Origin of the sequence: Streptomyces sp. NRRL F-5755 (genome assembly GCF_001279365.1) — a bacterium.
In the GTDB taxonomy this organism is placed as follows: Bacteria; Actinomycetota; Actinomycetes; order Streptomycetales; family Streptomycetaceae; genus Streptomyces; species Streptomyces rimosus.
In genome coordinates this window covers 1-57,671 of the sequence record NZ_LGCW01000306.1, presented here as the reverse complement: position 1 = coordinate 57,671, position 57,671 = coordinate 1, and the positions used below count along the sequence as shown (strand labels likewise).

Below are 57,671 nucleotides of genomic sequence, written 5' to 3'. Positions count from 1 at the left end.
GCACGCGGCAGCCAGTCACGGCACCTCCGCAGGCCGGGGTAGGGGATTGCCGTTCCTCGCGTCGCTGAAGGCGGTGTCGCTGAAGTCGGTATCGGCGAAGGCCCTTGCCGACGCCCCACCGACCATGAACTTTCCGGTGGGGCACCGCAATTACCCGTGGGCCCGCAAGCTTTCCCACGGGAGGTGCCACCTGGTGCAACTCCTTCCACACTCTTCGTGCGTTCGCTGCGGGACCCTCATGCGCAGCTGCTTCGGCATCCCTCAGCCGCATGACGGGTCACCGTCCGGCGTGGGTGGGCCGGTGCGGTAACGCACCATTGGGATGCCCGGGACCGGCGAGGTGGCCGGTGCAGGCGAAGGAAGCCCGTACCTCACAGTTGCGGTCGGGGAGGTGCTGCGGGGCGTCGGGGCCGGAGAGGTTGCCGAGGACGAAGCCGGTCTCCGCCGTGTGGCAGGAGCCCAGGCACGTCGAGAGCGGGAGAAGGGTGTGCGAGCTCGTAGACGCCAGGTTGACGCTGATCAGGTAGGTGTCCGCTCCATACGTGCCACGAGCCTCGGCTCCCCGCAGGGCCGGGATGCGGTAGGCGTGGTCGCTCGTGGCCGCGCACAGCAGGTCGCCGGGGTGCGCGGCGGCGTACACGGAGCCCCGGCCGAGTCGAGGCCGAGCCCGGCGAGGAAGCCGTGGAGGACCGCGGCGGTAATCTGGGGCCGAACCCCAGTGGGACGAGAAAGAGACGGAACTTGTCGCTGGTCGGGTCGGCGAGCAGACGCCCCCGCGCCCGTGAAGCATGAGTTCGCTGCCCTTCTCGACTCTCGACTCCCCGAAGGAAACTGCCCAGATGATTGTGGCCGCCGAACTGTGTGCGGGCTGTGGCGGTCACCGCCGTCACGATGCCGCCAGTTGCTCGGCCATGGACGCAGCAGCGTCATAGGCGGGGCTGCCTTCCAGCGCGCCGCGGCGCTGCGCAGTGGCCCGGCCGGCGCCGCGACCCGCCCCCGGCGCGCCTCACTCCAGACGGCCGAAGCGGCGGGCGGCCCACAGCAGGACGCAGGCGCCGAGCAGAGCCAGGACCACGATTTCGAGCGCGGCGGGAGGCTGCCAGCTGCCCCAGTGCACTCCGGTGGCGGCCGTGGAGCCGGGAACGTGGCGCGCGATGCCGCGGCGCAGTACGTCGACGGCGTAGGCCAGGGGATTGACGGCGGCCAACTGGGTGAGCCAGCCGGGCAGCGTGGTCAGGGGGAAGAAGGCCCCGGAGAGGAAGAGCAGCGGCATCAGGGCCAGGCTGAGCAGGATGTGGAAGGACTCGACCGTTCGGATGCCGATGGCCAGCGCTGCCGCCAGGACGGTGAGGACGAACGAGGTCAACGCCATCACGGCCAGCAGCCGGAGCAGCAGTACGGGCTGGTAGGGCAGTCCCACGATGCCTGCTGTGGCGAGCAGGACCGCGCCTTGGACGGTGGCCTCCGCGGTACCGCCGAGGCAGCTTCCGCACAGCAGGGTGGAGCGGCGTACGGGAGCCATCAGCGTCTCGCGCAGATAGCCGTTCTCCCGGTCGGTGATCAGGCGCATGCCGACGGTCACCGCGGGGGTCTGCACGGTCATCACCAGGACGCCGGGGAAGAGGTAGGCGCGGTAGTCGCCGCCGACGGCCGTCGTGGGCACCAGGGCGGCCAGGCCGCCGCCGAGGAGCAGCAGGAACAGCAGGGGCTGGACCAGCATGAGGACGGTCTGCGCGGGCTGCGCGAGCATGTGCGACAGGTTGCGCAGGACGAGGGCATGGACGGCGCGCAGTTCCCGGGTGAGGGTGCCGGGGGCTTCGGCGGCCCGGGGTGTCACGGGCGGCTGCCCCGGCGGCACCGGGTGCTGCGTGCGGTCTGTCACCGTCGGTCCCCGTGTCCGGGGCCGGGGGCCGGGGCGCCGTGGCCGAGTAGCGGTCCGGGGCGGGTGATGCGGCGGCCGGTGTGGTGGAAGAAGACGTCGTCCAAGGTGGGTTCCACGAGGGTGATGGCGTGTACGGGGATGCCGCGGGCGGCCAGGGCGGCGCACAGGCGGGGCACCTGCTGCGGGCCCGCCGCCACGGCCACGGTGAGGCCGTCCGGCCCGGCGGTGGGGCGCAGGGCGAGGTCGTGGCGCAGGGCGGTGGCCGCCGCGGTGTCGTCACCGGTGCGTACGCGGACCCGGTCGTCGCCGATGGCGGCTTTGAGCGCCGCCGGGGTGCCGTGGGCGACGACCCGGCCGCGGTCGAGGATGGCGATGCGGTCGCAGTGTTCGGCCTCGTCCAGGTAGTGGGTGGTGACGAACACGGTCGTGCGGTGCTCGGCGCGGAGCCGTGCCAGGTGGTCCCAGATCTGGGCGCGGGCGTGCGGGTCGAGGCCGACGGTGGGTTCGTCGAGGAAGAGCACGCCGGGCTCATGGAGCAGGGCGCGGGCGATTTCCAGACGGCGGCGCAGCCCGCCGGAGAGGGTGCGTACGCGGTCCCGGCGGCGCTCGGTCAGTCCGGTGAGCTCCAGGAGCGTGGCGCTGCGGGACCGGCAGCGGGCCCGGGAGAGACCGTACAGGCGCGCGTGGAGGTGGAGGTTGCGTTCGAGGCTGAGGTCGGGATCGACGGCGCTGTTCTGGAACAGCAGGCCGACTCCGCGCCGTACCTGCTGCGGCTGGGTACGGATGTCGGCCCCGGCCACCCTGGCCTGCCCCGAGCTGGGGCGGGCCAGGGCGCAGAGCATCGCGATGGTGGTGGTCTTGCCGGCGCCGTTGGGGCCGAGGAACGCGAACGTCTCCCCGGGGCGTACGTGGAGATCGACTCCACGGACCGCCTCCGTGCCGGGGTAGCGCTTGGTCAGGCCGTGGGCGCAGATCGCGTACCGGTCGGCGTGGCCGGCGCCGTGCGCGGCCTCGGTCACCGTTCGGCTCCGGGCGTCCGGCGGCCGGCCGCGCGGCCCCGCTTCCGGGTCCGTCCGTCCGGTTCCTTTTGACGTGGCACGCTGCACCCTTCAGGCTGGAAACAGAGGGAAAAAACCCTATATGCGCCGTAACGTCTTTGCGGTGTCGACTCGACCGTAGAAGGAAGGTGACAACAAATGCGTCTGCGTTACACGCCTCCGAAGGTCGTCCGCATCGGACGGGTCGAGAAGCTGACCGGTCAGCTGCGCCGTGGCACTCCTGACCTGCTCGGCCACGGAAACATCTGGTAGCCATCCCAGTCGGTACGGGGCGGAGCCCGGCAGGCTCCGCCCCGTACCGCAGGACGACACCGGGGAGAACGATGGCCGGTCGGTACGTCACGGAGTTCCCCGGCTGTTCCGGGCGGGTCGCAGCCGGAACAGTCACCGTCGATTACGAACATGTGCCATTCGAGCGGGTACACGTGCATTCAGGTCACGTCGACGCGCGCTCCGGTCACGTATCCGTGCCGTTCGAAGCCCGGCATGGCCAACAGCCCCGCGGCAGCCACCTTCAGCAGTGGGTTCAGGCCGGTACGGACGGACCCGTACCCGGCATCCCCCAACCGGTTCCGCACGCCTACCTCGCACTCGCCGGCCCGGCCCCGCGAGAACTGCCGCCGGAGCGGATGGAGCGTCTGATCCGGGAGGTGGACCGGGACGCGTACGCCGCGCTCCGGCACCTTCCGCCGGATGTCGCCGGCGCGGTCGTCACGCCCCGGCGCGTCGTCCTCTTCCGCGGAGTATGCAGCGCCGACCAGCTCTTTTACCGTGTGTCGGACGGCTGGACCCGGTGGTCGAGCGACCCGCGCGACCTGCTCGACGGGCCGCCGCGCTTCGCACACGAAACGCTCTGGCGCGCCTGCCGCGGTGAGGACGTCTTCGTCTTCCCCGGCCTGGACCGGCTGCTTCCCGGCCAGTTCGCCGTCGCGGACGGCCGGTCGGCGCACACCGGGACGTACGACCGGATCACCCCGCTGCCGATGCCCCGCCGCACCTCGCTGCGCGCCTACGCCGACCTCGCCTACCACCTGCTCCTGGAGGAGACCCGGCGGTACGCGTCCGCCGGCCGCATCGGCGTCCTGCTCTCGGGCGGCGTCGATTCCGCCGCCGTGCTCGCCGCGCTCACCGACCACGGGGCCGACGTCATCGCGTACCACATGTACACGGCAGACCCCCTCGCCGACGAGTCGCCGCGGGCGCGCCAGGTGTGCAAAGAGCTCTCCGTCCCGTTGGTGACCGTGGACCCGCCCGGCGAGGACGAGTCCTACTTCCCCGACGGCCACGACTTCCCGCTGCCCTTCAACCACGTCTGGTTCCGCCGCCTAGACCTGACGGCCCGCCGGATCGCCGCGGACGGGGTGCGCACGGTGCTCTCCGGGCTGGACGGGGACATCGTCTTCGGACCACTGCGGTTCGGCCTGTACGACGTCGTCGTTGCCGACGTGCCGTGGCGCGAACGCTGGGCCATGGCCAACGGCCTGCTCAGTTCCCGCTGGGAGCTGAGCCGCATCGCCCGCAGCGTCCGTCGCGGCTACTCGCTCTACGAGGACCCCGAAGCGACCGCCGAGACCGAGCGCGCGGGCGACTTCCTCGTTCCCGTGCCCGGCGCCGGCCCGGAACGGTACGAGCCGGACTCGGCCGCGCAGGAACACACCCTGAACCTCACCGTCTGGCGGCCGTACGGCATCCACTGCGCCAAGCCCTGGGGCGGCCGTCAGCTGCGCCGGCTGGCGGCCCGGCTGCCGAACGCCTACCGGGTCATCCCGTACGGCGGGCGCACCATCGACAAGCCCGTGCTGCGCCTCGCCGCCGCCCGCCGACGGGTGCCCTCCTGCGTGTGGCGGCACTACGGGAGGGACTGGCTGGGCTCGCCGGACGAAACGTGGTGCCTGCGCCATCCGGATGCCGTCGCCGACCTCCTGGGCGGCCCCGACGCCCGGCTGACCACCCTCGGCGTCGTCGACCCGCAGCGGCTGGCCGCCGTTCTCGCCGACCCGCGTGCGCTGCGCCGCAATGCCGAAAACCTGCTGTGCACGGCCATGGTCGAACTGTTTCTGCGTGACCTCTCGCACAAGACCGCCCCGATACCCGGCACATGAACACCGGATGGCAGCCCCCGGCCCCGCGACCAGGAGACCCCCAATGACGCTGATCCGCCTCGCCGAACAGACCGTCTTCGATCCCGCCGACGGTACGGGTGTCCTCCTCGACACCGCCGAAGGCGTCTACTTCGAGCTGAACCCCACCGCGACGCTCATCCTGGAAGCGTCCCTGCGCTGCGAGACGTACGACGAAGCCGTCCGCGACCTCGCGGAACGCATCGACGCCACGGACGGCGAACTGCGCGAAGGCATCATGTCGCTCGCCGCCCAGCTCACTGAGAGCCGCCTCGCCGAGCCGGGCGGCGTATCGCCATGACGGCCCGGGCGACCGCGGACTGGGCCTTCCTGCTGTGGGGGGACGAGGCGGCCGGGCCCGTGCCCCGTACGCCTCCATCGGCACGGCTGGCCGCCGCCGTGCGCACCGCGCGGGCGCTGCGGGCCTTGGACCGGCGCGGCTGGGGCGTCGCGCAGACCCTGCTGCGCGGTCTGCGGCCGGCTGCCGCCGCCCACCGCGGCCTGCCGGAGGCGACGGCCATCCGCCTCGCCCGCCGGGAATTGCCGCGCTGCCAGCTCGTCGTACGCCTGGCCGCACCCGAGGCACTGTGCCTGGCCAGGTCATTCGCGCTGGCCGTTCACCTGTCGGTGCTCGGACTGCCGGCCGAGACCGTCATCGCCCGGCAGCGATCGTCGATCGGCGCCCGGTTCGCCTTTCACTCCTGGACCGAGCTGTACGGCGAGGTCCTCAACGACGTCCCGGTCGTCCAGAGCGGCCATACAGTGCTGCAACGGGTCGGCTGCACCGCCCTCCGCCGACCGGACTGATCGGCTGTCCACGTTGTGAGCACCCGGCAGGAGGCGACAGGGGTGGCCTCGACTCGCGTGGTCATAGTTCATTCGAACTCAGCACTGCGCAGGAAGGTGAGTACGGCAGTGGAGTCTTCGGGCAATGGCCGAGTTCGACAGCCCCTCGGCCATCAGGGCCAGCACGCCGCGCTCGCCATCGCTCAGGGCTTCCAGCGGATCGACGGTTCTCCGGCGGCGCAGCATCCGGTGGACGACATCGGGGTCGGTGGCGACCTCTCCGCCGCCGGCCCGGTCCAGGTCGCGGCCCGCGGTGTCGCCGGGTCCGGTGGCGCAGCCGCCCCAGTCGGGACGCTGACGGTAGTAGCGGTCGAGCGCGGAGTCGGAGTCGGTGCCGGTTCCGGCTTGCGCGGCGGAGGGGTGGGCGGCGGACGCGTACGCCGACGGTACGGCAGTGAGCAGCGCGGCCGAGGCGATGGTCAACGACGTTGCGCGGCAGGGGAATTGACGTTGTCTCGCGATGGTCATGTCCGCTCTCCTCAGTGAGAGTTCCGGTGGGTGACGCTCAACGCCCGACGCTAGGAGCCCCGGCAGCCTCTGCTCGCTACGGGTTTCCCCCCGATTCCGTGGGGGCTGGCTGCACCAGGACCGGGCCGTACGGCCAAGACCGGCGCGAGCGCGCGGGCGCAGGGGCGGGAGTGACACGTGTGGACATGCCTCGGCCCTTGCGCCAGGTGTGCGGCGTGTAGTCGGCTACCCCTCATGGTGAAAAGGAGAATGGCCGCACTGATTGCCGTCCTGGTCGCGAGTTCTCTGGCCACGGGCATACCGGAGCTGCGCGCGGAGGCCGCCGAACCGGGCGGCGGCGCCGCGCCGTCCGTCGGCCTGTCGTCCGCCGCGCTCGGGGTCGATCTCGACACCGTGACGATCCCGGAGCTGCAGGACCGCATGGCTGACGGTTCCCTGACGTCCTCGGCGCTGACCCGCGCCTATCTGCACCGCATCAAGACCGTCGACCCGAAGATCAACTCGGTGCTGCGGACCGATCCGACGGCCCTGCGCCAGGCCGCCGCCAGCGACGCCCGGCACCGGCGCGGCGACACGCTGGGGCCACTGGACGGCATTCCCGTCCTGGTCAAGGACAACGTGAACACCCGCGGCCTGCTCTCGACGGCCGGCTCGCTCGCGCTCGCCGGCAGCCCGCCCGCCAAGGACGCCACGCTGGTGACCCGGCTGCGCGAAGCCGGCGCGGTGATCCTCGGCAAGACCAATCTCTCGGAGTGGGCCAACTTCCGTTCCACGAAGCCGACATCGGGGTGGTCGGCGGTGGGCGGGCAGACCCGCAACCCGTACGTACTGGACCGGAACCCGTGCGGGTCCTCCTCCGGTTCGGCCGCGGCCCTCGCCGCGTCGCTGTCGCAGGTGGCGATCGGCACCGAGACGGACGGCTCGATCGTGTGCCCGGCCGGGATGAACGGGGTGGCCGGCCTCAAGCCCAGCCTCGGGGTGGTCAGCGGGGACGGCGTGGCGCCGATCTCCGCCGAGCAGGACACCGCGGGGCCGATGGCCCGCAATGTGACCGATGTGGCGCTCACCCTCGCGGCGCTCGGCGGTGACGGCACGCGCCACGCGACTGCCCCGGCGGGCGTGGACGAGGCCGCGCGGGCCGGTGGCCTGCGCGGCAAGCGGATCGGGCTGTGGCGGCTGCCGGAGCTGGGACCCGCGGTGGATGCGGTGATGACCCGTACGGCGGCGAAGCTGCGGGCGGCGGGGGCCCAGGTCGTCGAGGTGACGCCGCCGTACCAGAAGCGCCTCGCCGAGCTGGAGTTCCCGGCTCTGCTGAGCGAGTTCCACCGGGACATCGACGCCTACCTCGCCACCCGGAAGGGGCCCCGCGACCTCGCCGGGCTCATCGAGTTCACCCGGAGCCAACCGGCCGAGCAGACCTGCTTCCCCGGACAGGAGCTGTTCGAGCAAGCGCTCGCCGCGCCGCCCACCACCGATCCCAAGTACCGGGCGATGCGCGCCGAGCTGAAGGACCTCTCCCGGCGGTCCATCGACGAGACCCTGGCCGCCCACCGGCTGGACGCCATCGCCGCGCCGACGAACCCGCCCGCCTGGACGACCGACTGCGCACGGGGCGACAACGACGTGATCCCGTCCTCCACGCCCGCGGCCGTGGCCGGCTACCCGTCGCTGTCGGTACCGGCCGGTTCCGTGGGCGAGCTGCCCGTCGGCGTGCTCCTGACGGCCGGGAACCGTCAGGACGCCGAACTGCTGTCCCTGGGGGCCGCGGTGGAACACCGGCTGGATGCCTGGAAGGCGCCGCGTTATCTGCCGACGGTCGGGGGTGGTGGGGGACGGTGAATCGGGGGGTGGTGACTGTGGGGTGAAGTCCGTTAGGGGCCGCGCCGCTGCCCAGGGCCTGTCCGACGGGGCAGTCGTGTGGCTGCAACTGTGGCGGCCGTTGGCGTCGGTGGAGAGTTGGGGCCGGTCTTGCGTGGCAAAGCGGAGGGCGGGGTCACGGGTGAGCAGAAGGGTGGTCCCTGCGGGAGGTGTCCCGCAGGGACCGGAACTGGACGTGGTCGTTATGCGACGCGTGCGGTGAGGGTCACCGGGGGACGGCGGCCGATGATGGCCCTGCCGTCACTGGACTGTTGTCCCGGCTGGGCGTCGGGCAGGGCACGGATTCCGATGGTGTAGGTCAGTGCGATGCGGTCGGTGGCACCGGTGTTCAGGTGCGGGTCGGAGGTGACGACCAGGATCTTGCCGTCGGCCTCCAGCCGGGTCTCCAGGTTGCCGGTCACGGCGGGCTGGACGTGGTGGTAGCCGTAGGAGGCGGTGCCGGTGAAGGCGAAGCCGGTGGGCGCGATGAAGTGCTGTTCGATGGTGCCGGGGTTGACCGGCTGGTCGTTGATCGAGCGGATCTCCAGGTTGAACCTGGTCTCCTCGCCCGGCGCCGCCGAGGGGACGGACTCCTGGATGACGCGCAGCGCCGTTTCGTCCTGGGCGGAGCCGCTGACCCTGCCGGAGACCTGCACCGGGGTGTGGCGGCCGACGCTGGCCGAGCCGTTGTCGTACCGGCCGGGGACGGCGTCGGCGCGGGCCTGGACCGGGATCGTGTAGATCACCGAGCCGGCGTCGCTGGTGGTGGTGTTGACGTGCGGGTTGGCCGTGATGACCAGGATCCGGCCGGCGTCCTCGATGCGGTGGGTGAGGTTGCCGGAGACGACGCCGTGGATGGTCTCGTAGTACGCGTAGGTGGGCTGGCCGGTGAAGACGAAGCCCGAGGGCGCGGTGTAGCGCTGGATGATGGTGCCGGGGTTGACCGGCTGGCCGGCGGCGGAGAGGTAGCGCATGGTCAGGACGGTGCGCTGGCCGGGCGCGACCTCCGGGACGGTGTTCTGGTAGATCGTCAGCGCGGTCTCGTCCGCCTCGGGAGCGGGCACCAGGACCGTGACGGGCAGGATGTGGACGTTGTCCTTCAGGTTCAGTTCCCCGCTGTACTGGATCTCCAGGGTGGAGGTGTAGACGCCGGGCGGGGTGGTGGCCGGGGCGGTGATGCGGAAGACGCCGTCCAGGGAGCCGTTATGGGCGAGCAGCTGCTGGCCGGTGAAGGTGCGGCTGAGCCGCTGCCCGGTGGTGCCGGGGCCGCCGGTCAGCCCTTCGGCCAGGGTCAGTACCACGGTCACGTACTGGCCGTCGGCGGGGTTCGGGCCCCGGCTGCGGATCCGGGCGCCGAGGTCGAACTCCCGGCCCCGCGGGACGGCGTAGGGGTTGACGACCTCGCCGTACAGGTCGGCCGAGGGCGGCGGCGGGGGCGCCATCTGCGCCACGGCCGTCACCCCGCGGACCCGGTGGTTGCTGAGGTCGGCGATGTAGAGGTTCCCGGCCCGGTCCAGTGCCACCCCGGTGGGGTGGTAGAGCCGGGTGGTCATGGCCGGTCCGCCGTCGTCCACGTATCCGGCGGCGCCGGTGCCGGCCACCGTGGTGATGATGCCGTCCGAGGTGACCTTGCGGACCCGGTGGTTGGAGTGATCGGCGATGTACAGATTGCCGCCTTCGTCGATGGCCACGTCCCAGGGGTAGTAGAGCGGGGTGGAGATGGCGGGGCCGCCGTCGGAGACGTACCCGGGGGTGCCGTTGCCGGCCACGGTGGTGATGAGGCCGTTGGGGGTGACCTTGCGGACCCGGTGGTTGTGACCGTCGGCGATGTACAGGTTCCCTTCGTCGTCTACGGCCAGGTGAGAGGGGTAGTGGAGCCGGGTGGCGATGGCGGGGCCGCCGTCGGAGACGTACCCGGGGGTGCCGTTGCCGGCCACGGTGGTGATGAGGCCGTTGGGAGTGACCTTGCGGACCCGGTGGTTGTGACCGTCGCCGATGTACAGGTTCCCGGCGCGGTCCAGCGCCACCCCCCGGGGGTAGTGGAGCGGGGTGGAGATGGCGGGGCCGCCGTCGGAGACGTACCCGGGGGTGCCGTTGCCCGCCACCGTGGTGATGCGGCCGTCCGGGGTGACCTTGCGGACCCGGTGGTTGTAGAAGTCGGCGATGTAGACGCTGCCCGCGTCGTCGACCGCCACATCGATGGGGTAGCGGAGCGGGGTGGCGACGGCGGGGCCGCCGTCGGAGATGTATCCCGGCTGGCCGGTGCCCGCGATGGTGGTGATGTTGCCGTTCGGGGCGACCTTGCGGACCCGGTGGTTGCTGTGGTCGGCGATGTACAGGTTGCCGTTCTTGTCCACCGCGACGCTGTGAGGGGCGTTGAGCCTGGTCAGTGCGCCGTGTCCGCCGTCGGAGACGTACCCGCCGATACCGTTGCCCGCCACTGTGACGATGGCGCCCTCGTACAGGCCCGCGGGCTGGGGGCCGGCTCCGGTACTGACTGTTGTGGTCATGGTCGGTGCTCCTGTCTCTGGGCAGGGAATTCCACCGGTGAACGGCACGAGCGTCGGGCGGCCGACGGCCGCCCGTTCCTCCTCGCATGGGCCCGGCTTGGCAGCGGGCACGGCGCGGACCGAGAAGGTTTAGTGCAAAACCACTGCAACCAGGATATCGGCGTCAAAGAGCGGAGGGAGCGGGCATACAGGCCGTAGCGCGCTCCCAACGCGCGGGCCGAGTCGCCCTGGTGACCGACGACCGGTGACGGTACACCGACACAGCACGACAGAGGCGGGACATCTGAGGCGACAGAGCACCTGACAGGTTGACGCAATGCGTGCGAACTGTCTTTCGGCCTGGGCCTGGACAGGCGAACGGCTAACGGATCCGGAGACGGATCGCTGCGAGGGTGACCGTCCCGTGAAAGACGTACGCCCTCTTGTCGAAGCGCATCGCCGGCGAGCGCCTCGAAGGCCCGTGCGTCGGCGGGTGTGCGTACCGTGCCCACCACCCGGTGGCCGGCGACCGCCGCCGTGTGCGCGAGAGCGCGGCCCAGGCCGGTGCTGACGCCGGTGATCAGGAATGTCTTGGTGTCCGACACAGGAGTTCCCTTCGTGCGATGCGAACAGAGGCCGGCCAGGGCGGCTGGGCCCCGGCCGGTCTCGACGCGTTCCACTTCAGCACCGGAATCGGCTGCTGACCGGCTTCCGAGGGGTCCGCCTCGCCCCGAGGACTGCCGGACCGGGGACTGGCGGACCGGGGGACTGGCGGTCCCCCTTTCGCGGGCCGTCGGGGCGCATTTGGGCCCTATCGTGAACGGCATGGACCGCAACACAGCTCTCGGTGAGTTCCTGCGCTCCCGGCGGGCACGGATCACCCCGCGCCAGGCGGGCCTGTCCGACGACGGCGGCCATCGGCGAGTGCCGGGACTGCGCCGCGAAGAGATCGCGCAATTGGCGGGCGTGAGCGTCGACTACTACGTACGCCTGGAACGCGGACGCCGGCTGAACGTCTCCGAGACCGTGCTGGACGCCATCTCCCGCGCGCTGCGCCTCGATCCCGTCGAACGCACCCATCTGTTCCAGCTCGCCAAGCCCGCCGCGGGCAGGCCCCGCCGCACGGCGACGCGTCCGCAGCAGGTCCGCCCGGGGCTGCGCGACCTGCTCCGCATCCTTGAGCACACCCCCGCCCTGGTGCTGGGGCGGCGGCTGGACGTCCTCGCGTCCAACCGGATGGCACGTGCGCTGCTGACCGACTTCGACGCGCTGCCGCCCCGCGAGCGGAACCTGGTGCGGTTCATGTTCCGCGACGAGACCGCCCGCTCGCTGTACACCCACGCCCAGGACATCGTCGCCTCGCTCCGGCTCTACGCCGGACGTCATCCCCACGATCCCCTGCCGGCCGATCTCGTCGGCGAACTCTCGATCACAGATGAGGGCTTCCGCCGCTGGTGGGCCGACCAGAACGTGCATCGGCACACGCACGGCAGCAAACACTTCCACCACCCGGTCGCCGGCCCGCTCACCCTCACCTACGAGTCCCTCACCCTGCCCGCCGACCCGGACCAGCGGCTGAGTGTCTACACCGCCGAGGCAGGCTCCAGCTCCGAAGAGGCACTTCGGCTACTGGCCGCGTGGATACGGCAGCCCGAGCCCTCGCACGGACAGCACGCAGATCATCAGTCGCCTGCCAAGGCACCCGCCCCGCGCGCCGGCCGCCTCCGCCCCGCAGCGGCCCCCGTTCTGACCTAACTGACCTTACTGACCTCCGCTGACCCTTCATTAACACCCGGCCCTCGACTGTCATGGAATGCGGCAACCGACCGCCGTGCACGAGACGAGCTGGGGGATCTGATGGACCGGAGCTATGTCGTGCCCTGGGGCAAGCGGGGCAGCATCTTGGCCGAGGCCGAGGTGGCCGTACTGAGGGAACTCATCCACGAGGACACGCCGCTGTCGATGGGCGGCCGGCGGGAACGCTTCGAGCGCTCCTTCGCCGGGGCGGTCGGCAGCAAGCACGCGATCTCCGTCACCAGCGGAACGGTCGCCCTGGAACTGGCGATCCGCATGCTCGACCTGGAGCCCGGCGACGAGGTGATCGCCACCCCGCAGACCTACCAGGCGACCGTGCAGCCGCTGCTCGACTACGACGTACGGGTCCGGTTCTGCGACATCGACCCGGACACCCTGAACATCGACGCGTCCGCCGTCGAGGCGCTGATCACCCCGCGCACCAAGGCCCTGCTGCTGGTGCACTACGGCGGCTGCCCGGCCGAGATGGACGCGATCATGGCGCTGGCGCGGCGGCACGGCTTCCTCGTCCTGGAGGACTGCGCCCACGCGCTGGGGGCCCGCTACCGGGGCCGGGCGCCCGGGTCCCTCGCCGACATCGCCACGTTCAGCTTCCAGAACGCCAAGAACATCACCACCCTCGGCGAGGGCGGCATGGTCACCTGCGACCGGGACGACTGGGCCGTACGGCTGGACCGGCTGCGCTCCAACGACATCGACGCCGAGATCGTCCGGTCCGACCTGAGCGACACGGTCGAGCCGATCGTCCTGCCGTGGATGAAGTACGCCACGCCCGTCTACAGCGACTCGGTACGGCGGCTGCGCCGGCCCGGAACGAACGCCACGATGTCGGAGGCCGCCGCGGCCGTCGGACAGGTCCAGCTCGGCCGGCTGGCGGCCACCGGCGCCGCCCGGCGCGCGATCGCCGCCCGGCTGGACGAGGTGATCTCCCGCTACCCGTTCGTACGGCCCCAGTCGGCGCCCGCGCACAGCGAGCACGCGTACCACCTCTACACCTGCTTCGCCGACCGCCAGGAACTGCGGGACCAGCTCGTGCTGGGTCTCGACCGCAGGGGAGTCGAGATCCAGCTGCGCTACTTCCCGCAGCACCTGCTGCCCGAGTGGCGCCACCGCGGCCACCTGCGCGGCGAGTGCCCGGTCGCCGAACGCCTGTGGTTCGACCAGCATCTCAACCTGCCGTGCCACCCCCGGCTGACGCCCTCCCAGGTGGACTACCTCGTCGACGCGCTGGACGAGTCGCTGGCCGAGCTGAACGGCGGCGCCGCGGTCCCGCTGGCGTCGGCCGCGGCGGATCTCGGCCGGTAGCGGCGGGGAGCGCGAGGGGGAAGAGGGACGACCGATGCCCTGGGAAGAGGCACTGCCGGCCGGGCCGCCACCCGGGACCGCCGCCGGGCCGGTGGGCGACGACGTGCGCACCCACCTGCCGGCGCCGCCCCCGGCCCGGCGCGAGCCGGTGACCGTACGCATCAGCGCGCTGGACCTGTCGGGCTCGCCCCGGCTCGCGGGCTGCGACATGGCGCACGTACGGGCGCTCGCCGAGGCGGACCCGGCCGGGCTGCCACCGATCTTCGTGCACCGTGCCACGATGCGGGTGCTCGACGGCGCCCACCGGGTCCAGGCGGCGATCCTGCGCGGCGGGTCCGAGATCAGCGCGGAACTCTTCCGCGGTACGGAGCGGGAGGGGTTCGTGCACGCCGTACGGACCAACGCCGCGCACGGGCTGCCGCTGACCACGGCGGACCGCAAGGCGGCGGCCCGGCGCATCCTGCGGGACTTCCCGTACTGCTCGGACCGGTCGCTGGCCGAGGTCGCCGGGCTGTCCGCGAAGACCATCGCCGGGCTGCGCCGGCGTTCGAGCGCGGACGCTCCGCAGTTGAACACCGCGCGGCTCGGACGGGACGGCCGGGTGCGCCCGGCCAGTACGGCCGAGGGGCGGCTGCGCGCCGGGCGGATCCTCCGCGAGGACCCCACGGCGTCCTTGCGGGAGGTCGCGCAGCGGGCCGGGATCTCCCTGGGCACCGCGCAGGACGTCAGCCGGCGCCTGCGCAACGGCCGGGACCTGCTGCCCGTACAGCAGAGCGAGGCCGCGGCTGCCGCCCGGCGGATCGAGGTGCACAGCCGCACCGCGGACGGCGCGGCGGAGCCCGGCACTGTCCACCGGCGCGGCACCCCGCGCGAAGTCCCCCTGGAGCGGCTGCCGTTCCTGCGGCAGGACGTCGCGCTGCGGTCCACGAACACCGGCCGGGCCCTGCTGCGGCTGCTGATCGCGCAGGAAGCCATGCTCGCCGACGGCGACCGGCTGGCCGCGGAGGTCCCGCCGCACTGTCTCCCGGCCCTGGCGGAGACGGCCCGCGCCTGCGGGCGGCTGTGGGCGGAGTTCGCCGAGAGCCTGGCCCGCCGCGAACAGGCGGAGTGACGGGGCGGTACGGCGCGGGAGCGGCGTACGGCGTGGAACCGGGGCGCCGGTCCGGGGGGGGGCACCTGCCCGGCGGTCCGCCCCAAGGAAATCGGAAGCAGCGAAGGAGTCGGTTGTGTCCATGAACGAGGTCCTGCGGGCCCTGTCGGACATAGGGCTGGACGCGGCCCTGCTCGACGAGGCGGGCCCGGACGTCAGGCTGCGTGCCGAACTGGGGCTGGACTCCGTCGAGACGACGGACCTCCAGCTCGAACTGAAGAAGCGGTTCGGCGTGGAGGTCGACCTGTGGGACCAGGAGGACTACACGCTCGGCCAGCTGGCCGAGCGCATCGCCCCCGCGGGGAGCCCGTCATGACCGTGACCGGCCTCACGGCCTCCGCCGCCCGCACCCCGCTCGACCCGATGGTCCCCGCCATCGACCCCGAACGCGCCGCCCGCTACCGGGCCGCGGGCGTGTGGACCGACGAACTGGTCGGCGCCCGGATCGCCGAGCGCTGCCGCAGCGCCCCGGACCGCTGCGCCGTGGTCGACGGCGAGCGCAGAACGACGTACGGGGAACTCGGCCACGCCGTACGGGCCGCGGCCGGACGGCTGCGCGGGCTCGGCATCGGCCCCGGCGACCGGGTGGGCGTGCAGTTGTCCAACAGCACCGAGTACGTCGTGCTGGTGCTCGCCCTGCTGGAGATCGGCGCCCCGCCGGTCCTCACCCTCCCGGCGTTCCGCGCCCACGAACTCGACCACATCGTCTCCGTCACCCGCCCGGTGGCCCTGGCCGTCGAACGCGGCACCCGCAGGTCCGACGCGCTCGCCACCGCCCGCGACCTCGCCGCCCGGCACCCGGGCCTGTGCCACCTGCTGGTACGCGGCGCGGACCCGGGCGATGCCGACGGCATGCTGGTGGATCTCACCGAGCTGTGCCGCCCGGAACCCGGCGCGAGCGGCCCGGTGCCGCCCCCGGCCGAAGCACCCGGCGCCGCGCCCCACGACGCCGCCGTCTTCCTGCTCTCCAGCGGCACGACCGGGCTCCCCAAGGCCATCGCCCGCACCCACGAGGGCTACGGCTACATGATCCGTACGGCGACCGTGCTCGCCGGGGTCACCGAGCGCACCGTCAACCTCGTGGTGATGCCCGCAGAACACGGCTTCGTCATGAACTGCCCTGGCCTGCTCGGCACCCTGTCGGCGGGCGGTACGGCCGTCCTGACCACGCCCGCCAGCGCCCGGCACGCCCTGGAGCTGATCGAACGCGAGCGGGTCACCCACAGCACCCTGGTGCCGACGCTGGCCCTCCAGTGGATCGCCGCGGCCCGCGAGCGGACGTACGACCTGTCGAGCCTGGAGGTGATCCAGGTGGGCGGCGCGCGGCCGTCCGCCGACCTGGCCGCCGGGCTGCGCGAGGTGCTGGGCGCCACGGTCCAGCAGTGCTACGGCATGAGCGAGGGCCTGCTCTGCTACACCCGCCTGGACGACCCGGTGGCGACGGCCGACGGCACGCAGGGCGCCCCCGCCTCGCCCCTGGACGAGGTCCGGGTCGTGGATGCGGACGGCGCCGAGGTGGCGGCCGGGGAGATGGGGGAGCTGCTGACCCGCGGCCCGTACACCGTCGCCGGCTACTACGGGAACGCCGACGCCACGGCCTCCTCCTTCACCGCGGACGGCTTCTACCGCACCGGCGACCTGGTCCGCCTCGACGCGCGGGGCAACGTCCTGGTCGAGGGCCGGGTGCGGGACGTCATCAACCGCGGCGGCGAGAAGATCTCCGCCGAGGAGCTGGAACAGGTCGCCCGGCAGCACCCGGCCATCGCCGACGTGGCCGGTGTCGCCATGCCGCACCCGCTGTACGGCGAGGCGGTCTGCCTCTACGCGGTGCCCGCCGCCGGTGCGGCGGAAGCGGGGGAGGAGCTGGACCTGCGCGCGGTACGGCGGTTCCTGGAGGACCGGGGGCTGGCCCGCTACAAGTTCCCCGAACGGCTGGAGATCGTGGCCGTGCTGCCGCTGACCGGCATCGGGAAGATCGACAAGGCCGCGCTGCGCAAGGACATCGCCGCCCGGCTCGCCGCCGGGACGTGACCCGGACCGCCCGCCGTCCGTACCCCACCCCACCACCGCAAGGAGCACGCACGCGATGAGCGACACGGCCCGCTCCGCCTGGGTCAAACGCCTCCCCGGCGCCGAGCCCGCCGCCCACCACCTGGTCTGCTTCCCGCACGCGGGCGGCGGCGCCTCCTTCTTCCGGCCGTGGCGGGACACGCTGCCGCCGGCCACGGAGCTGCTGGTGATCCAGTACCCCGGCCGCGAGGACCGGCTCCAGGAGCCCTTCGCCGAGACCGTGGAGGAGGTCGTGGAGGGCATCTCCGCCCCGTTGACGGCCGAACTCGACGGCGCCCCGGTCACCTTCTTCGGGCACAGCATGGGCGCCCTGATCGCCTACGAAGTGGCCCGCCACTGGGAGCGGCTGGGCCTGCCGGGACCGGAGCGGCTGGTCGTCTCCGGCCAGTACGCGCCCGGCGAGCTGCCGCCCCAGGACGTCCACGAACGGGACGACGACGGGGTCCTGGAGGTGGTGGAACGGCTCGGCGGTGCCGTCTCCGACATCCGCCGCAGCCCCGAACTCAAGGCGTTCGTCGCCGCGTTGACGCGCGCCGACTACCGGATGCTGGACGGCTACGAGCCCTTCGACGGCGAGCCCGTCACCGCCGCGCTGACCGCCCTGTGCGGGCGCGACGACCCGGCGGTCTCCCCGGAGGACGTCGCCCGCTGGCGCGACTTCACCACCGGACCCTTCGAGCAGCTGTGCTTCCCCGGCGGTCACTTCTACCTCCGGGACGGCCGGCAGGCCGTGATCTCCGCGCTCGCCGGAGCGCTTCCGCATGCCACCGGGCAGTACACCTAAGGAGCAGTGTCCATGAGCGGCATCGAGACCTATGACCTGATCGTCGTCGGCGGCGGGCCGATCGGCCTGTCCACCGCCTGGCACGCGGCCCGGCGCGGCGGGCACCGGGTCCTCGTACTGGACCAGTACGGCTTCCTGAACGAGCGCTCCGGATCGAGCGGCGCCGAACGCCACTGGCGGGTGCAGTACACCCAGAAGGACATCTTCGCGCTGACCCTCCGGACCCGCCCGATGTGGGCGGAGCTGGAGCGGCTGACCGGCCGCAAACTGATCCACGAGCTGGGCAGCCTGTGGTTCGGCGACGTCGAGGTGGAGACCAACGAGGGGCACATCGCGGACACCGCGCGGGCCATGGACGAGCTGTCCGTCGCGTACGAATGGCTGACCGCCCGGGACATCGAGAAGCGCTACGGCTTCACCGGGCTGCCCGGCCACTTCGAAGGGTTCCTCCAGCGCAACGGCGGCGCCATCGACGTACGGGGCACCCTCGCCGCGCTGTTCCAGCTCTCCCAGGAGCACGGCGCGGTGCTGCGCGGCAACGAGGCCGTACTGGAGACCACGCCGGACCGCGACGGGGTGACGGTCCGCACCGACCGGGCCGCCTACCGGGCCGCCAAGGTCGTCCTCGCCAACGGCTCCCAGGCCAACGACCTCATCACCCCCTGGGGCGGCGGCGCGCTGGACCTGCACGCGTACGAGATGGCGCTGGTCACCCTGCGGCAGCGGGACGCCTCCGTGCAACGGCCGTTCTGGTTCGCCTTCCAGAAGCCCACCGAGGAGGACACCAACCTCTTCTACGGCTTCCCGCCCAACCCCTGGTCCACCTCCGACGAGGTGCGCCTCGGCCCGGACTTCGAGGTCAATGCCCTGGAGCACGCGAGCCGGGCCACCGGTGTGCCGGACCCGCGGCACGTCGAGCGGGTCACCGACTGGGTGCGCGCGCACATGCCGTGGGTCGACCCGGAGCCCACCGGCACCTCCACCTGCCTCGCCGTGCTGCCCGGCGACCCGTCGCGGCAGTTCTACCTGGGCACCGCCGCGGGCCTGGTCGACGGCGGTGAGAACGTGGTCGTCTCCGTCGCCGGCTGGGCGTTCAAACTCGTCCCGCTCTTCGGCCGCATCTGCGCCGAACTCGCCCTGGACGGCGGCACGTCGTACGACATCGCCCGGCACGCGCTGACCCCGGTGCCCGCACGGCCCGCGCCCGGGGCCGCCCGATGACGCCCGCCTCCCGGGACGTCGCGGTCATCGGGATGGCGGGGCGCTTCCCCGGTGCCCCGGACCTCGACGCGTTCTGGGCGAATCTGCGCGACGGCGTGGAGTCGATCACCGCGCTGAGTGAGGACGACCTGCTGGCCGAGGGCATCGAGCGGGAGCTGTTCGAAAGGGACGATTACGTACGTGTCGCCTCGCTCCTTGACGGCCATGACCTGTTCGACGCCCGGTTCTTCGGCTTCAGCGCGCGCGAGGCAGCCCTGCTCGACCCGCAGCAGCGGCTCTTCCTGGAGTGCTCCTGGCACGCCCTGGAGGACGCCGCCCTGGACCCGGCGTCGGTCCGCCGCGGCGGCATCTTCGCCGGGGCCAACATGCCCGCGTACTGGATGTCGAACCTGCTCGGCGACCGGCGCATCGTGCTCGACGCGGACGTGTTCGAGCAGCAGATCCACAACGACAAGGACTACCTCGCCACCCGCACCGCGCACCGCCTCGGCTTCACCGGGCCCGCGGTCAGCGTGCAGACCGCATGCTCGACCTCGCTGGTCGCCGTGCACGAGGGCATCAAGGCGCTGCTCGTGGACGAGTGCGACGTGGTGCTCGCCGGCGGGGTCTGCGTCCGGGTGCCGCAGCGCGCGGGCCACCTCGCCGAGCGCGGCATGGTGCACTCCCCGGACGGCCACTGCCGCCCGTTCGACGCGCGCGGCGCCGGCACCGTCTTCGGCAACGGCGTGGGCGTCGTCGTCCTCAAGCGGCTGGCCGACGCGCTGGCCGACGGCGACCGCGTGCTGGCCGTCGTCAAGGGGTCCGCCGTCAACAACGACGGTACGGACAAGGTCGGCTTCACCGCGCCCGGGGTCGCCGGACAGGAGCGGGTGGTCCGCGAGGCGCTGCGGGTCGCGGGCGTGCCCGCGCGCAGCGTCACGGCCGTCGAGGCGCACGGCACGGCCACCCCGATCGGCGACCCGATCGAGATCAAGGCGCTCACCCGGGCGTTCCGGGACACCACCGACGACAGCGGCTTCTGCTCCGTCGGGTCGGTCAAGGGCAACGTCGGGCACCTGGAGTCGGCGGCGGGCATCGCCGGATTCATCAAGGCGGTCCTCCAGCTGCGCCACCGGCAACTCGCGCCCACGGTGCATTTCGCCGAGCCCAATCCGCGGATCGACTTCGCGGCGACGCCGTTCCGGGTCGATGCGGCGCTGCGCGCCTGGAATGCGGCGGAGTTCCCGCGCCGTATCGGGGTCAGCGCCTTCGGGATCGGCGGGACCAACGCGCACGTGATCCTGGAGGAGGCGCCGCGGCCCACGAAGGCTGCCGACGGCGGAGGCGCGGCCGATGGACCGCAGCTGCTCGTACTCTCGGCGAAGAGCCCCGAGGCCCTGGACACCGCGACGCGGCGGCTGACCGCCCGGCTCGCGGAGCCCGGCGCACCGGACCTCGCGGACACGGCCTACACCCTGCAGACCGGCCGGTCACCGATGCGCCACCGCCGCACCCTCCTCCGTACGGGGAACGGGACATACGCGGAGCACACGGGGGAGAGCGGCACCGGACGGCTCAAGACGGTGTTCCTGTTCCCCGGACAGGGGGCCCAGTACCCGGGCATGGGCAGCGAACTGCACGCCGCGGAGCCGGTCTTCGCCGAACACCTCGACCACTGCGCCGATGCGCTGCGCGACGAAATGGGCTTTGACGTAAGGGAATTGCTGCTGTGCCGGGATGCTCCGGCGGAGCGGCTGACAGCGACCGAGGTGGCGCAGCCCGCGCTGTTCACCGTCGAGTACGCGCTCGCCCGGCTGCTGGGCTCCTGGGGCATCGCGCCGGACGGCATGGTCGGCCACAGCCTCGGGGAGTACGTCGCCGCCTGCCTCGCGGGCGTGTTCACCGTCGAGGAGGCGCTGCGGCTGGTGGCGCTGCGCGGCCGACTGATGGCCGCACGCCCGGCCGGGGCGATGCTGTCGGTACAGGCCACGGAGGAGCGGGTGCGCGAACTGCTCGTGGACGGTGTGGACATCGCGGCCGTCAACGCGCCCGAACTGTGCGTGGCTTCGGGCCCCGAACCGCTCGTCGACGAACTGGCAGGGCGCCTCGCCGCCGAGGGCGTCTCCGCCCGGCCGCTGCACACCTCGCACGCCTTCCACTCCCCGATGATGGAACCGGCCGTCGCGCCGTTCACCGACGCCGTACGGACCGCGCGCCCGGCGGCGCCACGGCTGCCGTTCGCCTCCGGCGTCACGGGCGCGGCCATCACCGCGGAGCAGGCCACCGACCCCGCCTACTGGGGCGAACACATCCGCCGCCCCGTACGGTTCGCCGACGCGCTGCGCACCGCCTTGCCCGCCGGCCGCTGCGCCCTGGTCGAGGTCGGGCCGGGCGCCACGCTGTCCTCGCTGGCCAGAGCGGCGCTCGGCGCGCGGAAGGGGCTGACCGTCGTGCGTACGATGCCGCGGCCCACGGAGGCGGAGAGCGAGCGGGTCACCCTGCTCTCCGGCGTCGGCGACCTGTGGCTCGCGGGAGCGGAGGTGGACTGGCGCGCGCTGCACCGGGTTCCGCGGCGGCGGGTCGCGCTGCCGGGATATCCGTTCGCCCGCGAGCGGTACTGGATCGAGCCGCGCGGCGGACAGCGGACGGCGGGCACTTCGGAGGTGTGGCACCCCGAGCGGGCGCAGGCGCGGACGGCCCGGCCCGGCGGGCTGCGGACGGCGTACGCTGCCCCGGACAGCGAAACGGAGAAGCAAGTCGTCGCGGTGTGGGAGGAGTTCCTGGAGTACGAACCCGTCGGCGTACAGGACGACTTCTTCGAACTCGGCGGACACTCGCTGCTCGCCACCCGCATCGCCAATCGCCTGGCCGAGGTGCTGCGGACGCAGGTGTCCGTACGCGATGTGCTCACGCACGCCACGCCGGCCCGGCTGGCGGCCGTGCTGGACGGGCGGGGGAACTGAGGAACCCCGGACGGGCCCCGGCGGGCGGCGGCGATGTCGGTGCCGCCGCCCGCCGGGGCTTTCTCAGGCCGCGCGCTTGGCGCGGTGGCGGCGCACCGCGTCGCGGTTGGCGCAGGCGTGCGAGCAGTACCGCTGGCGCCCGGCGCGGGTGAAGTCCGCGTAGGCGTTGGGGCATTCGGCCAGCGCGCAGCGGCCCAGCCGGTGCATGCCCAGGCCGGTCAGGTGCAGCGCGGTGCCGACGCTGGCCACCGCCCGCAGGATGCCCGCGGCCCCGAGGTCGTCCTCGCGGTAGTGGATGTGCCAGCCGCCGTCGGCGTGGTCGGTCAGCCGGGGGTGGGTGGACGCGTCGGCGAGCAGCGTGTTGAGCAGGGCGGCGCGCCGCTCGTCCGTGGGGGCGTCGACGACCTCCGCCCAGCGGGCGAGGTAGTCCAGCACCTCGGCGAGGTCGTCGTCCGTGGCGGGCCGGTCGAGCACCATGCCCGCCGCCTCGCAGCGTTCGGCCAGCTCCGAGGCGCTGGCGGGCGGGGAGTTGGTGAGGTCGGTCACGAAGCGGACGGGGTCCTCCCCGTAAGGGTTCAGCTGCATAAGACCATTACAGCAGAGTGATCCCATGGATTCACCACTGGCCGACGGGCGCCCCGTTGCCGTCGGAGAAGCACCCCCGGCACCCGCGCCCGCACAGACCCCCGCAACCCCCCGCCCCGCCCCCGGCAAGTGGCTCCCCCTGGTCGCCACGTGCCTGGGCACCTTCATGCTCCTCGTCTACGCGACGATCGTGACGGTGGCGCTGCCGCAGATGGCGCGAGACCTGCACGCGGGCTTCGGATCGCTCCAGTGGATCGTCGACGTCTACACCCTCGCCCTCGCCGGACTGCTGCTCGGCATGGGCTCCCTCGGCGACAACCTGGGGCGCAAGCGCCTTTACGTCCTCGGTCTGACCGTCTTCACCGCCGCCACCCTCGCCTGCGGCCTCGCCCCGGACGTCGGGGTGCTGATCGCCGCCCGCGCGGTCCAGGGCGTCGCGGGCGCCGCGATGTTCGCCACGCTGCTGCCGCTGATCGGCCTGACCTACACCGGCCGCGACCGGGCCAAGGCGTTCGCCGTCTGGGGCGCGGTCGCGGGCGCCGCGGCCGGCATCGGGAACGTCGCGGGCGGCATGCTCACCCAGTTCCTGTCCTGGCAGTGGATCTTCTACGGCGCCGTGCCGGTCTGCGCCGCCACCATCGCCCTGTCGCTGAAGGTCCTGGTCAACGACGCCAGCCGGCCGACCCGCATCGACTGGCCGGGCATCGCGACCTTCACCCTGGCCGCGATCGGCATCACCTTCGGCTTCATCCGCGGCGGCGAGGCGGGCTGGACGGACACCACCACCCTGCTCGGCTTCGCCGTCGGCGCCGTCCTGCTCGTCGTCTTCGTCCTGGTCGAGCGGGCCGCCACCCACCCGATGCTCCCGCTGGAACTGTTCCGCAAGCCCGCCTTCGACGGCATGCTCCTCGCCGCCTGCGGCTACTATTTGGCCGCGTTCGGCTTCCTGCCGGTGCTCTCCCTCTGGCTCCAGAACGGCGTGGGACTCAGCTCCTTCGCCACCTCCCTGGTCATCACCGTCCAGCCGGCGGCCTTCTTCGCCACCTCCGCCCTGGTCGGCAGCGCCCTGCACCGCATTCCCGCCCGCTGGACCCTCGGCGGCGGCTCCGTGGTCGTCGGCGTGGGCAACCTCGCGCTGCTGACGGTGGGGCCCGGCTCGTCCTGGCCGGCGCTGCTCCCCGGACTGGTGATCACCGGCGTGGGCGCGGGACTGGTCTCGCCGGTCCTGCCGGCCGTCGCCATGTCTGCCGCGCCCGCCGCGCACAGCGGCGTCGCCGCCGCGGCCGCCAACAGCGCACGCCAGCTCGGCCTCGCCCTGGGCATCGCGCTCCTGGGCACCGTCTTCCACCAGTACGTGCCGGACAGCGGCCCGGCCCCGGCCACGGCGTACGCCGACGGACTGGACGCCGTATTCCTCCTCGCGGGCGTCATCACCCTGGCCGCCGGACTCGCCGCGATGTGGCTCCTCGGAATCCGGGGGCGTACACCCCAGGAGGTCGGGGGCACGGTGTGAACCACTGACCACATTTCCGCTTCGCGTATTCTCGCCCGACATCGAACGGTTGACAGGGGAAAGGGTCCGGCACAGCATTTGCGACGGGTTCGCCGGTCCCTTTCCCGAGTGGTGCCGAGAATGTGCCTTCCCGGCGTCCGGAACGCTGTTCGTCCCGGCCGGCGGAGCTCCCGTACTCGCCGGACCACCGGTGCCGGGCGGTTCTAGTGAATTCGGAGGCGCGGCGCTCTTATATTTCTCGGTGCCTCGGGCGCCGGCTGAATACCGGCCGCCCCGGCGGAAATACCTGCCCGACCGACCCGTGAAACGAGGGAGATATGACCTCCACCCCCAGTCCGCTGCCGGTCCCCGGCATTCCCGCGATGTGCCCGCAGTGCCTGACCGCCCTCGACGGCCCGCTGCCGGACGTCGGGCAGACCAAGAGCGGCACGGGGTGCGTCGTACGGACCGGGCTCGCCGAGCACGCGGACATCACCTTCCACGTTGCCACCGCGGCGGGACCCACGGTCGGCGACCGGAACACCCACGTGGACCGCCTCACCGACGCCCACGGGACCACCGTGGGCACCATCACCGGCGGCGGCTGGAAGGTGTTCGAACACCCCCGGGACGGCCATGTGCTGTCCTACTACCGCGAGGAGATCGAGTTCCCGGACGGCACGGTCGTCACGTCCGGCTGGATGGACTCCACCGCCGTGTGGTCCGGCCAGTGGCAGAGCCTGCACGCGGTCGGCACCGGCGGCGCCTACCACGGTTTGGTCGGCGTGCGGCAGATCCGGCAGGAGGAACCCCGCCGGCTGTTCCGCGCCAACATCGTCCTGTGCGCCACCGGCGGCAGGTGAGAGGGGCCCGGTGTCTTCCCTCGGACGCGCCCGGTGGGGCATCGGCGCCCTCCTGGCGGGCGGCCTGCTGGTCAACTTCGCGGACCGTACGGTGCTGTCCGTCGCGGCGCCGCAGCTGGCCGACGAGTTCGGGTGGAGCCTGAGCCGGCTGGGCGTCGTCCTCGCGGCGTTCAGCTGGTCCTACGGGCTGGTCCAGCTGCCGGCCGGCGCGCTGGTGGACCGGATCGGCGTCAAGTGGCTCAACCGCGTCGCGGTGACGCTGTGGGGTGTGGCCAGTCTGCTGCTCGCGGTTGCCGGGGGCCTCGGCCTGATCATCGTTTCGCGGCTGCTGCTGGGTATCGCCGAGGGGCCCTTCATGCTCAGCGCCGCGAAGGCCACCGCCACCTGGTTCCCCACCGCCGAACGCGGCCGCGCCACCGCCCTCTTCGACGGGGCCACGAAACTGGCCAACGTCATCGGGCTGCCGGTGCTCGCCCTCGTGGTCAGCACCTGGGGCTGGCGCGCCGGATTCCAGTTCACCGGCGTGCTCAGCCTGCTGTTCGCCGCCGTGTGGTGGTGGCGCTACCGGGACCCGGCCGAACACCCCCGGCTGGGCGCCGCCGAGCGCGCGCACCTGGCGGCCGGCGGCGCGCGCGTCACCGACCGGCCGCGCGGCTCCGTCCTGCGCCCGGTGCTGCGCTCCGGCCGCCTGTGGACGATGGCGCTCGGCTTCGCCTGCTACGGCTACGCCATCAACGTCGTCCTGACCTGGATGCCGGAGTTCTTCCAGCGGCAGTTCGGCACCCGCACCCTGGGCTCCGGCCTGTACTCGGCGGTCCCCTGGATCGTGGCCACCGTCGTCGAACTCGCCCTCGGCGGCTGGCTGGCCGACCGTCTCGTACGGGGCGGACGCGACCCGATGAAGGTCCGCAGGACCGTGCTGACCTGCGGCCTCGCGGTGGGCGCGACCGTCGGCTTCGCGGGCACGGCGTCCAGCGGCCCGGCCGCCATGGGCTGGATGGCGCTCTCCCTCGGCGGGCTCGCGGTCGCGGCCCCGGCGGCCTGGAGCCTGCCCGGCCTGCTCGCGCCGCCCGGCGCGGTGGGCACGGCCGGCGGGCTGATGAACTTCGCCAACGCCGCCGCCACCACGACGGGTGTGGTGTTCACCGGCTGGCTGGCGGAGGTCACCGGGTCCTTCGGCGCGCCCTTCGTGTTCGCCGCCGCCGTCCTGGGCGCCGGGATCCTGCTGTACCGGCGGCTGCTCGCGCCGCGTCCGGGGCAGGCGCCCGCGGCCGCGCCCCGCACGGAAGGAGACGAAGCCCTGGCCCTATAGCACACTTTCGGTTGGCGCCGGGATTGCCGTGCGCATAACGCAAAGCGACTTTGCGATAATTTTCTGCTGGTGGTGATCTGCGCCTGTCGGCCTCCGGTTAGGCTGCCCAGTGCTTCGTTCGCGAGCGCTGGAGGGGTTTTGTGCACAGCGGTATGTCCGACCGGTACGAGCAGAGCGGGCAGTTTCTCCCGGGCATGCGCGTATTAGGCGGCGGGGCGAGGCTGCCGTGAGCGACTCCGTAACGCTGTCCGCCTGCCTGAAAAGACTGTCCTGGTCCCCGGACCGGCTCGCCCGCGAGATCAACCGGGTGTGCGGCGGGGGCACGATCAGCGACAAGGCTCCCTACAATTGGCTCAAAGGCTCCCTGCCACGGCGCCAACTTCCCGAAATCGTGGCGAGAATTCTGTCCGAAAAGCTCGGGGAGCCGGTCACGGTCCGTGATCTCTGGCCGGACAGATTTCCGGCTCCGGTGGCCGAAAAGGCAACGCTTCCGCGGCAGCGTTCCGCGGGCACCGCGCCGGCCCCGCTGCCCGCGCAGGACATGGTCGCCACCGCCGTGGACTGGCTGGTGGGCAACGACCCGCCCATGACCTGCCGGCTGCGCGGCGAGGAGGTCGACCCCCACATCCTGTCGGTGCTGGAGGACCGCAGCGCCCAGCTGCGCCGCCTCGGCGACGAGCGCGCCGGAGAGCTGGTCATGGATTGGGCGGTGCAGGAGCTGCGGTGGACCCGCAAGCTCATCGCCGAGTGCAGCTACGGCCGCGCGACCGGGCTGCGGCTGCACCGCACCGCCGCCGAACTCGCCCAGGTCGTCGGCTGGATGGCCGCCGACCTCGACATGGCGGGCCAGAGCGAGCGCCACCTCCTGGCCGCGCTGCGCTCCGCCCGTATCGCCGGGGACCGCGCGCTGGCCGCGTACGTCATCTCCTGTCTGAGCTACCGGTTCACCTGGAGCGGCCAGGGCCGGGAGGCGCTGCGGCTGATCCAGATCGCCCGCAAGGGCACCCAGGACGAGGCCCCCGGGCCGGGACAGGCGCTGCTGGCGAGCCGGCTGGCCAGGGCGTACGCCGCGCTCGGGGACGCGGTGGGCTGCCGCCGCGCCCTGGACGAGGCCCAGGAGCTGATCGAGGCCGACGGCGAGTGCCGTACCGCGCCGTGGGCGTCCTGGGTGACCCCCGCCGTACTGGTCGCCGACGCGGGCCGGTCCTGGTTGGATGTCGGCAGGTCCGCATGGGCGGAACGCCATCTGGTGCGCGGGCTGGAGCTGTTCGGCGAGAGCCAGCCGCTGAACCGGCTGCTGCACTGGACCTCACTGGCCGAGGCCCGGCTGGCGCACGGTGACGTGGACGGCGCCGCGGCCGCGACCTGGGAGGCGCTGGGGCTCTGGGAGCGGGTCACCTCGCACCGCGCCCGCGTCCGGCTGACCCGGCTGCGCAGCCGCTTCGCGCGCTGCGACGCGATGGTGGCCCGGCAGGTCGCCCAGGACACGGCGGAGGTGCTCGACGAGGCGCGCCGGCTGGCCTCCTGCGGCTGAGCGCGGGCCGCGGCGGGAGCCGGTGCCGTACGGTCCCCGCCGCGGCGCGGCGCGGCCGGTGGCGCGGCAGCGCGTCCCGCCCACCGGACCTCCGTGCCGCCCGGCCGGACCGGGACCGGGCAGTTGCGTCTGGAGGAGGGACACTTTGCACATCGCGTACGGAGTACCGCTGGCGCCGATGACCACGCTGCACCTGGGAGGCCCGGCCGCCGCCCTCGCCGAACTGAGGGACCTCGCCGACTTCCCCGCCGTCGTCGCCTGGGCGAACCGGTACGGCACCGCGCCCTTCTGCCTCGGGCACGGCAGCAACGTCCTCGTCAGCGACGCGGGGAGCAGCCGCCCCGTACTGCGTCTGGCGACCCGCGGCGTCGAGGTGCGCGGGACCGCGCCCGACGGGCGGGTCCTGGTCGAGGCGCAGGTCGGCCACCCGCTGCGGGACCTGGTCGAGACGACCGTCGAAGAGGGCCTGTCCGGGCTGGAGATGCTCAGCGGCATCCCCGGCACGGTCGGCGCCACCCCGGTGCAGAACGTGGGCGCGTATGGCCAGGAGATCGGCGACTGCCTCGTGCGGGTACGGGCGTGGGACTGGAAGCTGGGCCGCGCGGTGACCCTGTCCGCCGCCGAATGCGCGCTGGGCCACCGCACCAGCAAGTTCAAGGGAACCACCCGCTGGACACTGCTCACCCTGGTCCTCGCGCTGCGGCCGTCCCGGCTGAGCGCGCCCATCACGTACCGCAGCGTCGCCGGTGTCCTGGACGTCCCGGTGGGCAGCCGGGTGCCGCTCCGGGACGCCGCGCGGGCCGTGCTGACCGTGCGCCGCGGCAAGGGCATGGTGCTGGAGGACTCCGGCATCGACCACCGTACGGTCGGCAGCGTTTTCCTGAGCCCCGAGGTCACCGGCGCGCAGCAGGCGCGGCTGCGCGCGGCCGGTGCCCCGCTGAACTCCTTCCCCGACGGCTCGACCCGGGTCAGCGCCAGCTGGCTGATCCGCCGGGCCGGCTTCGGGCTGCGGGCGGCCGTCGCCGACGGCGTCCGCGTCTCCTCCCGGCACTACACGCTGGTCGCGCGGTCGGGCGCGAGCGCGGCCAGCTTCGGGCAGGCCGTCGGCACCGTGCACCGCTCCGTCCTGCGGCACACCGGCGTGGCGCTCACCTCAGAAGTCGACTTCCTCGGCGACTCGCGGACGTACCCGCCCGGTTGGCCGTCACCAGCAGCACCAGCAGGTACGGCCCGCCCACCACGCCCGTGACCACGCCCACCGGCAACTCCACCGGCGTGAAGGCGTGTTCCGCGACGAAGTCGGACACCAGCGTCACCAGCGCCCCCACCAGCGCCGACGCCGCCAGGGCCGGCCCGCCGTCGCGGACCAGGCGGCGGGCGACCGGCGCGGAGACCAGCGCCACGAACGCCACCGGGCCCGCCGCCGCGGTGGCCGTCGCCGCCAGCGCCACCCCGGTCAGCAGCAGCGCGAGCCGGCTCCGCTCGACCCAGAGGCCCAGGCCCCGGGCCAGATCGTCACCGAGACACAGCACGTTCAGGGGACGGGCCAGCGCGGCAGCCGCCAGGACCAGCGGCACCAGACAGCAGGCCAGCGTCGTGGCGTGCGTCCAGGTGCGGCCGCTGAGACTGCCGGTCAGCCAGATCAGCACCTGCTGCGCGTCCCACACCGCCGCGCTGGTCATCAAGTACGAGACCAGACTGGACAACAGGGCCGTCGCGCCGATCCCGACGAGCACCAGCCGCTGGCCGGACAGCCCGCCGCGCCACGACAGCAGATAGATCGCCACGGCGGTGACCAGCGCCCCGGCCAGCGCACCGGCGGAGACCGCCATACCGCCGAGCCCCAGCGCCACGATGCAGGTCGCCGCCGCCGCGCTCGCACCCGAGGTGATGCCGATGACGTCCGGACTGGCCAGCGGATTGCGTACCAGACTCTGGAAGATCGCGCCCGACATGCCGAACCCCAGGCCGGCCAACAGGCCGGTCAGCACGCGGGGGAGCCGGATGTCGAGGACGAACAACCGGCTCTTCCAGTCCGCCCGGCCGGTGATCGCACCGATCACCTCGGGCAGCGGTACGACGAAGTCGCCGACCACCAGCAGGGCGACGGCGGTCAGCAGCACCGCCAGGGCCAGCACGACCACCACGGGCCGGGCGCGCCGCCGCCGTACGACGCCGCGGACGCTCCTGGTCCGCACGGTCACGGCCGTCACAGCGCCGCCCCCTTCCGGCTGCGCACCATGGCGATGAGGACCGGCGCGCCGATCGCCGCCGTCACGATGCCCACCTGCACCTCGGTCGGCCGGATCACCAGCCGCCCCACAAGGTCCGCCAGCAGCACCAGCACCGGCGCCAGCACCATCGAATAGGGCAGCAGCCAGCGGTGATCGGCGCCGGTCAGCATGCGGGCCACATGCGGCACCGCCAGCCCCACGAACCCGATCGGCCCGGCCATCGCGGTCGCCGTGCCGCTCAGCAGCACCACCGCGAGCGCCGCGGCCAGGCGTACGCGCACCACACGCTGCCCGAGCGCCCGGGCCGTGTCGTCGCCCAGCGCCAGCAGGTTGAGCGACCGGCCCAGCGCCAGCGCCAGCACCGCGCCGGCCGCCACGAACGGCGCCCCCTGCCACGCCACCGCCTCGTCCCGCCCGGCCAGCGACCCGACCTGCCAGAACCGGAACTGGTCGAACGCGCTGACGTTCAGGAGCAGTACGGCCTGGGTCGCCGACGTGAGGACCGCGGTCGTCGCCGTCCCGGCCAGGACGAGCTTCAGCGGGGTCGCCCCGCTCGCGCCCATCGAGCCCACCGCGTACACCACCGCGGCGGAGACGGCCGCGCCCGCCAGCCCGAACCACACATAGCCGGACAGCGAGGTGACCCCGAAGAAGTTGATCCCGGCCACCACGAAGAGCGCCGCACCCGAATTGACGCCCAGCACACCGGGATCGGCCAGCGCGTTGCGGGCGATGCCCTGCATCACCGCGCCCGCCAGCCCGAGCGCCGCCCCCGCCAGCAGCCCGACGGCGGTACGCGGCAGCCGTAACGAGCGGATCACCAGGTGCTCGGTGTCGGACGGGTCGAAACGGAACAGGGCGTCCCCGACCGTCTGCGCGGACAGCGGTTTGCTGCCCATCATCACGCCGGCCGTGGCCAGCGCCGCCAGGACGACGAGCGCCACCACGAGCCCGGCGGCCAGTCGTAACCGCCGGTGCGGCCAACGTCTGGGCGGGGCAGCGGGATTCGCCTGCCCCGGCGGGGACGGCGGCTGAGTGATCTGTTCCGGTACATGTGCCACAGCAGGACTATGGAAAGGCTGGCCTAACTTCGCAAGGCCGTCCATGATCTCCGAGGGAAAGTGGTGCGAACCGACGAGAGAGGATCAGCCATGCTGCACACCGACGGTGCGCCGTGGAGCCGGCGGCGGCTCCTGGCCGGTGCGGCGGCCGTGGGAGCGGGCCTGGTGAGCGCGGGCTGCGCCCGGCCGGCCGCGGCCCGCCCCGAAGGGCCCCGGCGGTGGGCCTTCACCGACGACACCCGTACGTCCGTCGGCGCGCCCCGGCGGCCCCGTACGGTCGTGGCGTACGCGACCGCCGCGGCGGCCCTGTGGGAGTACGGCATCCGGGCCGTCGGCGTGTACGGGGGAATCCAGACCAGCGGGGGCGGCGTCAACACCGCCATCCTGGGCGGCGTCGACCTGGACCGGACCACGCTGCTCGGCCGCACCTGGGGGCAGGTCAACCTCGAAGTCCTCGGCAGGCTCGCCCCCGACCTCGTCGTCGACACCCTCCAGTTCGGTGCGCACCAGATAGAGCCCAACGCCCTCGGTTTCGTGCGGCGGTTGGCCCCGGTCGTCGGCCTGGAGGTGTACCACACCGAGATCCCGCGCGCCGTTTACCGCTTCGCCCAGCTCGCCCACGCGCTCGGCGGCGAGGTCCGCGACCGTGACCGTACGGCCTTCGAGGACGCCCGCCGCCGCCTGAAGAACACCATCAGGGCCCGCTCCCGCCTGCGCGTCCTGTTCGTCTCCGCAGACCCGGACGGCTTACGCGTGGCCCGCGAGGCATGGCCCGGCCTCCCCGACCTCAAGGGGCTCGGCCTCGATGTCGTCGTGCCGCCCACGGGCACCAGCGCCTACGCGCAGAAGCTCTCCTGGGAGGACGCCGACCGCTACCCCGCCGACCTGATCCTCATGGACGTCCGCACCAGCAGCCTCCAGCGCGACCAACTCGCCACCAACCGCGTCTGGCAGAGCCTCCCGGCCGTCCGCGCCGGCCAGACCGCCCCCTGGAACCCCGAGCCCGTCCTGACGTACCCCGCCATGACCCGCCTCTACAACGACCTGATCACCACACTCGAACGCACCCACCGCCTGTCGGCCTGACCGCCTGCCCTCCGGGCCTCACGCGCCCCGCCAGATGTTGTCGAAGGCCGCCTTCTCCACGGTCCGCCGCTGGCGTACGGATTCCAGCTCCACCACCGCCTCGTTGACGGCGGCGAGCACGGTCAGCACGGCGTCGTCGGCGATGCCGGGCGCCTCGTCGCCCTCGGCCGCCCGGTCACGGACCCCGGCGGTGGCCGCGAGGGCGGCGAGGACCGGCTCACCCGAGGCCCAGCGGTCGGCGGCGTGACGGCGGGCCGGTGAGTCGACCGGCTCCACCCGGCCGCCCCGCACGGGAATCCACCGGCGACGTCGCCGGGCGATGTGCCCTTCCGCCACGAGCACGCGCCGATAGACCTCCGACAAGCCGCGGCCCCGGCGCCACAGCCAGTCCTCGACCGACTCGTAGGGCTCCTGCTGCACCAGCGCGGCGGCGGCCTCGGACAGCAGGGGATCGCCCGGCGGCCTCTGCCCGCCGGGCACGATGCGGTCGCCGCCCAGCGTGAGGGCACCGGCCTCCAGCAGATCGATCACCTCGGCCCCGGCGAGCGCGAGCGACAGATCGCCCGGCTCCACGGCGCGGCCGGCTCCCGCCTCGACGGCGATGATCGACAGGTCCCGGGGTGTGGTCATCAGCGGCTCCGGAGTGCGGGCGTCGGGCGGGACAGCGCCGACTGTAATCGTGCCGGGCGGGCCGCACACGCCCTCCGTGCGGCGTAACCCGCCTTGATAGGCAAGTCGCGACTTGCCTATGGTGGAGGTCATGGCAGAGGATGTCTTCAAGGCGCTGGCCGACCCCACCCGTCGGCGCATCCTCGACGAGCTGGCCGAACGGAACGGCCAGACCTTGTTCGAAATATGCGCGCGGCTGGTGACCAAACACGGCCTGAGCCTGTCCCGACAGGCGATCAGCCAGCACCTGGCCGTCCTGGAATCCGCCGGCCTGGTCGCCACGCGCCGCCAGGGCCGCTACAAGTTCCACGACCTGAACACCCGGCCTCTGGAGCACATCGTGACCCGATGGCTCAGACCCGAAGCACCGGAGAGCACCCCATGAAGATCTACATCACCAGCGTCTTCGTCGACGACCAGGAGAAGGCGCTGTGCTTCTACACCGACGTCCTGGGCTTCCGGAAGAAGCACGACATCCCGATGGGCGAGGCCCGCTGGCTCACCCTGGTCTCCCCGGACGCCCCCGACGGCACCGAACTCCTGCTGGAGCCCTCCGGCCACCCCGCGGTCCCGCCGTACAAGACGGCCCTGGTCCAGGACGGCATCCCGGCCGCCTCCTTCGCCGTGGACGACGTCCGCGCGGAGTACGACCGGCTGCGCGAGCTCGGGACGGAATTCACCCAGGAGCCGCTGGAGATGGGCGGCGTCACCACCGCGGTGCTGGACGACACCTGCGGCAATCTGATCCAGATCGTGCAGGGGGCGTAGGGAGCGGGCGCGAGGCGGGTACGGGAGGCTTTCGGCCGAGGTGGCCGCCGCATCGTGCCCCCGGGATCAGTGCTTCAGCGCGAACTTGAGGGCAACGATCAGCAGACCGATCACGAGGTTGACCGCGTCGGTGAGGGCCACTTGGCGCCAGACGGCGCCAGAGCGCCGCGCAGCAGCGGTCGCCCAGCCCATCTGGCTGATCAGCGCGACGGCGAGGGCGAGCCAGGATGCGCCCTGGACGTCGAGGCCCAGCAGGGGACTGACCAGCACGGCGATCGTGGACGGCACGGCGGCCTCCACGATGGGCCACTCCTCACGGCATACGTGCAGCACGGTCGCTCTGTTCAGGGTGCGCTGCGCCATGCGGGCGCCGAAGAGCTGGGCATGGACGTGCGCCAGCCAGAAGACGACCCCGGTGGCCAGCAGCAGCAACGCCAGCTCCAGCCTCGGGAAGGCTCCGAGCGTACTGGCCCCGACCACGACGGAGGCGGCGAGCAGCGAACCGTAGACGCCACCGGTGTAGTCGGCGTGCGTTCGCCGTTCCGCTCCCCGCGCCCGAGCCTGCGCCCTGAACTTCTCCAGCATCCTTCGCTCCCGAGGTCGGCGAACCGGACACGCGGCGCCCACCATCGTGCCGCTCTGCGCACGGCCAGGACAGCTTCGGCTCGGAAAGCCGGCCTGCGACTCGGCGAGACCGTACGCCATGGGAACCAACGGGGCCGCCGCCCCTTGGAAGGTGAGCGGCGGCCCCTCGTCTTCCTCGCGGAGGCGTGGCCTGCGCCGGTCGGCGGCTACGGCTCCACGGTGGTCGGCTTCTCGGCCCGGAGGTCGCTGACGAAGCCGCCCTTGATCACGCGCATCCAGTAGGCGTGCGACCGGCTCGCCGGGGGAATGCCGGGGTCGCGCTCCAGCTTGCGGTCCATCGAGGTGGCTCCGGCCGGGGCGTTGCGCTGGAACGTGTAGGGGTGCCACAGGTCGATCTCGCTGCTGTAGAAGGGCTTGCGCTCCATCAGGAGGACCTGGTCCGGGTTGCCCTGCGCGGGTTCCCAGGTGACGCGGACGGTGGCCGCGTCGAGCCGGGTGACGGACGTGAGCGCCGGCGCCTTCGGGATCACCGAGGAGGGTCCGGGCTTGACGGCGTCGCTGCGGATCGTGCGTGGCACGGACGGCTCGTAGTATTCCGGGTTCTGCAGCTTGCCGACGACGCTGAGCGTGTCGGGAGCCGGGCCCTGCCCGCCCGAACACGCGTCGATCTGGACGACCTTGTGCCAGCCGTCGGAGAACCTCACGAAGTCCTCCTTCTGGACCGGCAGCTCGCGGGCGCTGCCGGCGACGACACCTCGCACGGAGTAGGCGTAGCGGGAGTCGTCGGAGCGGACCACCTGGTAGCTGCACCGGTCCACGGCCGCGGCGTGCGCGTCGATCGCCGGCCGGAGCGGTGGCGCGGCGACGGCGGCCGACGGAGCCGCGGTGGCGACGCCCGCACCCGAGGCAAGGGCCCCGAGACTCAGCGTGCACGAGGCTATTGCGGTGGTGATACGGCGGGGCATGCATCCTCCGGTGGCATTCAACGGTCCCTGGGGAACCGGCGAACAGATGATGATCGGAAGCACCGACCGGACGGGAGGTTACCGGCAATTGACGGTCAAGGCGATGCCAAAGAGGAGTAAAGCTACGGTTATGTGTCAACTTCGTTCACGTCGTGCTCAAGGCAACGAGTTGTCCTCCCGATCGCCGCGCTTTCAGATCACCCGGAACAGATCCGCCGCCACCCGCACATCCATGAAATCCTCCACGGAGCGGAGGTTGTCGCTCAGCGTGTCCAGGACCGAGTCGGCCTCGGCGGCGCGGGGGGCGCCGATGGCCACGCCGAAGACGCGGAAGCCCAGGCGGTGCTTGGCGGCGTTCCAGTCGCGCCTCCATGCCTCGGTGACGTCGCACTCGTCGTCGGTGAGCAGGACGATGTCGCCGCGGGCACGGGCGGCGGAGTCGAACTCCTCCTCCAGCAGTTCGACGGCCGCGGACAGGGGGCTTTGGTAGCTGGTGCCGCCGCCGAGGAAGGTTTCCGCGAAGTCGAGCACCCGGGCGGTGGGGGCGGGCTCGCCGGCCGGGAAGCGGAAGACCCGTAGTCGGCCGGCGGAGGAGAAGAGGATGCCGACGAAGTCGCGCTGCGCGTGGCGGGCCTGGTCCAGTAGCGCGAGGGCGCACGCCTTGGCCCATGCTTCGCGGGTGCCTCCGCCGGGCCCTTCCATGTACATGGAGTGCGAGGTGTCGACGCACGCGATGACGGCGCCCCGGCCGGTGGTCTGCTCGCCCTGGCTGTCGTAGAGCATCAGCTCTCCGGCGGCGTAGCGCGCGGCGAACACCGCGCGCAGTTCGGGCAGGCCGAGGTTGGCCAGCTCGGAGGGGATGACGCGGGAGAGGTCGTTGCCGAGGGTGACGCCGATCAGCTCCCCGGTGGCGTTCTCGACCTTGCGGGCGCGTTCGCCGTCGGCCATCTGCCGGAAGCGGCCGATCAGCTCGGCCCACTGGGCGAGGCGGCTGGTGCGCAGCCGCTCGGCGAGCCGGGCGCGCTCGTCGTACGGCAGCCGCTCCAGCTCGCCGGGGCCGACGCCCCACGCCCGCATCAGCGCCGCCTCTTCCCCTACGGTTTCGGTGGCCTTCGGCACGGCCTTCCGCGCGGTGGGGCGGAGGCCGGGGGCCGTTGCCGCGAGGGCCTGCCCGGCGCCCCGGGCGGCCCGTCGCGCGGCGGCGCCGGCGGCCTCGGCGGAGTCGATCGCCCGTCGTACGGCCTCGGCGGCCGGAGCCGGTACGGTGCCGTCCGCACCGGCCCCGGCGGCGGCCTGCTGAAGCGCCGCGCCCACCGCGGCCGTCGCGCCTTCGGCGTCCTGCCGGGCCTTCGTCGCCCGCTCGGCCTGCTCCCGGGCAGGCCGGAAGCGCTCCAGCATGTCGCGCAGCGCGGTGGCCTGGGCGAGTACGGCCATGGCGGCGGCGTACGGGTCGCCGACCGTCTCCCGGTGCAGCTCGGCGAACTCCGGTGACTCCACCAGGAAGGTGATGATCCGGTGGTTGACCAGCCGGGAGGGGGCCATCTCCGCGCGCTCGCGCAGCCGGGGGCCGGCCTTGTAGGCGGCCAGGAACGCGTCGGCCAAGAGGTCGGCGGCGTGGTCGTGGCGTTCGGCCAGCTCCTCGGCCAGCTCACGCAGCCCCGCCGACTGCGCGTAGGTGTCGCGCCACGCGATCTGCTCGAACGGGTCCGCGACCACGGCCGCGGTGTGCCCCTCGGCAGTGGTGGGGGACCGGTCCAGCCACGTCCCGGCCCGGTTCGCCGGCTCGTCGAGTCCGCTCGGTGTCCCGCTCATATCCGTATCCCGGCCGGCCGTGTTCAGAGCTGGGCCTGCACCGTGCTCGCGTCCACGCCGAGGGCTTCGGTGAGCACCCGGGCGCGGACGGCGCGCTGGCGGCCGGCGACCCGTTCGATGGCGGTGGTCGAGCGGCCGGCGCCCGCCGCCTCCGCGCGCAGCCGCTCCAGCCGCTTGCCCGCCCTGGCGAGCGTGTTGTGGGCGTTCTTGATGACCCACTCGCTCAGCGCCTCGCGGGACTGCCCGGCCATGGCGTCGAGCTGAGCCTCCAGCTCGTCGATGGTGTCGGCCAGGTCGAGCGCTTCCTTGGCGTCGGGATTGACCAGGTGCAGCACCTCGCGTTCGACGGTCGGGCGCTGGGCGGGGGAGTCCCACAGCACATGCGTCAGCACCGACAGATCGGCTTCGGCGACCGCCGGACGGCCGTCGAGGTACGCGGACGCCTGGAGCAGCCCCACCGCCTGCCGCCAGCGGCGGTCCGAGGCGACGAGTTCCTTGCGGCGCAGGGCGGCGCGCAGCGTACACACGGCGTCCACGATCGCGTCGGGCACGTCCACCGCGGGGACGGCTTCGGTCACGGCGTGCTGCAACGCGGCCAGTTCGACGGTCGTCCGTGCCGGTGCCGCCGGGCTGCTGACGGCGGAGCGGACCAGCGCGGCGAAGTTCGAGGGGTCTTCCAGGTACCCGACCTCGATGCGCACCAGCAGCCGGTCGTAGATCGCGGCCGCGTCCTCCCCGCCGGGCAGTTCGTTGCTCGCCGTGATGGCGCCGATCAGCGGGCAGCGGACCGGCGCGCCGCCGTTCTCGGGGTGGTAGATCCGCTCGTTGAGGTAGCCGAGCGTCTCGTTGAGCGCGGCCGTCGAGCATTTGAATATCTCGTCGATGAACGCCACGTGCGCGGTCGTGGCGCGCCCGTCGTAGACCTGGCGGTACTCGCCCCGGGCCAGCGCTGCGACGTCGATGGGCCCGAACATCCGCGTCGGTGCGGTGAACTTGGACAGCAGGATCTCCCAGTAGGAGGCCCCGTCGATCCGGCCGGTGAGCTCCCGGGCCAGTTCGGACTTCGCCGTCCCGGGCGGCCCGAGTACCAACGAGTGCCGCCCGGCCAGCAGCGTCACCACCAGCGTCCGCACCACGTCGTCCCGCTCGTAGAACCGCTCCGACAGTTCCTCGCAGACGGCCCGCAGCCGCTTGGCGGTGTCCTGCGCGTCCGGTGCGCCCATGGTCAACTCCTCGCTGTGGTGCCCTGGTGGGCGCGGGGCGGTGTGTCGTCCGGGCAAGATTACGTGGGGCCGGGGCGCGGCCTTCCGGTGCCTCGGAGGCGTCGTCCGGCCGTCGTCCGGTGTCGCGCCATCGGGGGGGTACGGGCATCACGCGCGCCGGACCGCCCCCGGTTCGTGGTGCGTGTGCACGGGCGCGGACACCAGGGGCCGAGGAGAGAATGACCGCCCCGAAGCCTGGAGTGCGGGGCTCCGACGGGATGTCCGCGGACGATCGAGGAGTCGCTGCGGCCCGTCGGCGCGTCACCGGACCGGCCGCCTCCCGCCGGGCTCGCCCGCCGCGAGATGTTTCTGCAGCTCGATGTGCCGGAACTGGTAGAAGGCCCCGGCCTGCCGCAGTACCCCGCGGTGTTGATGGGCGTCCGCGAGGAAGGCCATCAGACGCCGGGGCAGCCGGCGCCGCAGGGCCAGGTAGCCGCGCGCGACGGTGAAGGGGCCCCAGGCGGTCTGGTTCCAGGCAACGGCGAGGCCGACCACTGTCCCCACCAAGGCACCGGTCACCAGTGCCTGCACCAGTTCGGGCGCGGTCACGACCCACTCGATCCCGATGTCCCGCCAGCTCTTCAGCTCCGGGGCCGGTACCAGCTGCGGCAAAGATGCACACCAGACCGTCAGCCCGATCACGACTCCCACCGCCAGGGCCGTCATCCAGCCGATCCTCCAAGACGTGCGGTGGTCGCGGGCGAGGAGCGCCGCCGGGCCCGGAACCTGGGTGAGGTCCGCCGCCTTTCCCCGGATGCCGTACGGGATGCTGCCCGCGAGGCAGTACACGGCCACGGCACCTGCCCCGGCGGCGGAGCCCAGGAAGTTGGTCCCGATCGCGCCGGTGAACGCACCCACGATCGCGAGCCCCATGGAGGTCTCGTCGTCGGCCCTCAAGAAATGCATCGCTAAGGCGGGCGTGGTGACGGCCAGTCCTCCTCCCAGCCCGATCAGGAGGCCGCCCCAGTGCCACGACCACCGGACGCCCGCGGCCGGCGGGACTTCCTCCGGACGTGCGGCGTAGCCGGCCGCAAGGCCGCCTGCGAGCCCGAACAGGCAGGCCAGAGTGACGATCATGGCCCACCCCGGCAGGTGGACGTATCCGTATCCGGCTCCCACCGCGCCCCCCAGAAGGGCCACACCCCACGCCCGGGTCCGCCGACGCTGCCCGGACCCCGGCTCGCCGCCCGCCCGTCGCGCCGCCAGGGTCGACGTGAGCTCCCCCATGAGACCGCCGATGAAGCCGTAGGCGAAGCCGCACAGCAGCTCCGGCCAGACATCGCTGTACATGGGCATGTCGCGGAGCAGCATTCCCCCCACACTGACCGAGGCGCCGGTCAGTCCGCCGGGGAGCCGCCCTGCGAGCCCGCCGATGAGCCCGGCGAGCAGCCCCTGCGAGGGCACGGTGCCCGCCGAAGGACCGCCGATGTCATAGTGACCGTTGCTGTGTTCGATCACCCAGGCCGTGCCGTGCTCCAAGGCCGCCGCCAGTATCCCGATCAGCACCGGCGGCAGCCAGTGGGGGACGGCGCGGCTCAGCTGCCACCAGGCCAGGTCGGCGCCGCCGGCCCGGACGCGCTCCGCGTGCCGGGCGAGCCAACGCAGTGCCCGCTCGGCTTCCCCGGCGGACCAAGGAGAGGGAACGCGCGGGTGAGGGCGGTAGGCCGCGGGGACGAACGCGGCGAAGAGGTGCGCCTCCACGGCTGCGCGGCTCGTGAGCGCCGGGGCGTCCAGCAGCTCGTCGGGGGAGGGGACCGCCTCCAGCGGTTCTCCGGTACGGGGGTTGTAGACGGTGCGGGCCAGGAAAACCGTCAGCGGCGTGCTCAGGGCATCGGCGACGGGGCCGCCGTCCCGCAATCCGTGCAGCACACGGTCCCACCGGCGTGCCGCGGGTGTCCCCGCCCCACCGGCGTCGCGGCGCAGGTACGCCGCCGTCTCCCGCGCCGCCAGAGGGAGCAGTTCGATCCCGGCTGCCCCGGCCAGCTTGCGCGGCAGCCCGTCGGCGGGGGCGGCGGCCTGGTGGTATTCCGCCGTACGGCTGGAGAGGACCACGGCCCGGCCGAGCGGCAGCCCGCGGTTGATCTGGTCGAGGGCCTGCCCCCTGACCCGGGCGGGCAGTTCGTCGAGGCCGTCCAGCAGCGGCAGGATCAGCCGGTGCGCCAGCAGTGCCCGGGCGCGGCTCATGCTGCCGAACGTCTGCGGACCGGGAGCCGCGAGTTCTTCGAAATCCTGGGTGAGCCGGTGCGCCAGCCAGGACTCCAGGTCCTGCTGTGACGGGTCCCACGAGGACAGGGGGAACAGCACCGGCACGCAGGCGCCCGGGTCGCGGTGCTCGGTCAGTTCCAGCAACAGCCGGACCAGCAGCATGGTCTTGCCCGAGCCGGGCTCCCCCAGGACCACGAGCCGCCCGGTGGGCACTTGGTCCCGGAAGACCTGGAGTATCTGCCCGCCGCAGCCCGCCAGTTCGGCCGGCCCCTGTGCCCAGCGCAGCGAGTCGGCCCGCGTGGATTCGCCGCGGCCTGCCTCCGCGAGCCACCGCAATTCCCTCCACTCCTCCACCAGGTGCTCCGGTGCCGCTCGCCAGGGCACGGTGAGCGGCCGGGGGTCGTACAGCCCCCGCACCCCGGCTTCGGTCTCCCACTGCATGCGCACGGCCGCCGCCAGTTGTTCGGCGAGGCATTCAAGTGAGGGCCCCGCAGAAGGTGCCGGCCGGCTCGAACGGAACGAGGCCCAGGAGAGATACGACCCCGCGACCGTGGGCAGCAGCGTGGCCGCCGTCTGTGCCATGGAGAGAGCGAACCGGTCCGCCAGCCACAGCGCCCCCGCGGCCCCGGCGACCGCCAGTGCGAGGTACACCGATCCCACATGGCGTGGCCGAACGTGAGACTTCCCCATGACAGGTCAACGCCCCCTTGGAAGACGACCACGGGTTCATGCTCCCGATGTCGTCCGTGTCCGGGCCCCTCACCATCCCGGCGAAGCCCCGCGCTGTGCCACGCTGTCGGCAGGAAAGCGTACTGTGCGGCGTCCTGGCCGTGAATGCGCGGTCAGCGCGGAACGCTGTTGCCGACGACCGTGCCGATCGGCTCCGGCATCCGGCGAATCCAGGTCGCGGGGCCGGGGCCCGCCCGAAAGCCGGGCGGCTGCCTCTCGGCGGCGGCGACCACCGCGGACGCAAGCCGGCTGGGCGCGGCCAGCACCTCCGCGGCCGTCGAGTCGGCCTCCACCGGCGTCCTGGCCATGCTCCTCCGCCGTGCCCTGGTCTCCGGCATGGCCTCCGGGGCAGTGGAAGGGATGACGGAAAGGGCGCCGACGCCGTTGTGCCCCTGAGTGCTCTCACCCCGTACCGCAAGCTGAAAGGCAGTCACATGACCGCACAGCACCACGCAATCCCCGGCCGGTCCGGCCGTCCCGCGGAGACCCGCCACTGGTGGCGGCAGGCCGTCGTCTACCAGGTGTATCCGCGCAGCTTCGCCGACTCCGACGGTGACGGCATCGGCGACCTGCCCGGTGTGACCTCCCGGCTCGGCCACCTCGCCGGCCTCGGGGTGGACGCCGTCTGGCTCAGTCCCTTCTATCCGTCCCAACTCGCCGACGGCGGTTACGACGTGGCCGACTACCGCGATGTCGATCCGCGCCTGGGCACCCTCGACGACTTCGACGCGCTGGTCGCCGAGGCCCACCGGCTGGGCCTGAAGGTCATGGTCGACATCGTGCCCAACCACTCCTCCGACCAGCACCGGTGGTTCCAGGAGGCGCTGCGGTCCGGCCCCGGCTCCGCCGCGCGGGAGCGGTACGTCTTCCGCGAGGGCAAGGGCGTGCGCGGCGAACTGCCGCCCACCGACTGGGTGTCGTGCTTCGGCGGTCCCGCCTGGACCCGGCTGCCCGACGGCTGGTGGTATCTGCATCTCTTCGCCGCGCAGCAGCCCGACTTCAACTGGGACAACCCCGAGGTCCGCGCCGAGTTCCTTGCGACGCTGCGCTTCTGGTCCGACCGCGGGGTGGACGGCTTCCGGGTCGACGTGGCGCACGGCCTGGCCAAGGACCTGGCCGCGCCGCTCCGCGACATCGGCACCGTCGAGGCGTACGACCCGCAGGACCTGCCCGAGGACGGCAGCCACCCCTTCTGGGACCGCGACGAGGTGCACGACATCTTCCGCGACTGGCGCACGGTCTTCAACGAATACGACCCGCCGCGGATCGCGGTCGCCGAGGCGTGGGTACGCAATTCCCGCCGCACCGCCTACGCCACGCCCCAGGAGCTGGGCCAGGCGTTCAACTTCGACTTCCTGGAGGCGTCGCTGCACGCGGGCGAACTGCGCGCCTCCATCGACACCGCGCTGGCCGGCGCGCGGGCGGCCGGGGCCACCGCGACCTGGGTGCTCTCCAACCACGACGTGATCCGGCACGCTTCCCGGCACGGCCTGCCGGAGGGCTGCGACGCGGAGGCGTGGCTGCTCTCCGACGGGCGGCAGCCGCCCCTCGACCGGGAGTACGGGCTGCGCCGGGCGCTCGCCGCGACCCTGCTGATGCTGGCGCTGCCCGGTGCCGGTTACCTCTACCAGGGCGAGGAACTGGGCCTGCCCGAAGTCGCCGACCTCGACCGCGGCGCTTTGCAGGACCCGGTGTGGACCCGTAGCCAGGGGCGGTCGAAGGGCCGGGACGGCTGCCGGGTGCCGCTGCCCTGGCGGCGTACCGGCAGCTCGTACGGCTTCGGCAGCGGCGGGTCCTGGCTGCCGCAGCCGCCGTACTGGGGCGAATTGTCCGTGGAGGCGCAGGAGGGGCGGCCGACGGCGCCCTTGGAGCTGTACCGGAAGGCGCTGCACTTGCGCCGGGGGCTGCTCGCGGACGAAGCGCTGGAGTGGGTCGGCGACGATGAGGCGGTTGCCGGGGGACTGCTGCACTTCCGGCGCTCGGGCGGGTGGCACTGCCTGGCCAATCTCTCGGACACGCCACGGCCGCTGCCCGCCGGCACGCTGCTGCTGTCCTCCGCGCCCGTCACCGGCGACGAGCTGCCGCCGTGGACGACGGCCTGGGTGCGTACGGCGACGGACTGAGCCGGGGCCGGTCGGGAAGGGGCGCGGGTGTGCGGTCCGGGACGGGTGGCGGCCGGCCGGTAGGGCCACCTGCCCCGCCCCGCCCGCCGGGCGGCGACGGCATCGGAGCCCTCCTGCCTGATCCAATTCTGAGGAGTTTGTGTAAAGATTCCCTGCCCGGCCCGGGTGGGCCGGGGTGTAAAGGGGAAAATTCGTGAGATCAACGACCCTCAGATCCGCCGTCGGCACGGTGCTCACCGTCGCCACGGCGGCCGTACTGCTGCCCGCCGTGCCCGCGGCGGCGGCCCCCCGCACCGGCGGGGTGGACCAGGCCACCGCAGAAACGTTCAGCCGCACCGCCGACGCCCTGCTGACGCAGCGCACGGCCGCGCTGCTCGACACCCGCTCCGGGCGGATAGCCCCGCTGCCCCGCAAGCAGGTGCGCCTGTCGGCGGGCCTGGCGCGCTCCGAGAACGCCGGGGTGGCCACCCTCCGCGCCCGCAAGCAGCGGCTCGCCGCCCTCGGGGAGGCGTACACCGCCGCCGACACCAAGGTCACCGTGGACGGCACCCGGCTCACCGGCCGGCGCGCCACGGTCGAGGTGACCGAGAGCACCACGCTCACGTACAAGAAGATCCGCGGCGACGAGCCGGGCACCACCGGCTTCAAGGCCCGCCACGAGCTCGACTTCACCGCCGTCCCGGGCGGGACGTGGGAGCTGACGGGCATCCGCTCCAAGGACGACGGGCCCGGCGCGATCAACGCCCCGGCGCTGCGGGCGGCGGCGGTCGCGGACGACGGGAACACCATGCCCAGCGCGCCTCCGGCCTCGACGGACCGGCCCTGGCGCTCGACGCCCCGCAAGCAGCTGACCGGCGGGTACGACTACGCCGCGATGGCCGCGTACACGGAGAAGTACTGGCGGAACTACAACCCCCAGTACCGGAAGTTCAACGCGGACGGCGGCGACTGCACCAACTTCCTCAGCCAGGCCCTGAAGGCCGGCGGCTGGAAGCCCGAGGGCGGGGCCACGTCGGACTACCGCAAGTGGTGGTACGACGCGAACGGCCAGTCCGACAGCTGGCTCGGGGTCAACGAGTGGTCCTGGTACGCGCTGAACTCCAAGCGCGTGACCAGTTTGTCGAACGTCTACCAGATGGACATCGGCGACGTCATGCAAATGGACTTCGACGGTGACGGGTCCAAGGACCACTCCATGATGACGACGTACCGCAGCAGCTACGGCGTGCCGTACCTGACGTACCACTCGACCAACACCTACCGGAAGTCGGTGGCGAGCATCATCGCGTCCTACCCGGACGCGGTCTACTACGCCTACCGCACCTGACGGCCGGGCCGGGCGGCGCGCGGGAAGATGCCGCCGCCCGGCCGCCCCGGTGACGTGATATGCGGCACCAGGGGGGTGATGGGCAGCATGATGCCTCTGTGATACTTGCGCCAGAACATGTGTTTTGGTGCCAGGGGGTAGGAATATGTCGAAGAGGAGCGTGCTCGGCACGCCGGCTCTGGTCACCGTGGCGGCGCTCGCCCTCGGCCTGTCGGCCTGCGGCTCCGACGACCAGGGCGGGGACGGGAAGCAGCCGGCGGGGCAGGCCCGGGACTCCGCCCAGCCACGGCCGGCCCCGCCGGAGGACGGCAAGGGCAAGGACGGGACGCCGAAGCCCGAGGAGAAGTGGGACGGCAAGGTCAGGGTGCTCGGGGACGGCTCGACGTCGTACACCGGCCCGCAGCCGAAGCAGCCCAAGCCCACGAAGCTCAAGCCCGGCGAGAAGCCCCCGCAGTTCGTGGTGTTCTCCTGGGACGGCGCGCTGGAGGGGGGCGATCACCTCTTCTCCCATTTCCGCGAGGTCGCCAAACAGCACAACGCCCAGATGACCTACTTCCTCACCGGTACGTATCTGCTGCCGAAATCCAAGGCGACGATGTACAAGCCGCCGCAGCACAAGCCGGGCGCCTCGGCGATTTCCTACGCCACGGACGAGCACATCAAGGACACCCTGCGCCAGCTCCGGAGTGCCTGGCTGGAGGGCAACGAGATAGGTACCCACTTCAACGGCCATTTCTGCGGGCCCAAGGGCGGCGGCGACTGGAGCGTCGCGGAGTGGAAGAGCGAGATCCAGCAGTCGTATTCCTTCGTCCAGAACTGGAAGACGAACACCGGCTACAAGAACCTGCCGCCGCTGCCCTTCGACTACGAGAAGGAGCTGGTGGGCGGGCGCGCGCCGTGCCTGGAGGGGCAGGAGAACCTGCTCACCGCCGCCAAGGACTTCAAATGGCGCTACGACGCCAGTTCGCCGGGCGACTTCCAGGTGTGGCCGTCGAAGAAGAACGGCATATGGAATTTCCCGCTCCAGCTGCTGCCGTATCCCAAGAGCGAGAAGCAGGTCCTGTCCATGGACTTCAACTTCCTCTACAACCAGTCCGGCGACAACACCAAGGGTGACCCGGCGAAGTACGAGCAGTGGCGGAAACTCACCCGGGACGGATATCTCAACGGGTTCAACCGCGTCTACCACGGGAGCCGCGCGCCGCTGTTCATCGGCAACCACTTCGAGGACTGGAACGGCGGCATCTACATGAAGGCCATCGAGGACGTGGTGAAGGCGGTGTGCACCAAGAAGGAGGTGCGCTGTGCCACCTTCAAGCAGGTGGCCGACTGGCTGGACGCCCAGGACCCCGCGGTCCTGGAGCGGCTGCGCGGACTGGACCCGGCGCAGATCACGGACTGGTCGTCGGTGGTGAAGTAGCCACCGCGGCGGTCCGCGGAGCCCCTGAGAGCTCCGCGGACCGGGACGCGGCCGGTGGACGCACCGGCCGCGGGCCCTCAGCGGGCGGTCATGTAGCGCGTCCAGATGTCGATCGGGAGCGTGCTGCCGGCCATGTCCTTGTGCCGCCCGCCGATGCCGTCCAGCGGCTGGAGCTCCTGGCTGTGCGGATCGATGCGGGCCAGCGAGACGGCGGTCGACAGGGTGCCGCGATAGCCGACGAACCAGGCGGACGTGTTGTCCTGCGCGGTGCCCGTCTTGCCGGCCGCGCCGGTACCGGCCGCCTTGGCCGCGGTGGCGCTGCCCCGGACGACCGCCTCGCGCAGCGCGTCGTCCACGGCACCCGCCACGTTCTGCGGCAGCACCTGCTTGACGGACGGCTTCTCGATCGCCACGTTGCTGCCGTTGCGCACGAGCTTGCCGACCGAGTACGGCTCGCTGTGCCGGCCCCGGCCCGCGAACGTGGCGTACGCGTCGGCCATCCGGATCGCGCTGGGCGTGGCGGTGCCGAGGGCGAACGACGGCAGCTTCTCGCCGAGGCTGCTCTCCAGCAGCCCGGTCTGCACACCGACCTTGCCCACCCGCTCCAGGCCCACGTCCATGCCCAGCTGCATGACCGCGGTGTTGACGGAGTTCGCGACCGCGCTCTTCAGCGGGATCCTGCCCCAGGACTTCCCGCCGTCGTTCTCCGCCTTGGCGATCTTGCCGGAGCGGTCCCAGTACGGCCCCTCCGGGGTGAGCAGCGTGATCTTGTTGTTGCCGTCGTAGACCGTGGCCGGGGTGACGGGCGTACGGGGCTTGCCGCGCTCGCGCTCGACGCCGTCGCGCAGCGCCGCGGCGTAGACGAACGGGGTGAAGGCGCTGCCGGCCGGCACCACCGAGGAGTTTGCGTCGTTGAAGCCCTGCTTGAGGTAGTCGGGTCCGCCGTACAGCGCCACGATCCGTCCGTCCGTGGTCACCGAGGCCGCGCCGATGCGGACATTGCGGTCGGCCTGCCGGGTGTCCGGGGAGAGCTTGGCGCGCGCCGCGCCGACCGCCTTGGCCAGCGCCGTCATCCGGGGCTTCTCGAAGGTGGTGTGGATCTGGTAGCCGCCGAGGGCGAAGTCCTTCTCGGAGATCTCGGTGTGCGCGTCGACGTAGGCGCGGGCCGTCTCCACGAGGTAGCCGTTCTGCCCGGTCAGCCCGGCGGGCTTGGGCGGGGCCTGCGGCTCGGGGAAGCGGGTGTAGCCGTCCCGCTCCTCCTTGGAGAGCTTGCCGATGACCACCATCCGGTCCAGGACCCAGTTCCAGCGCTCCACCGCGCGCTTGTGGGCCTCGGCGCCGAGCGCCGGGTCGTACAGCGCCGCACCCTTGAGCAGCGAGGCGAGGAACGCGCCCTCGCTCACGTTCAGCTGCGAGGCGTCCTTGCCGTAGTAGGCGTGGGCGGCGCGCTGAATGCCGTAGGTGCCGCGTCCGTACCAGCTGGTGTTCAGATAGCGTTCGAGGATCTCGTCCTTGGACATCTTGTTGTCCAGTTTGATCGCGATGAACGCCTCGGTGAGCTTGCGGGTGAACGTCTGGTCCTGGTTGAGGTAGGCGTTCTTGACGTACTGCTGGGTGATGGTGGACCCGCCCTGGGTGTCACCGCCGGTGACCATCCTGGTGGCGGCCCGGATGATGCCGCTGGGCGAGATGCCGCTGTCGGAGTAGAACGTCTCGTTCTCGGCGGCCAGCGCGGCCCACCGGACCTTCTCGGGGACGGAGTCGAGCGGCATGTCCTGCCGGTTGATGTCGCCGGTGCGGGCCATCTCGGTGCCGTCGGCCCAGTAGTAGACGTTGTCCTGCTGGGTGGCGAAGGCGTTCAGGTCGGCGGGTATCTCGGTCCGTGCGTACATGATCGCGAGGATCCCCGTCAGGATGCCGACGAAGGAGCCGCCCAGGCCCAGCGACTGGCGCCAGGACGGTATCCAGCGCCGAAAACCGGTGCGTCCCGGGCGTGGGTAGGCCGGGCGGAGCCGGCGTATGCGGAGGTATCCGGCCCGCCACCACCGGAGGAGGAGGGCGGGCCATCGGCCGCCCGGAGCGGCTGCGGTGGTCCGGGCGTGTGCCCCTTTTCGACGTTCGATCACCGCTCGACCCTATGGGATGACTCACCGTACCTATGTTCTGCTCTGCCACGAAAACATTACGTTTCCGGTCGGGAGGCCACCGGACGGCCCGGGGGCGGGCCGTCCGGTGGCCGGCGGGCCCGGGCCGGGCGGGGTGGTGCACCGCCGGGGACCGGGGCGCGGCGCCCGGCCGTCGCATCTGCGCACGGGGGATCGGCCGCGGCGGGCCACACGGTCCCCGGCGGCCGATGCGGTGGCGAATTCGGCGCCGGGTCATGCTCGTGAAGCTGAATTGGGGCTGTTATTCGAACGCCGTCCGGAATTACCGGGGCGGGTGCGAATCTTCCATGGTGACCGGCAGGCGGTTACGCGGCGGTTACAGGTCGGATTTTGTCGTGGTGCCGGTTCGGATTTTGTGGATTCCTGGCATGCCGGGAATGTCCAACCGCCCAATTGAGGCGGTTGGACGTACCCCCTACAGGTCAGAAATCAGAAGGCAGGCTCGGCGCCTTGGGCGTCGAAGGGCAGTCCTCGGTGCAGGTGAAACCGAGCGACGGTGTCTCGGGCGTCACCGCGGTGGGCTCCTTGGGCAGGCTCTTGCTGCCCTCCGGCAGCTTCGACGCACACGTCTTGGCCGCCGCCCGGTACGCCTTGGAGACCGGGTTGACGTTGCTCCCGCCCTTCAGCTGGAGCTGTCCGTTCTCCTTGATCGTGATGCCCGGGAAGTCCTTGACCCCGTTGTCCCGCATGCACTGGGTGAACGCCTCGGCCTGCTGCTCCCGCGTCGAGGCGTCCGCGCCGGATCCGCCCGTACCGCTCGATGCCGACGCCGACGACGTGGCCGCCGCGGCGCCGATCTTCGCCGACGACGCGGCCGGCGCCGCGGACGACGAGCCGGTCTGCAGCACGAGCACGGTCCCGCCGGCCGCCAGGGCCGCGACGAGCAGCGGGACGGCGAGCAGCCTGCGCTTCTTCTTGCGTGGTGTTTCCTCTTCGGACGGTGCCGACATGTCAACTCCTCTGGGACGCTGGACGTCTGGAAGCCAGTTCACCAACCGGGCGGTTACCGCGACGGAACGCCGGGTGTTAGGCGCCTGTAACCCCGGCCGGCGCCCTTACGCCGCTGTAACCGCCCCGCGAGCAAGGTCACGATCAACGGAGTCGAGCCGACTGGTGGGGGCCATGCGGATTCTGGTGGTGGAGGATCATCGCGAACTCGCGGAGACGCTGGCCGCGGGCCTGCGCCGGGAAGGGATGGCGGTCGACGTCGCCCTGGACGGCACGGCCGCGCTGGAACGCACCTCGGTCAACCGGTACGAGGTCGTCGTCCTGGACCGCGACCTGCCCGGCGTCCACGGCGACGAGGTGTGCCAGACGCTGGTCACCGAGGGGTACCCGGCGCGGGTCCTGATGCTGACCGCCGCCTCGACCATCGAGGACCGGGTCGAGGGGCTGGCCGGCGGCGCCGACGACTATCTGCCCAAGCCGTTCGCGTTCGCCGAACTCGTCGCCCGTATCCGCGCCCTGGGCCGCCGCAGCCAGCCCGCGCTGCCCCCGGTGCTGTGCCACGCCGACCTCAAGCTGGACCCCGGCAAGCGCACCGCGCTGCGGGCGGGCAAGCGCCTGGACCTCAGCCCCAAGGAATTCGCCGTCCTGGAACTGCTGCTGTCCGCGGGCGGGCGCGTGGTCTCCGCCGAAGAGCTGCTGGAGCGCGCCTGGGACGAGGCCGCCGACCCGTTCACCAACACGGTCAAGGTCACCGTGAGCCGGCTGCGCCGCAAGCTGGGCGACCCGCCGCTCATCGAGACCGTCGCCCAGGCCGGCTACCGGATCTGAGGGTGCCGGGGATGCGCCGCGTACCGCGTCCGGCCCGGCCCGCGCCCGGCCGTCCCGCCAGGGTCCGCTGGACCATCCGGCTGCGGCTGACCCTGTTGTACGGGGCGCTCTTCCTCGTCACCGGAGTGCTGCTGCTCACCGTGGTCTACCTGCTGGTGGCGGGCCGGCCGCCGTGGTCCGGCGTCGAGCCGCCCAACCCGCCGGCCGCGAGCGTGACCCCGAGCGGCCTCGGTGCCGCCACCGGCGTACCGGCCCCGACGGTGGACCTGGAACAGCAGCTGCAACAGCAGCGCAGCGACTACCTGGAAAAGCTGCTCACCTCGTCCGGCATAGCGCTGGCGCTGCTGACCTTCCTGTCGGTGTGGCTGGGCTGGGTGATGGCCGGCCGGGCGCTGCGCCCCTTGCGGACCATGGCCGACACCGCCAAGGCGATCTCGGCGAACGACCTGCACCGGCGGCTGAGCGCGCCCGGCCCGTCCGATGAGATCAAGGACCTGGCCGACACCTTCGACGCGCTGCTCGACCATCTGGAGGGCGCGTTCGAGGCGCAGCGCAGATTCGTCGCCAACGCCTCCCACGAACTGCGCACCCCGCTCACCTTCGAGCGCAGCCTGCTGGAGATCACTCTCGCCGACCCGGACGCGAGCGCCGCCGAACTGCGTGAGACGTGCGTACGGGTGCTGGGCAGCAACGCCCGGCAGGAGAAGCTGATCGAGGCGCTGCTGACGCTGGCGCGCAGCCAGCGCGGCCTGGACCGGCGGGTGCCGGCGGACCTGGCGGCGCTGGCCGCCGAATACCTGGAGCAGCCCCGCTCCGGTGACGGGCCGCCGGGCGTACGGATCGACAGCGAGCTGGCGCCGGCCGCGGTCCTGGGCGATCCGCCGCTGCTGGAACGGCTGATCATCAACCTGGTCGACAACGCGGTGCGCCACAACGTGCCGGATGGCCGGGTGCGGGTCCGGACGGGTCTGCGCGGGAACCGGCCCGCGCTGTGGGTGCGCAACACCGGGCCCGAGGTCCTGCCGTCCCAGATCGAGCTGATCTTCCAGCCGTTCCAGCGGCTGCGGACGACTCGCCTCGGCGGCCACGAGGGCCAGGGCATCGGCCTGTCGATCGTGGCCGCCATCGCGGCCGCCCACGACGCGGAGCTGCGCGCCGAACCGCTGCCGGACGGCGGTCTGGAAATCCGCGTCGAATTCCCTCCCGTCGCACCCTGAACCGATCGCTGCTTTTCTTTTCTGGATGTCAAACTTCCGCATCGCTGGACAGTGCGTGGTGCCGCCACCGTACGGGTATCTTCGCCGCAAGAGCTGCCGCCGCGCGCCCCGTAAAGAGTTGTGGCCGCGCGGCGTTGTAATTCACGGGGGGAGCTCGGCGTGCGCGGAAACCGGAATATCCGCGCTGCCCGGACGGAGTCGACAGGCATTGCGCTGTCGTCCGGCCAGCAGCGCATGTGGTTCGTCAACAGGCTGGAGAACACCGGCACCGCCTACACGATGGCGACGGCCGTCCGGCTCACCGGCGCGCTGGACCGCCCGGCCCTGGAGGCGGCCTGGGCCGATGTCGTAGGGCGCCACGAGGCGCTGCGCACGGTCTTCTCCGAGGCGGACGGCGAGGCCCGGCAACAGGTCCTGGACGAGCCGCCCGCCGGGCTCGCGTCACGCAGCGTCACCGAAGATGAGGTGGCGGGGGCCCTCGCGGCCGAGGCGGGCCGGGAGTTCGACCTCCGGTCCGAGCCGCCGTGCAGGGCGACGCTGTACGTCCTGTCCGCCCGCGAGCACGTGCTGCTGCTGGTGGTGCACCACATCGCCGTGGACGGCCGGTCGCTGGAAATCCTGGCCCGCGACCTGTCCCGGGCCTACACCGCCCGTTCGCGGGGGCGGCAGCCGGACTGGGGGCCGCTGCCCATCGCGTACACGGAATTTGCCCGGCGCCAGCAGGAACTGCTCGGCGCACAGCAGGACCCGGAGAGCGTGTACGGGCGCCAGCTCGCCTACTGGCAGCGGAACCTCGCGGACCTGCCCGCCCAGCTCGACCTTCCCTACGACCGGCCCCGCCCCGCCGAGCCCCGGCACGAGGGCGGCTCCGTCCCGGTCCGCATCCCGGAGCACACCCACCGGGCGCTCCTAAGGCTCGCCCGCGACTGCGACGCCACACCGCTCATGGTGGTACGGGCCGCCCTGGCCGTTCTGCTCTCGCGGCTGGGCGCGGGCGAGGACATCCCCATCGGCTCCCCGGCCGACGGCCGCACCGACCCCGCCCTCGACGAGCTCGTGGGTTTCGCCGCCAACACCCTCGTCCTGCGTACGGACCTCACCGACGACCCCGCCTTCACCGACCTGCTCCGGCGGGTACGCACCACGGAACGGGCCGCCGAGGCACACCAGGACCTCCCGTTCGAACACCTCGTAGCGGTGCTGAACCCCGACCGCTCACTGGCCCGGCACCCGCTCTTCCAGGTCCTGCTGGTGATGGAGGACGCGCCCGGCGCCGCCTGGGCCCTGGCCGGACTGACCGCCGTACCGGAGCGGGTCGGCATCGAGGCCGCCAGGGACGACCTGACGTTCGGCCTCTTCGACCTCTACCTCAACCTCAGCGAGCGGCACGACGCCGACGGCGCGCCGCGCGGCATCGAGGGCGGGCTCTGGCACAACGCGGAACTCTTCGACCGGGAGACGGCCGCCACCCTCGCCGCCCGGCTCACCGCGGTCCTCGCCCAGCTGACGGCGGACCCGGCGCTGCCGGTGAGCCGGGTCGCGGCGCTGCTCGACGGCGAAGGGGAGCGGCTGCTCACCGACGTGAACACCGGCCGCCCGGCCCCGCCGGACACGACCGTGCCGGCCCGGTTCGCGGAGGTGGCCGGACGCTCCCCGGACGCGCCCGCCGTCGTCTGCGGCGCGGACACCCTCACGTACGCCGGACTGGACGCGCGAGCGAACCGTTTCGCCCGGTATCTGCGCACCGGGGGAGTGGCGCCCGGCGACCGGGTGGGCGTCCTGCTGCCCCGCTCCGCTGAACTGGTCGTCACCCTCCTCGGCATCGCGAAGGCCGGCGCGGTGGCCGTACCGGTCGACCCGTCCTACCCGCCCGAGCGGGTGCGGTACCTCCTCGCGGACTCCGCGCCCGCGCTGGTGATCAGCGGCCCGGAAGCGGCACAGGAGGACGCCCTCCGCGACTCCTCGCCCGCACCGCTCCCGGCCCGGACATCGCCGGAGTCCGGCCTGTACGTGATGTACACCTCCGGCTCGACCGGCGCGCCCAAGGGCGTGACGGCCACCCACGGCAGCGTCGCGGCCCTCGCACGCGACACCTGCTGGGGCGACATCGGCACCGGCCGCGTCCTGTTCCACGCCCCGCACGCCTTCGACGCCTCGACGTTCGAACTGTGGGTGCCGCTGCTCAACGGCGGCTGCGTGGTGGTGGCCCCGCCGGCGGACCTGGACGGCGCGACGCTGGCCCGGCTTATCGCCGGCCACGCGCTGACGGCCGTACACGTCACCGCCGGACTGTTCCGCGTCCTGGCGCAGGAGACCCCGGAGTGCTTCGCCGGTCTCCGCCACGTCCTGACCGGCGGCGACGTGGTGCCCCCCGAAGCCGTCGCCCGGGTCACCGAGGCATGCCCGCAGGCCACGCTGCACCACCTGTACGGCCCGACGGAGATCACCCTCTGCGCCACCACCCACTCCCTCCCGCCCGGCACGCGAGCGCCCGCGGTCCTCCCCATCGGCCGCCCGCGCGACGGCGTACGGGTCTTCGTCCTGGACCGCGCCCTGCGCCCGGTGCCGGTCGGCGTGACCGGCGAACTGTACGTCGCGGGGTGGGGCGTGGCCCCCGGCTACCTGAACCGCCCCGCCCTGACCGCGGAGCGCTTCGTGGCCTGCCCGTACGGCGGCGGGCGCATGTACCGCACCGGCGACCTGGTCCGCTGGGACCGGGACGGCCGCCTGGTCTTCCTGCGCCGGGCCGACGACCAGGTAAAGGTCCGAGGTTTCCGCATCGAGCCCGCCGAGATCGAGACGGTCCTCGGGCAGGCCCCCGGCGTGGAGCAGGCGGCCGTCGTCGTACGGGAGGACCGCCCCGGCGACAAGCGGCTGGTCGCGTACGTCGTCGGCGACACCGCCGGCCTCCGGGACTTCGCCGCCGACCGGCTTCCCGACTACATGATCCCCGCCACCGTCATCACCCTCGACGCGCTGCCGCTGACCGCCAACGGCAAGGTCGACCGGGCCGCGCTGCCCGCCCCCGACTACGCGGCGGCCACCACGGGCCGCGCGCCCCGCACCCCGCACGAGCAGACCCTGTGCCGCCTGTTCGCCGAGGTCCTCGGCCTGGAGCGGGTCGGCATCGACGACCGGTTCTTCGACCTGGGCGGCGACTCCCTCCTGGCCATGCGGCTGACCAGCCGCGCCCGCGCCGCCCTGGGCGTCGAGATCCCGATCACCGTGGTGTTCGAGTCGCCCACCGTCGCGGGCCTGGCCGGACGGCTGAACGAACTGGGCGCCGGCCGCCCGCCCGTCGTCCCGGCGGAGCGGCCCGATGTCCTGCCGCTGTCGTTCGGGCAGCAGCGCATGTGGTTCGCGAACCGGCTGGAGGACACCAGCGGCGCCTACAACATGGCCATGGCCGTCCGCCTCACCGGCGCCCTGGACCTGCCCGCGCTGCGCGCCGCCTGGGCGGACGTGATCGCCCGCCACGAGCCGCTGCGCACGGTGTTTCCCGAGCGCGACGGCGTACCCCACCAGCTCGTGCTGGACGCCGGGGACGGCGCCGAGGACCTGTGCACAGTCCCCACCACCGAAGAAGCCCTGGACACCGACCTGGCCGACCACATCGGCCGCCGGTTCGCCCTCGACACGGCACCGCCCCGGCGGGCGACGCTGTTCCAGCTGCCCGACGACACCCACGTCCTCCTCGTGGTCGTGCACCACATCGCCGCCGACGGCTGGTCGATGGGCGTCCTCGCCCGGGACCTCTCGACGGCGTACGCCGCGCGCAGCGCGGGCCGCACGCCGGACCTCCGGCCGCTGCCCGTCCAGTACGCCGACTACACCCTCTGGCAGCACGACCTCCTCGACAGCCGCAACGGCCTGCTCGACGAGCAGCTCGCCCACTGGACCAAGACCCTCGCCGGCCTGCCGGACCAGATCGCCCTGCCCACCGACCGGCCCCGGCCCGCCACGGCCAGCCACCGCGGCGCCGTCCTGCCGTTCACCGTCGACGCCCGGGTGCACCGGCGGCTGAGCGAGATCGCCCGCGACTGCGACGCCACCCTGTTCACGGTCGCCCAGGCCGCGGTCGTCCTGCTGCTGTCCCGGCTCGGCGCGGGCGACGACATCCCGCTCGGCACCCCCGTCACGGACCGCACCGACGAGTCCCTGCACCACGTCGTCGGCTTCTTCCTCAACACCCTGGTCCTGCGCACCGACGCCGCGGGCGATCCGACGTTCCGGGAACTGGTGGCCCGCGCCCGGGACACCGACCTCGCCGCCTACGCCCACCAGGACCTCCCGTTCGAGCACCTCGTGGAAGCCCTGAAACCCGCCCGCTCGACCGCCCGGCACCCGCTGTTCCAGGTGCTGCTGGTGATGGAGGACGACCTCCACCCCGCCTGGGACCTGCCCGGCCTCGCCGCGGCACCGGTCCCCGTACCGCCCGCGACGGTCGAGTTCGACCTCGCCCTCGGCCTGGCGGAGCGGACCGGCGGCGCGGGCCTGGACGGCTACCTGGAGTACGCCACCGACCTCTTCGACCCGGACGGCGCCCGGCATCTGATCACCCGGCTGCTCGCGGTCCTCGACCAGGTCGCCGCCGACCCGGAACTGCGGCTCGGCGAGGTCGAACTCCTCGCCCCCGGGGAGCGGGAACGCCTCGTCTCCGGCGTCAACGCCGGAGCGGCCGCCGTCGAGGACCGCACGGTCCCCGGCCTGTTCGACGCGGCCGTGCGGCGGTCGCGGGCCGAGATCGCCGTACGGGCCGACGACGTGTCGCTGACGTACGGCGAACTGGACGCGCGCGCGAACCGGTTCGCCCGCTATCTGCACAGCAGGGGAGTGGCGCCCGGCGACCGGGTCGCGGTGACGCTTCCCCGGTCGGCGGAGCTGGTCGTCGTGCTGCTCGGCATCGCGAAGGCGGGCGCGGTGTTCGTGCCGGTGGACACCTCGTACCCGGCGGAGCGGGTGCGGTGGCTGCTCGCCGATTCCGCTCCGGCCCTGGTGGTCGGTGAGGCGGAGGCGCGGGAGGCGGCCGACGGCGGCTTCCCGGCGGCCCAGCTGCCGGTACGGGTATCGCCGGAGTCGGCCTTGTACGTGATGTACACCTCCGGTTCGACCGGCGTGCCCAAGGGAGTCGTGGCCACCCACGGCGGTGTCGCCGCCCTGGCGCTGGATTCCTGCTGGGACGACATCGGCACCGGGCGCGTGCTTTTCCATGCGCCGCATGCCTTCGACGCGTCGACGTTCGAGCTGTGGGTGCCGCTGCTGAACGGCGGGTGCGTGGTCGTGGCGCCCGAGGTGGACCTTGACGGCCACACCCTGAGCCGCCTCGTCGACGACCACTCCCTGACGGCGGTGCATGTGACCGCCGGGCTGTTCCGCGTCCTGGCGCAGGAGACCCCGGAATGCTTCGCCGGTCTCCGGCACGTCCTCGCGGGCGGCGACGTGGTTCCCGCCGAAGCCGTCGCCCGCGTCGCCGAGGCGTGCCCGGCCGCCGTGATCCACCACATGTACGGCCCCACGGAAACCACGTTGTGCGCCACGACGTTCGCCATCGCTCCGGGCTCGAAGGTGCCGTCCGTACTGCCGATCGGCGGCCCCCGGGACGGCCTGCGCGTCTTCGTCCTCGACGGCTTTCTGCGCCCGGTCCCGGTGGGCGTGGCCGGGGAGTTGTACATAGCCGGCCGGGGCGTGGCCCGCGAATACCTGGGGCGCCCGGCCATGACCGCGGAACGCTTCGTGGCGTGCCCGTACGACGGTGGCGGCCGGATGTACCGGACGGGCGATGTGGTGCGCTGGGACCGGGACGGGCGTCTGGTGTTCCTCGGCCGGGCCGACGACCAGGTGAAGATCCGGGGATTCCGTATCGAGTTGGCCGAGGTCGAAGCCGTGCTCGGACAGTGCCCCGGCGTGGCGCAGGTGGCGGCGTTCGTACGGGAGGACCAGCCCGGGGACAAGCGGCTGGTGGCGTATGTCGTCGGAGAGATGGCGGGCCTGAGGGACTACGCCGCGGAGCGATTGCCGGATTACATGGTGCCGTCGGCGGTGGTGGTGCTGGATGCGTTGCCGTTGACGGCCAATGGGAAGGTGGACCGGGCGGCGTTGCCCGCGCCGGATTATGCGGGGGCTGCCTCGGACCGCATGCCTCGTACGCCGCAGGAGCAGATTCTGTGCCGGTTGTTTGCCGAGGTGCTGGGGCTGGAGCAGGTCGGTATCGATGACGGGTTCTTCGACCTGGGCGGGGATTCCCTGTTGGCGACACGGCTGGCCAGCCGTATCAAGGGGGCCCTGGGTGCGGAGATTTCGGTGCGGGTGTTGTTCGAGGCGCCCACGGTTGCCGGGCTGGCAGGCCGACTGGACGAATTCGAGGCGGTGCGCCCCGTTCTCGTACCGGCGGAGCGGCCTGATCCGATGCCGTTGTCGTTCGGGCAGCAGCGGATGTGGTTCCTGCACAGCTTGGAAGGGCCGAGTCCGACCAAC

45 protein-coding genes and 1 pseudogene (1 of these 46 running past the window's edge) are annotated in these 57,671 nt (G+C 72.6%); 28 read left to right on the top strand and 18 right to left on the bottom strand.

Annotated elements, in window-relative coordinates:
• On the top strand, positions 1–42 hold the end of the coding sequence (locus tag ADK86_RS35180) for a hypothetical protein (protein WP_234346245.1). Its footprint begins 591 nt before the window's first position; the window shows 42 of its 633 coding nt (coding positions 592–633); its start codon lies beyond the left edge, outside the window; it ends in the stop codon at positions 40–42.
• Positions 43–277: 235 nt separating this feature from the next.
• Here ADK86_RS35180 and ADK86_RS35175 read toward each other — a convergent pair whose 3' ends face one another.
• The 3 genes from ADK86_RS35175 to ADK86_RS35165 all read right to left on the bottom strand — a co-directional run bounded on the left by ADK86_RS35175 (position 278) and on the right by ADK86_RS35165 (position 2,901).
• Positions 278–640: a hypothetical protein gene (locus ADK86_RS35175; RefSeq protein ID WP_053700255.1), complete on the bottom strand. Its 363-nt coding sequence runs from the start codon at positions 638–640 to the stop codon at positions 278–280.
• Positions 641–1,006: 366 nt separating this feature from the next.
• Positions 1,007–1,882, bottom strand: coding sequence for an ABC transporter permease (locus tag ADK86_RS35170; protein WP_234346242.1), 876 nt, complete (start codon positions 1,880–1,882; stop codon positions 1,007–1,009).
• Positions 1,879–2,901 carry an ATP-binding cassette domain-containing protein gene (locus tag ADK86_RS35165; protein ID WP_063789159.1) on the bottom strand — a complete coding sequence of 341 codons (1,023 nt, stop codon included), beginning with the start codon at positions 2,899–2,901 and terminating at the stop codon, positions 1,879–1,881. Before ADK86_RS35165 ends, ADK86_RS35170 begins: the two co-directional genes overlap by 4 nt.
• A 177-nt stretch (positions 2,902–3,078) precedes the next feature.
• Here ADK86_RS35165 and ADK86_RS42780 point away from each other — a divergent pair, with 177 nt between their 5' ends.
• From ADK86_RS42780 to ADK86_RS35150, 4 genes are all read left to right on the top strand, one after another.
• Entirely contained in the window at positions 3,079–3,192 is a 114-nt protein-coding gene (locus ADK86_RS42780; protein WP_107088640.1) for a lasso RiPP family leader peptide-containing protein, read from the top strand.
• A 215-nt stretch (positions 3,193–3,407) separates the two neighbouring features.
• Positions 3,408–5,042: an asparagine synthase C-terminal domain-containing protein gene (locus tag ADK86_RS35160; RefSeq protein WP_159394029.1), complete on the top strand. Its 1,635-nt coding sequence runs from the start codon at positions 3,408–3,410 to the stop codon at positions 5,040–5,042.
• 43 nt (positions 5,043–5,085) lie between these two features.
• A complete protein-coding gene (locus ADK86_RS35155; protein WP_053700253.1) occupies positions 5,086–5,361 on the top strand; it encodes a PqqD family peptide modification chaperone in 276 nt (91 codons plus the stop codon).
• Positions 5,358–5,867, top strand: coding sequence for a lasso peptide biosynthesis protein (locus ADK86_RS35150; RefSeq protein ID WP_053700252.1), 510 nt, complete (start codon positions 5,358–5,360; stop codon positions 5,865–5,867). Before ADK86_RS35155 ends, ADK86_RS35150 begins: the two co-directional genes overlap by 4 nt.
• A 78-nt stretch (positions 5,868–5,945) precedes the next feature.
• On the opposite strand, the gene ADK86_RS45825 is transcribed toward ADK86_RS35150, so the two are convergent.
• Complete coding sequence (locus tag ADK86_RS45825) at positions 5,946–6,374, bottom strand: response regulator transcription factor (RefSeq protein WP_199834530.1); 429 nt, start codon at positions 6,372–6,374, stop codon at positions 5,946–5,948.
• A 234-nt stretch (positions 6,375–6,608) separates the two neighbouring features.
• Here ADK86_RS45825 and ADK86_RS35140 point away from each other — a divergent pair, with 234 nt between their 5' ends.
• Complete coding sequence (locus ADK86_RS35140) at positions 6,609–8,213, top strand: amidase family protein (protein WP_053700250.1); 1,605 nt, start codon at positions 6,609–6,611, stop codon at positions 8,211–8,213.
• A 221-nt stretch (positions 8,214–8,434) separates the two neighbouring features.
• On the opposite strand, the gene ADK86_RS35135 is transcribed toward ADK86_RS35140, so the two are convergent.
• Both ADK86_RS35135 and ADK86_RS45020 read right to left on the bottom strand, forming a co-directional pair.
• Positions 8,435–10,741: an NHL repeat-containing protein gene (locus ADK86_RS35135; protein WP_078952465.1), complete on the bottom strand. Its 2,307-nt coding sequence runs from the start codon at positions 10,739–10,741 to the stop codon at positions 8,435–8,437.
• 443 nt (positions 10,742–11,184) lie between these two features.
• Positions 11,185–11,325, bottom strand: a pseudogene (locus ADK86_RS45020) (short-chain dehydrogenase/reductase); the annotation flags it as partial.
• A gap of 220 nt (positions 11,326–11,545) precedes the next feature.
• Here ADK86_RS45020 and ADK86_RS35130 point away from each other — a divergent pair.
• The 8 genes from ADK86_RS35130 to ADK86_RS35095 all read left to right on the top strand — a co-directional run bounded on the left by ADK86_RS35130 (position 11,546) and on the right by ADK86_RS35095 (position 22,007).
• Complete coding sequence (locus ADK86_RS35130; protein WP_063789158.1) at positions 11,546–12,475, top strand: helix-turn-helix transcriptional regulator; 930 nt, start codon at positions 11,546–11,548, stop codon at positions 12,473–12,475.
• 102 nt (positions 12,476–12,577) lie between these two features.
• Positions 12,578–13,840 (top strand): DegT/DnrJ/EryC1/StrS family aminotransferase, encoded by a 1,263-nt coding sequence (locus ADK86_RS35125; protein ID WP_053700249.1) that lies wholly within the window; start codon positions 12,578–12,580, stop codon positions 13,838–13,840.
• Between the two features lie 34 nt (positions 13,841–13,874).
• The gene (locus ADK86_RS35120) at positions 13,875–14,951 is read left to right on the top strand and encodes a hypothetical protein (RefSeq protein ID WP_053700248.1); all 1,077 of its coding nucleotides are present in this window, start codon (positions 13,875–13,877) and stop codon (positions 14,949–14,951) included.
• Positions 14,952–15,072: 121 nt separating this feature from the next.
• On the top strand, positions 15,073–15,306 hold the full coding sequence (locus ADK86_RS35115) for an acyl carrier protein (RefSeq protein ID WP_078882127.1): 234 nt from the start codon (positions 15,073–15,075) through the stop codon (positions 15,304–15,306).
• On the top strand, positions 15,303–17,021 hold the full coding sequence (locus tag ADK86_RS35110; protein WP_053700247.1) for a (2,3-dihydroxybenzoyl)adenylate synthase: 1,719 nt from the start codon (positions 15,303–15,305) through the stop codon (positions 17,019–17,021). The genes ADK86_RS35115 and ADK86_RS35110 overlap by 4 nt, the downstream gene beginning before the upstream one ends.
• A gap of 55 nt (positions 17,022–17,076) precedes the next feature.
• Complete coding sequence (locus tag ADK86_RS35105) at positions 17,077–17,844, top strand: thioesterase II family protein (RefSeq protein WP_053700246.1); 768 nt, start codon at positions 17,077–17,079, stop codon at positions 17,842–17,844.
• A gap of 12 nt (positions 17,845–17,856) precedes the next feature.
• Positions 17,857–19,065 (top strand): NAD(P)/FAD-dependent oxidoreductase, encoded by a 1,209-nt coding sequence (locus ADK86_RS35100; RefSeq protein WP_053700245.1) that lies wholly within the window; start codon positions 17,857–17,859, stop codon positions 19,063–19,065.
• Positions 19,062–22,007, top strand: coding sequence for a type I polyketide synthase (locus tag ADK86_RS35095; RefSeq protein WP_053700244.1), 2,946 nt, complete (start codon positions 19,062–19,064; stop codon positions 22,005–22,007). Before ADK86_RS35100 ends, ADK86_RS35095 begins: the two co-directional genes overlap by 4 nt.
• Positions 22,008–22,070: 63 nt before the next feature.
• Here the strand turns inward: ADK86_RS35095 and ADK86_RS35090 are convergent, their stop codons facing one another.
• Positions 22,071–22,592 (bottom strand): CGNR zinc finger domain-containing protein, encoded by a 522-nt coding sequence (locus ADK86_RS35090; RefSeq protein WP_053700243.1) that lies wholly within the window; start codon positions 22,590–22,592, stop codon positions 22,071–22,073.
• A 25-nt stretch (positions 22,593–22,617) separates the two neighbouring features.
• On the opposite strand from ADK86_RS35090, the gene ADK86_RS35085 reads away from it, so the two are divergent.
• From ADK86_RS35085 to ADK86_RS35065, 5 genes are all read left to right on the top strand, one after another.
• Positions 22,618–24,105, top strand: coding sequence for an MFS transporter (locus ADK86_RS35085; protein ID WP_234346240.1), 1,488 nt, complete (start codon positions 22,618–22,620; stop codon positions 24,103–24,105).
• A gap of 317 nt (positions 24,106–24,422) precedes the next feature.
• Positions 24,423–24,947, top strand: coding sequence for an allene oxide cyclase barrel-like domain-containing protein (locus ADK86_RS35080; RefSeq protein WP_053700241.1), 525 nt, complete (start codon positions 24,423–24,425; stop codon positions 24,945–24,947).
• Between the two features lie 10 nt (positions 24,948–24,957).
• A complete protein-coding gene (locus tag ADK86_RS35075) occupies positions 24,958–26,259 on the top strand; it encodes an MFS transporter (protein ID WP_053700240.1) in 1,302 nt (433 codons plus the stop codon).
• 226 nt (positions 26,260–26,485) lie between these two features.
• Positions 26,486–27,793 (top strand): hypothetical protein, encoded by a 1,308-nt coding sequence (locus ADK86_RS35070; RefSeq protein ID WP_053700239.1) that lies wholly within the window; start codon positions 26,486–26,488, stop codon positions 27,791–27,793.
• A gap of 145 nt (positions 27,794–27,938) precedes the next feature.
• Positions 27,939–29,042, top strand: coding sequence for a UDP-N-acetylmuramate dehydrogenase (locus tag ADK86_RS35065; RefSeq protein ID WP_053700238.1), 1,104 nt, complete (start codon positions 27,939–27,941; stop codon positions 29,040–29,042).
• On the opposite strand, the gene ADK86_RS35060 is transcribed toward ADK86_RS35065, so the two are convergent.
• Positions 28,942–29,997 (bottom strand): FecCD family ABC transporter permease, encoded by a 1,056-nt coding sequence (locus ADK86_RS35060; RefSeq protein ID WP_420718903.1) that lies wholly within the window; start codon positions 29,995–29,997, stop codon positions 28,942–28,944. The two genes, ADK86_RS35065 and ADK86_RS35060, sit on opposite strands and share 101 nt — an antisense overlap.
• Before the next feature lie 5 nt (positions 29,998–30,002).
• The gene (locus ADK86_RS35055) at positions 30,003–30,974 is read right to left on the bottom strand and encodes an iron chelate uptake ABC transporter family permease subunit (protein ID WP_078952463.1); all 972 of its coding nucleotides are present in this window, start codon (positions 30,972–30,974) and stop codon (positions 30,003–30,005) included.
• A gap of 204 nt (positions 30,975–31,178) precedes the next feature.
• Between ADK86_RS35055 and ADK86_RS35050 the strand changes: the two genes are divergently transcribed.
• Positions 31,179–32,174 (top strand): ABC transporter substrate-binding protein, encoded by a 996-nt coding sequence (locus ADK86_RS35050; RefSeq protein WP_053700237.1) that lies wholly within the window; start codon positions 31,179–31,181, stop codon positions 32,172–32,174.
• Positions 32,175–32,192: 18 nt separating this feature from the next.
• On the opposite strand, the gene ADK86_RS35045 is transcribed toward ADK86_RS35050, so the two are convergent.
• Entirely contained in the window at positions 32,193–32,804 is a 612-nt protein-coding gene (locus ADK86_RS35045) for a GOLPH3/VPS74 family protein (protein WP_053700236.1), read from the bottom strand.
• 130 nt (positions 32,805–32,934) lie between these two features.
• On the opposite strand from ADK86_RS35045, the gene ADK86_RS35040 reads away from it, so the two are divergent.
• Both ADK86_RS35040 and ADK86_RS35035 read left to right on the top strand, forming a co-directional pair.
• Positions 32,935–33,228: an ArsR/SmtB family transcription factor gene (locus ADK86_RS35040; protein ID WP_030643509.1), complete on the top strand. Its 294-nt coding sequence runs from the start codon at positions 32,935–32,937 to the stop codon at positions 33,226–33,228.
• The gene (locus tag ADK86_RS35035; RefSeq protein ID WP_053700235.1) at positions 33,225–33,611 is read left to right on the top strand and encodes a VOC family protein; all 387 of its coding nucleotides are present in this window, start codon (positions 33,225–33,227) and stop codon (positions 33,609–33,611) included. Before ADK86_RS35040 ends, ADK86_RS35035 begins: the two co-directional genes overlap by 4 nt.
• Positions 33,612–33,677: 66 nt before the next feature.
• On the opposite strand, the gene ADK86_RS35030 is transcribed toward ADK86_RS35035, so the two are convergent.
• The 6 genes from ADK86_RS35030 to ADK86_RS43510 all read right to left on the bottom strand — a co-directional run bounded on the left by ADK86_RS35030 (position 33,678) and on the right by ADK86_RS43510 (position 41,477).
• The gene (locus ADK86_RS35030; protein ID WP_053700234.1) at positions 33,678–34,196 is read right to left on the bottom strand and encodes a hypothetical protein; all 519 of its coding nucleotides are present in this window, start codon (positions 34,194–34,196) and stop codon (positions 33,678–33,680) included.
• A gap of 206 nt (positions 34,197–34,402) precedes the next feature.
• A complete protein-coding gene (locus ADK86_RS35025) occupies positions 34,403–35,161 on the bottom strand; it encodes a hypothetical protein (protein WP_053700233.1) in 759 nt (252 codons plus the stop codon).
• A gap of 192 nt (positions 35,162–35,353) precedes the next feature.
• A complete protein-coding gene (locus tag ADK86_RS35020) occupies positions 35,354–36,973 on the bottom strand; it encodes a VWA domain-containing protein (protein ID WP_053700232.1) in 1,620 nt (539 codons plus the stop codon).
• Positions 36,974–36,996: 23 nt separating this feature from the next.
• A complete protein-coding gene (locus tag ADK86_RS35015; protein WP_053700231.1) occupies positions 36,997–38,196 on the bottom strand; it encodes an AAA family ATPase in 1,200 nt (399 codons plus the stop codon).
• A gap of 300 nt (positions 38,197–38,496) precedes the next feature.
• Entirely contained in the window at positions 38,497–41,091 is a 2,595-nt protein-coding gene (locus tag ADK86_RS35010) for an NACHT domain-containing protein (RefSeq protein ID WP_053700230.1), read from the bottom strand.
• Between the two features lie 191 nt (positions 41,092–41,282).
• A complete protein-coding gene (locus ADK86_RS43510) occupies positions 41,283–41,477 on the bottom strand; it encodes a hypothetical protein (protein WP_159394028.1) in 195 nt (64 codons plus the stop codon).
• 126 nt (positions 41,478–41,603) lie between these two features.
• Between ADK86_RS43510 and ADK86_RS35000 the strand changes: the two genes are divergently transcribed.
• From ADK86_RS35000 to ADK86_RS34990, 3 genes are all read left to right on the top strand, one after another.
• The gene (locus tag ADK86_RS35000; protein ID WP_053700361.1) at positions 41,604–43,292 is read left to right on the top strand and encodes a glycoside hydrolase family 13 protein; all 1,689 of its coding nucleotides are present in this window, start codon (positions 41,604–41,606) and stop codon (positions 43,290–43,292) included.
• A gap of 193 nt (positions 43,293–43,485) precedes the next feature.
• A complete protein-coding gene (locus ADK86_RS34995) occupies positions 43,486–44,619 on the top strand; it encodes an amidase domain-containing protein (RefSeq protein ID WP_234346235.1) in 1,134 nt (377 codons plus the stop codon).
• Between the two features lie 145 nt (positions 44,620–44,764).
• Entirely contained in the window at positions 44,765–46,039 is a 1,275-nt protein-coding gene (locus ADK86_RS34990) for a hypothetical protein (RefSeq protein ID WP_053700227.1), read from the top strand.
• A gap of 77 nt (positions 46,040–46,116) precedes the next feature.
• On the opposite strand, the gene ADK86_RS34985 is transcribed toward ADK86_RS34990, so the two are convergent.
• Positions 46,117–47,931 (bottom strand): transglycosylase domain-containing protein, encoded by a 1,815-nt coding sequence (locus ADK86_RS34985; protein ID WP_234346234.1) that lies wholly within the window; start codon positions 47,929–47,931, stop codon positions 46,117–46,119.
• Between the two features lie 695 nt (positions 47,932–48,626).
• Positions 48,627–49,154, bottom strand: coding sequence for a hypothetical protein (locus tag ADK86_RS34980; RefSeq protein ID WP_030592008.1), 528 nt, complete (start codon positions 49,152–49,154; stop codon positions 48,627–48,629).
• A gap of 172 nt (positions 49,155–49,326) precedes the next feature.
• On the opposite strand from ADK86_RS34980, the gene ADK86_RS34975 reads away from it, so the two are divergent.
• The 3 genes from ADK86_RS34975 to ADK86_RS34965 form a co-directional block, all read left to right on the top strand.
• Positions 49,327–49,980 (top strand): response regulator transcription factor, encoded by a 654-nt coding sequence (locus tag ADK86_RS34975; protein ID WP_003980682.1) that lies wholly within the window; start codon positions 49,327–49,329, stop codon positions 49,978–49,980.
• A gap of 11 nt (positions 49,981–49,991) precedes the next feature.
• The gene (locus ADK86_RS34970) at positions 49,992–51,197 is read left to right on the top strand and encodes a sensor histidine kinase (protein ID WP_053700226.1); all 1,206 of its coding nucleotides are present in this window, start codon (positions 49,992–49,994) and stop codon (positions 51,195–51,197) included.
• A gap of 159 nt (positions 51,198–51,356) precedes the next feature.
• A partial coding sequence (locus ADK86_RS34965) for a non-ribosomal peptide synthetase (RefSeq protein ID WP_234346233.1) occupies positions 51,357–57,671 on the top strand: 6,315 nt, incomplete at its 3' end.

Excerpts from the sequence above, each read along its gene's own strand:
- ADK86_RS42780 (WP_107088640.1), top strand. The coding sequence starts at position 3,079 with ATGCGTCTGCGTTACACGCCTCCGAAGGTCGTCCGCATCGGACGGGTC.
- ADK86_RS35155 (WP_053700253.1), top strand. The coding sequence starts at position 5,086 with ATGACGCTGATCCGCCTCGCCGAACAGACCGTCTTCGATCCCGCCGAC.
- ADK86_RS35150 (WP_053700252.1), top strand. The coding sequence starts at position 5,358 with ATGACGGCCCGGGCGACCGCGGACTGGGCCTTCCTGCTGTGGGGGGAC.
- ADK86_RS45825 (WP_199834530.1), bottom strand. The coding sequence starts at position 6,374 with ATGACCATCGCGAGACAACGTCAATTCCCCTGCCGCGCAACGTCGTTG.
- ADK86_RS35140 (WP_053700250.1), top strand. The coding sequence starts at position 6,609 with ATGGTGAAAAGGAGAATGGCCGCACTGATTGCCGTCCTGGTCGCGAGT.
- ADK86_RS35135 (WP_078952465.1), bottom strand. The coding sequence starts at position 10,741 with ATGACCACAACAGTCAGTACCGGAGCCGGCCCCCAGCCCGCGGGCCTG.
- ADK86_RS35130 (WP_063789158.1), top strand. The coding sequence starts at position 11,546 with ATGGACCGCAACACAGCTCTCGGTGAGTTCCTGCGCTCCCGGCGGGCA.
- ADK86_RS35125 (WP_053700249.1), top strand. The coding sequence starts at position 12,578 with ATGGACCGGAGCTATGTCGTGCCCTGGGGCAAGCGGGGCAGCATCTTG.
- ADK86_RS35120 (WP_053700248.1), top strand. The coding sequence starts at position 13,875 with ATGCCCTGGGAAGAGGCACTGCCGGCCGGGCCGCCACCCGGGACCGCC.
- ADK86_RS35115 (WP_078882127.1), top strand. The coding sequence starts at position 15,073 with ATGAACGAGGTCCTGCGGGCCCTGTCGGACATAGGGCTGGACGCGGCC.
- ADK86_RS35110 (WP_053700247.1), top strand. The coding sequence starts at position 15,303 with ATGACCGTGACCGGCCTCACGGCCTCCGCCGCCCGCACCCCGCTCGAC.
- ADK86_RS35105 (WP_053700246.1), top strand. The coding sequence starts at position 17,077 with ATGAGCGACACGGCCCGCTCCGCCTGGGTCAAACGCCTCCCCGGCGCC.
- ADK86_RS35100 (WP_053700245.1), top strand. The coding sequence starts at position 17,857 with ATGAGCGGCATCGAGACCTATGACCTGATCGTCGTCGGCGGCGGGCCG.
- ADK86_RS35095 (WP_053700244.1), top strand. The coding sequence starts at position 19,062 with ATGACGCCCGCCTCCCGGGACGTCGCGGTCATCGGGATGGCGGGGCGC.
- ADK86_RS35090 (WP_053700243.1), bottom strand. The coding sequence starts at position 22,592 with ATGCAGCTGAACCCTTACGGGGAGGACCCCGTCCGCTTCGTGACCGAC.
- ADK86_RS35085 (WP_234346240.1), top strand. The coding sequence starts at position 22,618 with ATGGATTCACCACTGGCCGACGGGCGCCCCGTTGCCGTCGGAGAAGCA.
- ADK86_RS35080 (WP_053700241.1), top strand. The coding sequence starts at position 24,423 with ATGACCTCCACCCCCAGTCCGCTGCCGGTCCCCGGCATTCCCGCGATG.
- ADK86_RS35050 (WP_053700237.1), top strand. The coding sequence starts at position 31,179 with ATGCTGCACACCGACGGTGCGCCGTGGAGCCGGCGGCGGCTCCTGGCC.
- ADK86_RS35045 (WP_053700236.1), bottom strand. The coding sequence starts at position 32,804 with ATGACCACACCCCGGGACCTGTCGATCATCGCCGTCGAGGCGGGAGCC.
- ADK86_RS35040 (WP_030643509.1), top strand. The coding sequence starts at position 32,935 with ATGGCAGAGGATGTCTTCAAGGCGCTGGCCGACCCCACCCGTCGGCGC.
- ADK86_RS35035 (WP_053700235.1), top strand. The coding sequence starts at position 33,225 with ATGAAGATCTACATCACCAGCGTCTTCGTCGACGACCAGGAGAAGGCG.
- ADK86_RS35030 (WP_053700234.1), bottom strand. The coding sequence starts at position 34,196 with ATGCTGGAGAAGTTCAGGGCGCAGGCTCGGGCGCGGGGAGCGGAACGG.
- ADK86_RS35025 (WP_053700233.1), bottom strand. The coding sequence starts at position 35,161 with ATGCCCCGCCGTATCACCACCGCAATAGCCTCGTGCACGCTGAGTCTC.
- ADK86_RS35020 (WP_053700232.1), bottom strand. The coding sequence starts at position 36,973 with ATGAGCGGGACACCGAGCGGACTCGACGAGCCGGCGAACCGGGCCGGG.
- ADK86_RS35015 (WP_053700231.1), bottom strand. The coding sequence starts at position 38,196 with ATGGGCGCACCGGACGCGCAGGACACCGCCAAGCGGCTGCGGGCCGTC.
- ADK86_RS43510 (WP_159394028.1), bottom strand. The coding sequence starts at position 41,477 with ATGGCCAGGACGCCGGTGGAGGCCGACTCGACGGCCGCGGAGGTGCTG.
- ADK86_RS35000 (WP_053700361.1), top strand. The coding sequence starts at position 41,604 with ATGACCGCACAGCACCACGCAATCCCCGGCCGGTCCGGCCGTCCCGCG.
- ADK86_RS34990 (WP_053700227.1), top strand. The coding sequence starts at position 44,765 with ATGTCGAAGAGGAGCGTGCTCGGCACGCCGGCTCTGGTCACCGTGGCG.
- ADK86_RS34985 (WP_234346234.1), bottom strand. The coding sequence starts at position 47,931 with ATGTACGCACGGACCGAGATACCCGCCGACCTGAACGCCTTCGCCACC.
- ADK86_RS34980 (WP_030592008.1), bottom strand. The coding sequence starts at position 49,154 with ATGTCGGCACCGTCCGAAGAGGAAACACCACGCAAGAAGAAGCGCAGG.
- ADK86_RS34975 (WP_003980682.1), top strand. The coding sequence starts at position 49,327 with ATGCGGATTCTGGTGGTGGAGGATCATCGCGAACTCGCGGAGACGCTG.
- ADK86_RS34970 (WP_053700226.1), top strand. The coding sequence starts at position 49,992 with ATGCGCCGCGTACCGCGTCCGGCCCGGCCCGCGCCCGGCCGTCCCGCC.